The 57,671-nt window shown below is 54.2% G+C and carries 48 protein-coding genes (1 of these 48 running past the window's edge); 39 read left to right on the plus strand and 9 right to left on the minus strand.

Features of this window, described 5'->3' with window-relative positions:
- Positions 1-2: 2 nt before the first annotated feature.
- Both ACFQI7_RS31235 and ACFQI7_RS31240 read left to right on the plus strand, forming a co-directional pair.
- The gene (locus ACFQI7_RS31235; protein ID WP_377517545.1) at positions 3-83 is read left to right on the plus strand and encodes an IS3 family transposase; all 81 of its coding nucleotides are present in this window, start codon (positions 3-5) and stop codon (positions 81-83) included.
- 186 nt (positions 84-269) lie between these two features.
- Positions 270-785 (plus strand): hypothetical protein, encoded by a 516-nt coding sequence (locus tag ACFQI7_RS31240; protein ID WP_218101794.1) that lies wholly within the window; start codon positions 270-272, stop codon positions 783-785.
- Between the two features lie 50 nt (positions 786-835).
- On the opposite strand, the gene ACFQI7_RS31245 is transcribed toward ACFQI7_RS31240, so the two are convergent.
- Positions 836-2,134 (minus strand): MFS transporter, encoded by a 1,299-nt coding sequence (locus ACFQI7_RS31245; RefSeq protein ID WP_218101793.1) that lies wholly within the window; start codon positions 2,132-2,134, stop codon positions 836-838.
- Between the two features lie 196 nt (positions 2,135-2,330).
- Between ACFQI7_RS31245 and ACFQI7_RS31250 the strand changes: the two genes are divergently transcribed.
- From ACFQI7_RS31250 to ACFQI7_RS31345, 20 genes are all read left to right on the plus strand, one after another.
- Positions 2,331-3,395, plus strand: coding sequence for an aromatic acid exporter family protein (locus ACFQI7_RS31250; RefSeq protein WP_218101792.1), 1,065 nt, complete (start codon positions 2,331-2,333; stop codon positions 3,393-3,395).
- A 226-nt stretch (positions 3,396-3,621) separates the two neighbouring features.
- Positions 3,622-5,652 (plus strand): penicillin-binding transpeptidase domain-containing protein, encoded by a 2,031-nt coding sequence (locus tag ACFQI7_RS31255; RefSeq protein ID WP_218101791.1) that lies wholly within the window; start codon positions 3,622-3,624, stop codon positions 5,650-5,652.
- A 27-nt stretch (positions 5,653-5,679) separates the two neighbouring features.
- Positions 5,680-6,558, plus strand: a complete 879-nt coding sequence (locus ACFQI7_RS31260) for a polysaccharide deacetylase family protein (protein WP_218101790.1) — start codon at positions 5,680-5,682, stop codon at positions 6,556-6,558.
- A gap of 165 nt (positions 6,559-6,723) precedes the next feature.
- A complete protein-coding gene (locus ACFQI7_RS31265) occupies positions 6,724-8,424 on the plus strand; it encodes a M3 family oligoendopeptidase (RefSeq protein WP_218101789.1) in 1,701 nt (566 codons plus the stop codon).
- A 265-nt stretch (positions 8,425-8,689) separates the two neighbouring features.
- On the plus strand, positions 8,690-9,667 hold the full coding sequence (locus ACFQI7_RS31270; RefSeq protein WP_218101788.1) for an ABC transporter ATP-binding protein: 978 nt from the start codon (positions 8,690-8,692) through the stop codon (positions 9,665-9,667).
- 406 nt (positions 9,668-10,073) lie between these two features.
- Positions 10,074-11,030 (plus strand): ABC transporter ATP-binding protein, encoded by a 957-nt coding sequence (locus ACFQI7_RS31275; protein ID WP_329958273.1) that lies wholly within the window; start codon positions 10,074-10,076, stop codon positions 11,028-11,030.
- Positions 11,031-11,065: 35 nt separating this feature from the next.
- Positions 11,066-12,727: a peptide-binding protein gene (locus tag ACFQI7_RS31280; protein ID WP_218101787.1), complete on the plus strand. Its 1,662-nt coding sequence runs from the start codon at positions 11,066-11,068 to the stop codon at positions 12,725-12,727.
- 35 nt (positions 12,728-12,762) lie between these two features.
- Positions 12,763-13,734 (plus strand): ABC transporter permease, encoded by a 972-nt coding sequence (locus tag ACFQI7_RS31285; RefSeq protein ID WP_218101786.1) that lies wholly within the window; start codon positions 12,763-12,765, stop codon positions 13,732-13,734.
- 3 nt (positions 13,735-13,737) lie between these two features.
- Positions 13,738-14,622, plus strand: coding sequence for an oligopeptide ABC transporter permease (gene opp4C, locus ACFQI7_RS31290; protein WP_218101785.1), 885 nt, complete (start codon positions 13,738-13,740; stop codon positions 14,620-14,622).
- A 428-nt stretch (positions 14,623-15,050) separates the two neighbouring features.
- Positions 15,051-15,962: a carbohydrate ABC transporter permease gene (locus ACFQI7_RS31295; RefSeq protein WP_218101784.1), complete on the plus strand. Its 912-nt coding sequence runs from the start codon at positions 15,051-15,053 to the stop codon at positions 15,960-15,962.
- A complete protein-coding gene (locus ACFQI7_RS31300; RefSeq protein WP_218101783.1) occupies positions 15,959-16,783 on the plus strand; it encodes a carbohydrate ABC transporter permease in 825 nt (274 codons plus the stop codon). Before ACFQI7_RS31295 ends, ACFQI7_RS31300 begins: the two co-directional genes overlap by 4 nt.
- A gap of 75 nt (positions 16,784-16,858) precedes the next feature.
- Entirely contained in the window at positions 16,859-18,220 is a 1,362-nt protein-coding gene (locus ACFQI7_RS31305) for an ABC transporter substrate-binding protein (protein ID WP_218101782.1), read from the plus strand.
- A gap of 342 nt (positions 18,221-18,562) precedes the next feature.
- Entirely contained in the window at positions 18,563-19,576 is a 1,014-nt protein-coding gene (locus ACFQI7_RS31310; protein ID WP_218101781.1) for a LacI family DNA-binding transcriptional regulator, read from the plus strand.
- Positions 19,577-19,751: 175 nt separating this feature from the next.
- A complete protein-coding gene (locus ACFQI7_RS31315; protein WP_218101780.1) occupies positions 19,752-21,164 on the plus strand; it encodes an extracellular solute-binding protein in 1,413 nt (470 codons plus the stop codon).
- 69 nt (positions 21,165-21,233) lie between these two features.
- Positions 21,234-22,118, plus strand: a complete 885-nt coding sequence (locus ACFQI7_RS31320) for an ABC transporter permease subunit (RefSeq protein WP_377518209.1) — start codon at positions 21,234-21,236, stop codon at positions 22,116-22,118.
- A gap of 1 nt (position 22,119) precedes the next feature.
- The gene (locus ACFQI7_RS31325; protein ID WP_230415449.1) at positions 22,120-22,992 is read left to right on the plus strand and encodes a carbohydrate ABC transporter permease; all 873 of its coding nucleotides are present in this window, start codon (positions 22,120-22,122) and stop codon (positions 22,990-22,992) included.
- Positions 22,993-23,043: 51 nt separating this feature from the next.
- Positions 23,044-24,330 (plus strand): CehA/McbA family metallohydrolase, encoded by a 1,287-nt coding sequence (locus ACFQI7_RS31330; protein ID WP_218101778.1) that lies wholly within the window; start codon positions 23,044-23,046, stop codon positions 24,328-24,330.
- A gap of 69 nt (positions 24,331-24,399) precedes the next feature.
- On the plus strand, positions 24,400-25,200 hold the full coding sequence (locus ACFQI7_RS31335; RefSeq protein ID WP_218101777.1) for an endonuclease/exonuclease/phosphatase family protein: 801 nt from the start codon (positions 24,400-24,402) through the stop codon (positions 25,198-25,200).
- Positions 25,201-25,204: 4 nt separating this feature from the next.
- Complete coding sequence (locus ACFQI7_RS31340; protein WP_218101776.1) at positions 25,205-28,096, plus strand: glycoside hydrolase family 38 N-terminal domain-containing protein; 2,892 nt, start codon at positions 25,205-25,207, stop codon at positions 28,094-28,096.
- A 120-nt stretch (positions 28,097-28,216) separates the two neighbouring features.
- Positions 28,217-29,221 (plus strand): LacI family DNA-binding transcriptional regulator, encoded by a 1,005-nt coding sequence (locus ACFQI7_RS31345; RefSeq protein WP_218101775.1) that lies wholly within the window; start codon positions 28,217-28,219, stop codon positions 29,219-29,221.
- 361 nt (positions 29,222-29,582) lie between these two features.
- Here ACFQI7_RS31345 and ACFQI7_RS31350 read toward each other — a convergent pair whose 3' ends face one another.
- Positions 29,583-30,893, minus strand: coding sequence for an ABC transporter substrate-binding protein (locus ACFQI7_RS31350; protein ID WP_218101774.1), 1,311 nt, complete (start codon positions 30,891-30,893; stop codon positions 29,583-29,585).
- A gap of 598 nt (positions 30,894-31,491) precedes the next feature.
- On the opposite strand from ACFQI7_RS31350, the gene iolD reads away from it, so the two are divergent.
- From iolD to ACFQI7_RS31385, 7 genes are all read left to right on the plus strand, one after another.
- Positions 31,492-33,357: a 3D-(3,5/4)-trihydroxycyclohexane-1,2-dione acylhydrolase (decyclizing) gene (gene iolD, locus ACFQI7_RS31355; RefSeq protein WP_218101773.1), complete on the plus strand. Its 1,866-nt coding sequence runs from the start codon at positions 31,492-31,494 to the stop codon at positions 33,355-33,357.
- A 107-nt stretch (positions 33,358-33,464) separates the two neighbouring features.
- Positions 33,465-34,346, plus strand: a complete 882-nt coding sequence (iolE, locus tag ACFQI7_RS31360) for a myo-inosose-2 dehydratase (protein ID WP_218101772.1) — start codon at positions 33,465-33,467, stop codon at positions 34,344-34,346.
- Between the two features lie 78 nt (positions 34,347-34,424).
- Positions 34,425-35,438 (plus strand): inositol 2-dehydrogenase, encoded by a 1,014-nt coding sequence (gene iolG / locus ACFQI7_RS31365; RefSeq protein WP_218101771.1) that lies wholly within the window; start codon positions 34,425-34,427, stop codon positions 35,436-35,438.
- A gap of 54 nt (positions 35,439-35,492) precedes the next feature.
- Entirely contained in the window at positions 35,493-36,311 is an 819-nt protein-coding gene (iolB, locus tag ACFQI7_RS31370; protein WP_218101770.1) for a 5-deoxy-glucuronate isomerase, read from the plus strand.
- 176 nt (positions 36,312-36,487) lie between these two features.
- Positions 36,488-37,483, plus strand: coding sequence for a 5-dehydro-2-deoxygluconokinase (iolC, locus tag ACFQI7_RS31375; RefSeq protein ID WP_218101769.1), 996 nt, complete (start codon positions 36,488-36,490; stop codon positions 37,481-37,483).
- 83 nt (positions 37,484-37,566) lie between these two features.
- Entirely contained in the window at positions 37,567-38,406 is an 840-nt protein-coding gene (locus ACFQI7_RS31380; protein ID WP_218101768.1) for a class II fructose-bisphosphate aldolase, read from the plus strand.
- 9 nt (positions 38,407-38,415) lie between these two features.
- Positions 38,416-39,870 carry a CoA-acylating methylmalonate-semialdehyde dehydrogenase gene (locus tag ACFQI7_RS31385; RefSeq protein ID WP_377518211.1) on the plus strand — a complete coding sequence of 485 codons (1,455 nt, stop codon included), beginning with the start codon at positions 38,416-38,418 and terminating at the stop codon, positions 39,868-39,870.
- Between the two features lie 158 nt (positions 39,871-40,028).
- Here ACFQI7_RS31385 and ACFQI7_RS31390 read toward each other — a convergent pair whose 3' ends face one another.
- The 4 genes from ACFQI7_RS31390 to ACFQI7_RS31405 all read right to left on the minus strand — a co-directional run bounded on the left by ACFQI7_RS31390 (position 40,029) and on the right by ACFQI7_RS31405 (position 45,913).
- On the minus strand, positions 40,029-42,110 hold the full coding sequence (locus tag ACFQI7_RS31390) for a hypothetical protein (protein WP_218101766.1): 2,082 nt from the start codon (positions 42,108-42,110) through the stop codon (positions 40,029-40,031).
- 30 nt (positions 42,111-42,140) lie between these two features.
- Entirely contained in the window at positions 42,141-43,319 is a 1,179-nt protein-coding gene (locus ACFQI7_RS31395; protein ID WP_218101765.1) for an ABC transporter permease, read from the minus strand.
- Entirely contained in the window at positions 43,316-44,038 is a 723-nt protein-coding gene (locus ACFQI7_RS31400; protein ID WP_329958274.1) for an ABC transporter ATP-binding protein, read from the minus strand. The genes ACFQI7_RS31395 and ACFQI7_RS31400 overlap by 4 nt, the downstream gene beginning before the upstream one ends.
- A gap of 186 nt (positions 44,039-44,224) precedes the next feature.
- Entirely contained in the window at positions 44,225-45,913 is a 1,689-nt protein-coding gene (locus ACFQI7_RS31405; RefSeq protein WP_218101764.1) for an efflux RND transporter periplasmic adaptor subunit, read from the minus strand.
- 368 nt (positions 45,914-46,281) lie between these two features.
- Between ACFQI7_RS31405 and ACFQI7_RS31410 the strand changes: the two genes are divergently transcribed.
- Both ACFQI7_RS31410 and ACFQI7_RS31415 read left to right on the plus strand, forming a co-directional pair.
- A complete protein-coding gene (locus ACFQI7_RS31410; RefSeq protein ID WP_329958272.1) occupies positions 46,282-47,355 on the plus strand; it encodes an ATP synthase beta subunit C-terminal domain-containing protein in 1,074 nt (357 codons plus the stop codon).
- A gap of 26 nt (positions 47,356-47,381) precedes the next feature.
- Positions 47,382-48,200 (plus strand): class I SAM-dependent methyltransferase, encoded by an 819-nt coding sequence (locus ACFQI7_RS31415; protein ID WP_218101763.1) that lies wholly within the window; start codon positions 47,382-47,384, stop codon positions 48,198-48,200.
- A 232-nt stretch (positions 48,201-48,432) separates the two neighbouring features.
- Here the strand turns inward: ACFQI7_RS31415 and ACFQI7_RS31420 are convergent, their stop codons facing one another.
- Positions 48,433-49,614: a MalY/PatB family protein gene (locus ACFQI7_RS31420; RefSeq protein ID WP_218101762.1), complete on the minus strand. Its 1,182-nt coding sequence runs from the start codon at positions 49,612-49,614 to the stop codon at positions 48,433-48,435.
- Between the two features lie 159 nt (positions 49,615-49,773).
- On the opposite strand from ACFQI7_RS31420, the gene ACFQI7_RS31425 reads away from it, so the two are divergent.
- From ACFQI7_RS31425 to ACFQI7_RS31440, 4 genes are all read left to right on the plus strand, one after another.
- Complete coding sequence (locus ACFQI7_RS31425) at positions 49,774-50,841, plus strand: lactonase family protein (protein WP_218101761.1); 1,068 nt, start codon at positions 49,774-49,776, stop codon at positions 50,839-50,841.
- 114 nt (positions 50,842-50,955) lie between these two features.
- A complete protein-coding gene (locus tag ACFQI7_RS31430; RefSeq protein ID WP_218101760.1) occupies positions 50,956-51,072 on the plus strand; it encodes a YjcZ family sporulation protein in 117 nt (38 codons plus the stop codon).
- A gap of 143 nt (positions 51,073-51,215) precedes the next feature.
- Positions 51,216-51,956, plus strand: a complete 741-nt coding sequence (locus tag ACFQI7_RS31435) for a glycosyltransferase (protein ID WP_268966852.1) — start codon at positions 51,216-51,218, stop codon at positions 51,954-51,956.
- Entirely contained in the window at positions 51,934-52,563 is a 630-nt protein-coding gene (locus ACFQI7_RS31440) for a polysaccharide deacetylase family protein (RefSeq protein WP_218101758.1), read from the plus strand. The genes ACFQI7_RS31435 and ACFQI7_RS31440 overlap by 23 nt, the downstream gene beginning before the upstream one ends.
- Before the next feature lie 35 nt (positions 52,564-52,598).
- On the opposite strand, the gene ACFQI7_RS31445 is transcribed toward ACFQI7_RS31440, so the two are convergent.
- Positions 52,599-53,444: a helix-turn-helix domain-containing protein gene (locus ACFQI7_RS31445; RefSeq protein WP_218101757.1), complete on the minus strand. Its 846-nt coding sequence runs from the start codon at positions 53,442-53,444 to the stop codon at positions 52,599-52,601.
- 198 nt (positions 53,445-53,642) lie between these two features.
- Here ACFQI7_RS31445 and ACFQI7_RS31450 point away from each other — a divergent pair, with 198 nt between their 5' ends.
- The 4 genes from ACFQI7_RS31450 to ACFQI7_RS31465 all read left to right on the plus strand — a co-directional run bounded on the left by ACFQI7_RS31450 (position 53,643) and on the right by ACFQI7_RS31465 (position 56,980).
- Entirely contained in the window at positions 53,643-54,464 is an 822-nt protein-coding gene (locus tag ACFQI7_RS31450; protein ID WP_218101756.1) for a phytanoyl-CoA dioxygenase family protein, read from the plus strand.
- 368 nt (positions 54,465-54,832) lie between these two features.
- Positions 54,833-55,927, plus strand: coding sequence for a glycosyltransferase (locus ACFQI7_RS31455; RefSeq protein ID WP_218101755.1), 1,095 nt, complete (start codon positions 54,833-54,835; stop codon positions 55,925-55,927).
- Entirely contained in the window at positions 55,924-56,424 is a 501-nt protein-coding gene (locus ACFQI7_RS31460; RefSeq protein ID WP_218101754.1) for a PIG-L family deacetylase, read from the plus strand. The genes ACFQI7_RS31455 and ACFQI7_RS31460 overlap by 4 nt, the downstream gene beginning before the upstream one ends.
- A gap of 247 nt (positions 56,425-56,671) precedes the next feature.
- Entirely contained in the window at positions 56,672-56,980 is a 309-nt protein-coding gene (locus ACFQI7_RS31465; protein ID WP_218101753.1) for a DUF2325 domain-containing protein, read from the plus strand.
- A 22-nt stretch (positions 56,981-57,002) separates the two neighbouring features.
- Here the strand turns inward: ACFQI7_RS31465 and ACFQI7_RS31470 are convergent, their stop codons facing one another.
- Positions 57,003-57,671, minus strand: partial view of a FadR/GntR family transcriptional regulator gene (locus tag ACFQI7_RS31470; RefSeq protein ID WP_218101752.1) — the 3' portion only. The gene runs 12 nt beyond the window's last position; the window shows 669 of its 681 coding nt (coding positions 13-681); its start codon lies off the right edge, out of view; its stop codon occupies positions 57,003-57,005.

The following is a 57,671-nucleotide window of genomic DNA, read 5'->3' on the forward strand; positions in this document are numbered from 1 at the left end:
ATATTTATTTTTACAATCATGAAAGATTACAAGCAAAATTAAACGGCCTCAGTCCGATGGAATTTCGAACCAAGGCCGCATAAGTTTTTTTATTTCTACTGTCTACTTGACGGGGTGCAGTTCATCGGGCGATGGCCTCTTTATCTTCGCCTCTATCTGCAGGTAGAGACTTGACTTCGTTAATAATGTATCCCGGGGTAGTCGTCTTCATAGCGTTGTCTGAAGTAACATCATAACTAAGCGATATTATCAAAAGGAGAGAAGTGCAGATGCAAGGTATTATCATTATGTTGTTATGTTTATTTGTGATGTACAGAATGTTCCGGCGCGTGCGCCGAAACATAGGTTGGCAGCAGCTGGAGCCGGGAAAAATGCGGTTATTCACTGTCATTTTCTCCGTAATCGGAATGCTACTTCTGATAGAGGGGGCGTTCTACGCGACTAGCCTGATCTCGGATGCGATAGGAATTCTCCTTGGTCTCATGCTCGCCTATTACGGTGCCGCATTGACCCGTTTCGAGCAGCGCGGCGGACGGTGGCACTACCGCCCGAACACATGGATTGGCGTCGCCGTTACCGTACTGTTTTTCGGGCGTCTGATTTATCGTTTTTACGATATGTACTCGATGCCGCAAGGCGGCGGCGTGCAGGGAGGCCTTACGCTTGCGGGCAAGCTGCAAACGATGGTCAGCGGGTGGACGGCCGGACTGCTGCTTGTGATGTTTGCTTATTATGTCGGTTATAACCTGCTTATTTTACGGAAACAGAAGCAGCTGTCCCGGTGAAGCGGCTGGATGAATCGGAAGTCGGATGATGAAAAAAGGGTTGCTCCGGATTACCGGGGCAGCCCTTTTTGGCGATGCATTTGTTGGAACCAGCCGGCTACGGCGGGAAACAAAATAATTAGGAAGCACACGGCCCCGATGACGCGGCCGATGCCGAGTACGCTCATGCAGGCGGTGTAAGATACGCTGGAATACATGGCCATGCCCGCGATCGGCGCGAATACGGCCGACACTTGCGACAGCGTTGTGTAGATGGCGATTGCGCGCTGCCGACCTTGCTCCGGGACGATTTCGAGCAGACGGTTGAAGATCGCTTGCGTCAACCCTGCGGTGGAAAAGCCTCCAAGAAAGTCATAGAAGCAAATCCAAATCATGTTCGGCGCGTAGATCCATAGGAATGGCGACAGCGCGAGCGAGAGCGCCGAACCGAATACGGTAAAGCCGTTGCCTTTCCGGTCGGCCATGAAAGCCCACGGGCGAAAGGCGATTAGCGAGCCTACCGCCCCGGCGATCGCGTCGATGCTGATCATCATATTCGTAGCTTGCAGCGTATCGACCTTGATTTTTGTAAAAATCGGCCAAGCGGCCTGCCAGGCGAACAGGTAGATGACGGCGCTTCCGCAAAACAAATAAAAAGGGAGCTGGACGTTCAGTTTGAATCGGCCAATCCGCGACTTGAAATTGTTTTTTGGAAGGGAAGAAGCAGGTTCGCCGATGGTTCCGGAAGCGTGCGGCGCATCCGGCTCGATGTCTTCGCTCGGAATTTTGAGCTTCATGAAATACCACGTTTCCACCATCGCTGCAATAAACCCGACCGAGAACGCAAGCTGATAGCCAAGCGGATACGTCAATCGGTCGATCCCCCAACCGGCAACCAGCGCGACGATCATGCCGCATACCCCGGTCCACATATTGCGCTGGGCGAACACTTTGTTGCGATAGCCGAGCGGGATAATCTCGCCCATCATCGATTGGTACGCTACGGAAATGATCGTATTGGTCGCATTGTACAAGCCGACGAGAACAATTAAGGCCATTACCTTGGAGACGGGAAGCAAGGGAACGAAGATCAAGAGGAAATAAAAGAAGCGGCAAAGCACGATGAGGCCGGCAATGATCCGTTTTTGCTTGCGGAAACGGCCGAGAATGAGTGCCGCAGGCAGAGTTACTAAAATCGTTAACAGGGCGGGCACGGAGGAGAGCAGCGCATACTCGCTGTTGGTTGCGTTTAGGCGGGCCGCCAGCACGCCGATAAAGGGCGTGACCAGATTGAAGCCGATCGCCCAGAAAATTCCGTTCCACAGATTATGATGAATATTGTCCCGCAGTACTTTATATTTGGCTTCCACAATGGGCCACCTCGGGTTGTTCATGGTGAAACGACGGTTTCTTTCCTCATTGTAGCCTATGGCTCGACGGCGATCTATAGAAACTTGATTTGGTCCATTTTTCGACTCGAATTTCTCGCTGCCGGCCGACTCCTTTGCATCCGAAGCCTGTGCCGTGTAAGATAAGGTTTAATATAGGAGAAAGAGGAGGGGCCATATGGTATTCGGCGCCCGCGTATGGAAGACGGGGATCGCGGTTGCATTATCGTTATATATTAGCGCCTGGCTGGACTTTACCCCTCCCGTTATCGCGGCTGTGGCGGCGATTTTTGCCATGCAGCCTTCGATTTACCGGTCCTGGCGCTATTTTCTCGACCAGCTGCAAACGAATGTGCTCGGTGCCGTGCTTGCACTGCTAGCGGGCATGTTTTTCTCGAACAATCCGATCGCCATCGGAATCGTGTGCATCCTCGTCATTATCATCTGCTTACGGATGAAGATGGGTGAGACCATCGGGCTGACGCTGGTGACCGTCGTGGCGGTCATGGAAGCTTCGGCCGAATGGCAATTTGCCATGAATCGCTTCTTGCTTAGTCTGATCGGGATCGGCAGCGCTTTTATCATCAACGTCATATTCTTTCCCCCGAAGCCGAAGCAGCAGTTCAGCGCGCAAATTCACACGGTGTTCGGCACCATTTCGCTGCTTTTGCGCACCGTCATTTCCGACGAGATGAAGGAGAGCGTCTTCCGCGAGGAGAAGGAAGGGCTGCGGAATGCGCTGCGCTCGCTGGCGGAGAAGTACAAGCTCATGGAGGAAGAGGTCAAAAAGGTGAAGCGCGCGGGCTTTGGCCGGATCCGCCAATTGGTCGTGTACAAGCAAATGCTGCATACGCTGTACAAAGGGCTTGAAGTGATCGATGCGGTGGAGGAGCATTACTTCCAGTCGGCCCGCTCGGCCCAAACCGATGCCTTCTTCGACGCGCATTTGGAGCGGCTGATCAAGTTTCACGAGCATGTGCTGCTCAAATTCGACGACAAGCTGAAAGCGGACAGCACCGAGTTCGATATCGAGGCCGAGAACGAGCGGTTTATGACGACGCTTATCGAACGTTATGGCGAAAAGCCCGACGGCATGCTGCGTCTGTCGGTCGTGGCGGCAACGATGTACGACTACGGTCATCAGACAGGAAGGCTTGATAAGCTGGTGGAGCATTTTCACCGCGGAGAGCCGGAGGAGAAGGAGCCGTTTGACGTTTTGCTCGAAAGCATACGCATGAAATAACCGGCCGTCACCGTCATGGCCTACAACTGAGATTGTGAATCGATCTAACCGTTGCAGCATGCGTTGCGTCGGAAAGTCTCTTCGGCTAAAGAGCCGGGGAGACTTTTTTTTCGTCATTCGGTTATAAGTGAACTGTTACCCGCGCTTCATGTTCTTATGGCTGCCGCCTGCGCTACAATAGGTTGGAACATATGCAAACTTATCCAATCAGGCAGGCGGTGACATCATGAAAAAGACAAAGCTGTTGTTGGTGCTCGTATTAATGACGGTCGCGGTCGGGTGCAGAAACAAACCTCCGTCAGCCGAAGAACGAATGCAGTCGTTTTTGACGGCGTGGGCCAAGCATGATTATGAGGTGATGTACGAAGCGCTCTCTTCCCGTGCCCGGTCGGCTATGCCAAAAGAGGCGTTCGTCCAAAGACATCAATCGATTTATGAAGGGATCGAAGCATCCCGTCTTGCTCCCGCAATCGTGACGGACGCCGCTCCCGGGAACGCAGCTTCTGCACAGTCGGGCAAGGCAGACCGCAAACCGTTACCATTTCATATGGAAATGGACACTTTTGCAGGACCGGTTGCCTACGACTCGACCGCCGTCATGGTGAAGGAGCAAAATGGGTGGTTCGTGGACTGGACGCCGTCCATGATATTTCCGCAGCTCGGCGAGGGGGATAAAGTAAGGGCACTGACATTGAAAGCGAAGCGGGGGGAAATTGTGGACCGCGCGGGCCGAGGGCTGGCGGTGAATGAAGACAAGCTGGAGATCGGCCTCGTTCCGAAACAAGTGTCGGAGCCGGCGTCGGATTCGATCCGGCAGCTTGCCGAGCTGCTGAAGATGAGCGAGGACGACCTGGATAAGAAGCTGAAAGCGCCATGGGTCAAACCGGATTTGTTCGTACCGGTTGCGCTGCTAGCGAAGGATGATGAGCGTTTGCGGCAGATTCTCGCCGTCAAAGGGGTGGCGACGCAGACGAAGAAAGTGCGCTCCTATCCTTATCAGGAAGCGGCCGCGCATCTTACGGGATATGTCGGCAAAATCAACGCGGAAGAGTGGGAAAAGCTGAAAATCAAAGGCTACGGCCAAGACGATCTGATCGGCAAAGCGGGATTGGAACAAGTGTTGGAGGAAAAGCTGCGGGGGAAGGACGGCGGACGAATTTACATAACGGATACCAGCGGCCAAGAAAAGGCGGAGCTCGCAAGGCGCAATGCCGAAGACGGGGCGACGATTCATCTGACGATCGACGGGGGCTTGCAAAGTTTGATCTACGACCAGATGGCAAGCGATGCAGGAGTGGGAGCCGCTATTCAGCCTTTAACCGGGGAAGTGCTTGCGCTTGTCAGCACGCCTTCTTACGACCCGAATGCTTTCGTGTCCGGCGTTACGCCGGAGCAATGGAAGCAATGGACCGAAGATGTGCGCAAGCCGCTGCTCAACCGCTTTGCGCGAACGTACTCACCGGGATCGGCGTTCAAGCCGATTACGGGGGCGATCGCTTTGCAGACCGGGGTCATCACGCCGGAGCTGACGAGAACGATTGTCGGGAAACAATGGAAGAAAGACGGCTCTTGGGGTAATTACAGCGTCACCCGCGTGTCAGAGGCGTCGACGAGCGTCGATTTGCTGAAAGGGCTGCTGTACTCGGACAATATTTATTTTGCTCAAACCGCGCTAGAGCTCGGGAGCGATCGCTTTTTGGCCGAAGCGGGGAAGTTCGGTTTTGACGAGAAGCTGCCGCTGCCGTATCCGTTCGATAAGTCTACGCTCGTAGCCAAAAAGATGAATAATGAAATCCAGCTTGCCGATTCCGGTTACGGGCAAGGCGAGGTGCAGATGAATCCGCTGCATGTTGCGCTCACTTATACGGTGTTCGTAAGCGGCGGCGATATGATCGCCCCGGTGCTCATTCAGGAAGAGGGCGGGCCGAAAGGCGGCACCGTATGGAAAAAACAGGTAGTTCGTCCCGATGTCGCTTCCGTCATCCAGCAGGATATGATCCAGGTGATCGAGAATGCTTCAGGAACGGGGCGCGGTGCTCGAATCAAAGGCATTACGCTTGCCGGCAAAACGGGAACCGCCGAACGGAAACAAAGCCAAGGCGTCACCGGTAAAGAAGACGGCTGGTTTGTAGCCTACAACACCGATCAGCCGAAACTGCTGCTTGCGCTTATGCTGGAAGATGTTCAGGACCATGGAGGCAGTCATCATTTGGCTCCGAAGGTGAAGCAGGTGTTCACGCAATACTTAAAGCCTTAATGGGATTGGTGAGGAGAGATGGAATTTTTGTCGAGCAAAGGACCGTTCGATGCCGGCGAACGTCTGCTGATTGTGAACGCGGACGACTACGGGCTTTCACCGGAGGTCAATCGGGCGATCACCGATCTTTTTGAACAGCGGGCCGTTACGTCCGCATCGCTGATGGTACCGGCCGGGTCGGTTTGTCAGGCCGTCGAAGCGGCCAAAAGGCTGGAGCATGCAGCGGTCGGCGTACATCTCACGCTAACCGGCCCGTATGCCCCGGTGGCTCCGCTTGCCGATGTGGGCAGCTTGCTGACGGAGCAAGGGCGCTTCCATGATGATCCGGCCGCGTTGGAACAGCGGGCTGACCCCGGCGAGGTGAGGCGAGAGCTGCAAAGCCAGGTGGAGCGGGCGCTCGCACTGGGACTGGACCCGACACACCTGGACAGCCATCAAGGCAGCGTATTGGGGCTGGCAGGCGGTCGTGATTATCTCGATATCATATTCGATTTGTGCGAAGCGCACCGGCTGCCGTTTTTGCTGCCGAAACGCATTGTCGAGCAGCCTTTTATCGCGGCGGAGCATAGGCGCCGTTTTGCCGCCAGGATCGAGTCTGCCGACCTGCGGGGCATTTTGCTTATCGACGATATGATCGCCTTCCCGTTTGCCGTGCAGGACGGGGAAACGTACGAGCGGTACAAATCCGGGGTGGCAAGCGCGTTGAAGCGATTGAAGCCCGGCATCACGCAGTTCACCCTTCACCCCGCGCTTGGCCCGGTTTCGAAGCATGTTCCCGATGCGCAGAAAAGGGAGATGGAATACCGCATTTTCCTGGATCAGGAAATCAGGCAGCTCTTGCGGGACGAACGTATCATTCCGATTTCGTGGCGGGACGTTCGCGATCTGCAGCGTCACGGAAGCTGACTGCCTCTGCCTGCAAACAGCCTGTTATTACGAAATCGTAACCCTTCTGCCGCCGCGCGCGGCTAGGAGGGTTTCTTCTTTTATATTGACAACTTATTCCTCCCCCGGTTATGTTTCTAACATAGGTCAATAAAAGCATGAACGGACGAAGGAGCGAAATGGACTATGTCTCAACGATTTGAAGATTTCGAATACATCCGCCCCGATATGGAGCAATTGCAGCAGCGGATGGAGGCGTTGTTCGCGTCGCTGTCCACAGTGGCGTCGGCGGACGAACAGGAAGTGGTGCTGAAACGAATCAACCAAATTCGCAGCGAGTTCGACTCGATGTCGGCTATCGCCCGCATACGGCACACCGTCAATACGAAGGACGCGTTTTACAAAGCGGAGCAGGACTTTTTTGACCAGAATACGCCGATCTACCAAGGGTGGGTATCCCGTTACTACGAGGCGCTGATGCGCTCGCCTTTCCGCGCGCAGCTGGAGGAGAAGTGGGGCAAACAGCTGTTTCGCATCGCCGAACTGACGGTCAAGACGTTTTCTCAGGAAATCGTGGACGATTTGCGGCTGGAAAACAAGCTGGCTTCCGACTACGTGAAGCTGACCGCATCCGCGCAGATCGACTTCGAAGGCAAGCAGCTCAATCTGGCTCAGTTGACCCCTTATACGTTATCAACGGACCGGGAAACGCGTAAACGCGCGCAGGACGCGAAGTATGCTTTTTTTGCGCAGCATGAAGCGGAGCTGGACGATATTTACGACCGGCTCGTGAAAGTACGCACGGCGATTGCCCATAAGCTCGGCTACGGCAATTTCGTGGAGCTGGGTTATGCGCGCATGAAGCGTTCCGACTACAACGCCGCGAACGTAGCCGTTTTCCGCGAGCAGGTTCGCGCCCATCTCGTTCCGCTCGCTTCACGCATCCGGGAGCAGCAGGCGAAGCTTCTAGGCGTCGATCAACTGACGTACTACGACGACAAGTACCGGTTCCCGTCCGGCAATCCGGTGCCCAAGGGCGATGCGGACTGGATTATCGAGAACGGCAAACGGATGTATGCCGAGCTGTCGCCGGAGACGGACACGTTCTTCCGGATGATGACCGAGCAGGGGCTGATGGATCTGGTCAGCAAGCCCGGCAAAGCCGTAGGCGGTTACTGCTCCTATATTAAGACGCACCGGGTGCCGTTCATTTTCTCCAACTTTAACGGAACGAGCGGCGATATCGACGTGCTGACCCATGAAGCGGGCCATGCGTTCCAGAAATATATGAGCGGCCATCATACCGTGCCGGAGTATTTGCATCCGACGCTGGAAGCGTGCGAGATTCATTCCATGAGCATGGAATTTCTTGTCTGGCCGTGGATGGAGCTGTTTTTCCAGGAAGATACCGAGAAATACAAATACGCGCATTTGAGCGATGCGATTCTGTTTATTCCATACGGTACGGCCGTCGACGAATTCCAGCACTTTGTATACGAGAATCCGAGTGCAACCCCGGCGGAGCGCAAAGCGAAATGGCGGGAGCTCGAGCGCATCTACCGTCCCGACCTCGCGCTGGAGGAAAACGACTTGCTGGACCGCGGCGGCTACTGGTTCCAGCAGCGTCACATTTTCCGCTCGCCGTTCTATTACATCGACTACACGCTGGCGCAAATTTGCGCGCTGCAGTTCTGGGTCAAATCCCAGGCGGACGCCGGACATACATGGACGGACTACGTTCGTCTCTGCAAAGAGGGCGGCAGCGGATCGTTTACCGAACTGGTAGCGGTAGCGGGGTTGCGCTCGCCGTTCACCGAAGGAACGGTGGCGTCCGTAATCGATGAAATCGGGGAATGGCTGGAACGGGCCGATCTTAGCCAGTTTTAGGAAAAAAGAACCGCATGTCTCGGCGAAGCACCGGGGATGCGGTTCTTTTTGTTTTCACAAGAGAATGGACTATTGATAAATTAACATATAATCCCTTACAGAAAACGGGAAATCGATTTTGATGGCATATTTTTAGATATAAACCCTTATTTTATGGTATTATAAAAAATATTTATATACAGATAAATTAAATTTTTAATGACAACTTGGTCAATTAATCGTAAAATGACGCTACATATCTATTTTTTTCAAAACGAAGATCGAAATGAAGGTGAACCCCCTGTCCGAGGCAATCTTGGAAGTTAAAGCGCTTAAAACGGTAATTAAAGACAAGAAGCGGGAAGTGACCGTAGTAGACGGCATCGATTTTGAGATCGGTAAGAACGAAGTGGTTGCCTTGGTCGGCGAATCGGGCTGCGGGAAAAGCATGACCTCCCTCTCGATTATGCAGCTGCTTCCCCGGACAGGGGAGATTGCGGACGGTGAAGTGCGGTTTCGCGGGCGAAATTTGGTCGGACTGAACAAGAAGGAAATTTCGCAGGTCCGGGGACGGAAGATGGCGATGATCTTCCAGGAGCCGATGACCTCGCTCAATCCGGTGCTGACGATCGGCATGCAATTGACCGAAGCGATTATCCGGCATCTTGGCGTGTCCAAGACGGAAGCGATTACTATGGCGGAGGAGTGGCTGCGCCGGGTCGGATTTCCTGAGCCTTCGCGGATTCGGAAAGAATATCCTCACCGGTTGTCCGGAGGGATGCGGCAGCGTGTCATGCTGGCGATGGCTATGGCATGCAGGCCGGATCTGCTCATCGCGGATGAGCCGACGACCGCTTTGGATGTGACCATTCAAGCGCAGGTGCTTGACCTGCTGCGTCAACTGCTCAAGGAATCGGACATGTCCGTCCTGTTCATTACGCACGACCTTGGCGTGGTGGCCGAGATGGCCAATCGCGTCATTGTCATGTATGCCGGGCAAATCGTAGAGTCCACCGACGTACGTACGTTGTTCAAATCGCCGAAGCATCCGTATACGAAAGGTTTGCTGCAGTCGACGCCGCGTATGCAAGGAGCGATCGAGAAGCTTGTGCCGATTGCGGGCAGCGTGCCTCCGGCAGGGACGTTGACGGTCGGATGCCGATTTGCGGACCGTTGTCCGATTGCGACGATGGAATGCCGGGAGGGCCAATTGGAGCTGCGGGACCTCGGCGGCGGGCACAAAGTACGGTGCCTTAAGGCGTAAACAAGGTCGGATGCAACGATATATTAACCGAATTTGATTTATTTATAAACTTTACTTATAAAATAATTTCTATTTTTCAAGAAAAGTTTCATTCCAAACGCGAATGTCACTTCACAACTCAAACGCAGCCAACATCGTAACTTTTCAGGAAATGCTTCGATTTGGCTCGAACGTATTTTCCTCTAAGAAGCCTCGACTTCACGGCTTTTCTTGCTCCACCCGACACGGAACGTTCCGATCCTTCAAGAAAAGCGTCAACATCAGCCATAGTTGTATCAACACTTGCATGGTTTCAGCCGAATGGCACATTGCGTTCGTCTGTCCTTGAATGAGCTTGATCACGCATGTATGTCGCTTGGAACGACTCAATCGGCAGTTTTTCTTTACATAAGGGGGATTTTGGAACGTGAGCGCTCCGCTTTTGGAAATCAACGGATTGAAGAAATATTTTGGCATCGGCGGGAATATGAAGAAAGGCGCCGTCAAAGCTGTCGATGACGTCAGCTTCAAAGTGTACGAAGGGGAGACGCTCGGTATCGTGGGCGAATCCGGATGCGGCAAATCGACCGTCGGGCGTCTTGTGCTGCGTTTGCTCGATTTGACCGGGGGCGAAATCAAATTTAACGGCGTCTCCATTGGCGACTGGAGCCAGCGGCAGCTTCGCCCTATTCGCAAGGACATGCAGTGCGTGTTCCAGGATCCGTACGCTTCGCTCAATCCGCGCATTACGGTAGGCAAAGCGATTGCCGAGCCATTGATCGTGCAAACCGGCATGAGCCGGAGCGAGGCAATGAAACGGGCGGAAGAGCTGCTCGAGACGGTTGGTCTCCGCGCACAATCGGCCCGATTGTACCCGCATGAGTTTTCCGGCGGCCAGCGCCAGCGGATTGCGATCGCCCGCGCCGTGTCGCTGGGTCCGAAGCTGATCGTTGCCGACGAGCCGGTGTCTGCATTGGACGTGTCGATCCAGGCGCAAATCGTCAATTTGCTCGGCGAGCTGCAGGAAAAGACGAAGGTGTCCTATTTGTTCATCTCGCACAATTTGAGCGTCGTGCGGCATATTTCCGACCGGGTGGCCGTCATGTACTTGGGTCAAATTGTCGAGACGGCAAGCCGCGACCAGCTGTTTGAAAGCCCGAAGCATCCGTATACGCAAGCGCTTTTGTCCTCGGTGCCGGAGCCGGCCATCGACGGCAGGCGCGAGCGCATCATTCTTAGCGGAGAGGTGCCGAACGCCGCCAATCCGCCTTCGGGCTGCGCCTTCCATCCGCGCTGTCCTCACGCTGCGGAGAGATGCCGTACGGAAAAACCCGCCTTTAGGGAATTGGAGCCGGGGCACTTTGCCTCCTGCCATTTCATATAGCCAACATTTTTATATCAAAGAGAGGGGAACACATTATGTTGTTTAAGCCATTCGGCAAAGGCGTGAGTATCGCGCTTGCCACAGTTATGTCGACGACATTGTTCTTATCCGCTTGCTCCGGAGGAGGAGGCACGGCTTCAACGGACAAGCCGGCAGGCGACAAACCGGCAGCGGAGGCTTCCAAGAAAGAGAAGATCGACGGCGGCGAAATCATCACGGCTTATTTGGCGGACCCGCAAAACTTTATCCGCTTCTGGGCAACGACGACGACTTCCAGCGAAGTGATCGAGCTTGTGTTCAGCGCATTGTACCGTTTCAACGAGAAGCAGGATATCGTTGCAGACCTTGCCGTAGGACAACCGACGTTCTCGGCGGACAAGAAAGAAATGACGATCAAGATTCGCAACGACGCGAAATTTACGGACGGCAAGCCGGTAACGGCGGCAGACGTTGTATTTACGTACAACATTCCGATTCATCCCGACTACAAAGGACCGAGAAAAGGTACGTTCGATAAGGTGACCAAGGTAGAGAAAGTGGATGACTATACGGTCAAATTCACCTTCAAAGAGCCGCATGCCGGCTATATCGATATGCTCATTTACAACATTTTGCCGGAGCATCTGCTCAAGGACATTCCGGTGAAAGATATGGAGAAATCGGACTTCGCCAAGAAGCCGGTCGGTTCCGGCGCGTACAAGCTGGAAGAATGGAAGCAAGGTCAATATTTGCGCTTCGTTCGCAACGAGAACTACTACAAAGGCAAGCCGGCGATCGAGAAGGTTACGGCGAAAATCATCCCGGACGGCAACGCGCAAATGGCGCAGCTGCAGACCGGCGAAATCAACGTCGTAGGCGTTCCGGTCGACAACTTGGCGGCGATGGACCAGTACGCCAAAACATCCGGTAAAATCAAGCTGCAAAAAGGGATCGGCACCGGCCAGTACCAGTTCGTCGCTTGGAACCTGACCAATCCGCTGTTCCAGGACAAGAAAGTGCGTCAAGCGCTGACGACGGCCATTGACCGTCAAGGCATCGTGGATAGCATTGTAGAAGGTCAAGGCAAGCTTGTGAACAGCCAGACCGCGCCGAGCTACTGGACCTTCACCGATAACGTGCCGAAGTTCCCGTACGATCCGGAGAAAGCGAAGAAAATGCTTGCGGAAGCCGGCTGGAAAGATTCGGACGGCGACGGCATTCTGGATAAGAACGGCCAGAAGTTCGAGTTCGAAATGCAGACGATCCAAGGAAACAAAGTGCGCGAGAAAGCGGTAACGGTCATTCAGCAGCAGTTGAAAAAAGTGGGGATCAGCGTTCAGCCCCGTTCCGTAGAAGGCTCGGCGTTCACGAAGAACTGGTCTTCCAAAAACTTCGTCGCTTTGTTCCATGGCTGGAGCATTTCCGGCGACCCGAATCCGAAAGGCATTTGGCATTCCTCTTCCATCGAAGCGGGTTCCAACTACATTACGTATAAAAATCCGGAAGTCGACAAGCTGATTGAAGAAGATTTGCTGACGTTCGATCAAGCGAAACGGAAAGAGCTTTTAAATAAAGTGGACGCCTTGGTAGCGGAGGATCAGCCGTACACGTTCATGTATTCACCGACGGTTACGATGGCTTACCCGAGCAATCTGGAAGGCTTCAATCCGAATCGCGACAACTTGAAAGAAATCGAGAAATGGTACTTCACGAAATAAATCATGAGACTTTATGCGGAAAGAAGTGACAATTAGTGGTCCGTTACGTACTGCGGCGTTTGCTGAATGCCATACCCATTCTGATCGGGATTACGATCATGTCCTTTGCGATCATTCACATGGCGCCGGGCAGCCCGCTATCGTCGTTTATCGAAGACCCGACGATCAAAGCGATCGACAAGGAGAATATGATCAAATCTTACGGACTTGATCAGCCGCTCTATATTCAGTATTGGAAATGGGTCAGCGGCATGGTGCAGGGGGACTTCGGCACTTCTTTCCTGAAAAACCAGCCGGTAGCCGACCTGTTGTGGGATCGGCTGCCGAACACGCTTCTTCTTACGGTGACCAGCTTTATCGTCGCCATGCTGATTGCGATACCGCTCGGCATTTTATGTGCGGTTAAAGTGAATTCGCGTCTGGATCAGGTCGTATCGGCGCTGACATTCGTCGGGATTTCGATTCCCGGCTTTTGGCTTGGATTGCTTCTCATCATGTTCTTCGCCGTGAGGCTCGGCTGGGTGCCGTCGGGAGGACTTCAGTCGATTAACGGGCCGTTTAGCCTGATGGATCGGGTGAGCCACTTGATTTTGCCGGTATTTACGATTGCTTGCTCGGAAGTGGCCGTCTGGATTCGCTACGTCCGCTCCAGCATGCTGGAAGTGATTCATCAGGACTACATGCGGACGGCCAAAGCGAAAGGTTTGCATGACGGGCGAGTGCTGACGATTCACGGGCTGCGCAATGCGCTCATTCCGCTGGCAACGCTGTTCGGCTTGTCGCTGCCCGGTTTTTTCAGCGGCTCGGTCATTGTGGAAACGATATTCAGCATACCCGGTACGGGACGCCTCTTTACGGAGGCGGCCTTCCAGCGGGATTACCCGGTCATATTTGCCATTACGACACTGGTTGCCTTCTTGTATGTATTAGGCAGCATTCTGGCTGACGTGTCTTATGCAATGCTAGATCCACGGGTCAGTCTGAGCAAAAGCGAGGTGAAAGCGTAAGCTATGAATACGGCTGTATCAACTCCCAACAATTCTGCGGGCATCGCCGCTCCATCCCAGAAGAACCGCGCCTGGGAACGGTTCAAAAGCAACAAACTGGCGCTGATCAGTTTGTTCGTGATGGCTGCGCTCATCCTGCTTGCGCTGTTCGCGCCGCTCATTGCCCCGTATAATCCGGCCGATCAAGATTTGATGAACCGGCTGAAACCGCCGAGCAAGGAGCATTGGTTCGGAACGGACGACCTGGGAAGAGACCTGTTGAGCCGTGTTCTATACGGTTCACGGGTATCTCTATCGGTTGGTATTTTCTCGGTATTGTTCAACGTCATCATCGGCATTACGGTGGGATCGCTCGCCGGCTATTACGGCGGGAAAGTGGACAGCATCCTGATGCGGATCGTCGACGTCATGCTGGCCTTCCCGACGATGTTTGTCCTGATTACGGTCGTGACGTTGATCCGGCCGAGCTTGGTCAATATCATTATCGTATTTGTCGCCTTTGGTTGGATGAGCAAAGCCAGGCTGCTGCGCGGACAAATTCTTTCGGTAAAAAACAGGGAATTCGTCGATGCCGCCCGGACGATCGGGATGTCGGACTTCCGCATCATCTTCGTGCATATTTTGCCGAACGCGGTCGCGCCGGTCATCATCTCCGCTACGCTGCAAATGGGCGGCATGATTTTGACGGAATCGAGTCTCAGCTTTCTCGGTCTCGGCATTCAGCCGCCGGACGCCAGCTGGGGGAACTTGCTCCAGAGCGCGCAAAGCTTGACGATCATGACCAAAGCGCCTTGGTTTCCGATTATTCCGGGCTTTATGATCTTCCTGACGATCATGTGCTTTAATTTTATCGGCGACGGGCTGCGCAGCGCACTCGATTCGCGATAAACCGAATGTACGCAGACCTCCGGTGGTACCGGGGGTCTTTTCTTTAACGATACAGAAAATTTTAGTTCAGTGAAGCAACAAAGCGAACGGAAATTTTCTGTACCAAGAAAAACTACCGCTAAAAACGGTCTGGCTGCTTTGAAGGACTCCGATAAGGAGTTTTTCTTATATTGTTGTCTTTCGTCGAAGCGGATGAACCTCATGAGCCATGGGACCGGCTCGGTATTTATCCGATGGATAATTTGTATCGGTTGCCGGGGTTGGAGCACATACATTTGCGGCATGGTTAATATACATACAACATGGCTTCAACGAAATCATGGTCAAATCGTCACGAGCATACGCGGTCTTCATGGGGAAGGGTGATGCAGGCCAATGAGGTTAAGCGCTTAACTTAACTCAAGAAATGACCTTGGCAGAGAGGGGTAATGCCATTGTTTTCACAAGCCGGTTTCACATCCGGGAGAAGGAGATGGAAAGAAGGGCTGCTCGGATACTTGTTTCTGGCTCCGTCGCTTGCGGTCTTCATTATGTTTCTGTTTTATCCCATGCTCCGGTCGGTCTACCTCAGCATGACATTAACCGACCCGAGAGGGCGTATTGCCGCCTTTGTCGGGCTTGAAAACTACATTGATTTGTTTTCCTCCGGGCAATTTTTTACAAACCTGAGGGTGACGATGCTGTTCATATTGTTCACGGTGCCGACAACGATCGTCTGGTGCTTATTGTTGGCAGCGCTTTCGCACAATAAGCTTCGCGGCATGAAAATATTCCAGTTTATTTTTTCGCTGCCGATCGTCATCTCTGTAAGTACCGGCTCCATCATCTGGCTGCTGCTCTTTCACCCTACGGCGGGCATGCTCAACTACTTTATCGGTTTTCTCGGCCTCGGGCCGGTTTCCTGGCTGGCCGATCCGTCGTCCGCGCTGCTCTCGATCTCGATGATGACGGTATGGATGAACATGGGCTTCGTCTATATCGTGCTGCTCAGCGGGCTGCAAGGGGTGCCCGACGAACTGTATGAGAGCGCGAAAATCGACGGCTCCGGCCCGTTCCGAACGTTCGTGCAGATCGTGCTGCCGCTGCTGTCGCCGACGATCTTTTTTGTGTTGATCGTATCGGTGATCAGCGCCTTTCAGGCGTTCGGGCAAATTCATATTTTGACGAAGGGCGGGCCGATGAATACGACGAACGTGGTCGTCTATTCGATCTACCAGGACGCATTCGTCAACTTCCGCTTTGGCATCGGCAGCGCGCAGGCTCTGGTGCTGTTTGTCATCATTCTGGCGCTTACGGTATTCCAGTTTAAAGTTTTGGAGAAGAAGGTGCATTACCAATGACGATGAGCCGTATAGGCGCCGCGTTCATTTATCTCATTCTGCTGGCCGTTTCGCTTATCGTGTTGTATCCGCTGCTGTTCACGGTCTTCTCCTCGTTTATGACGGAGAAAGAAGTATCCGTCTTTCCGCCGCCGATCTTTCCTCATCAGCTGTATTGGGGCAACTTCCAGAAAGCGGTCGAGACGGTGCCTATTGTCCGTTTTATCGTCAACAGCGTGGTCGTGTCATCGGCGATTACGGCAGCGCAGCTCTTCACCTCCAGCCTAGCCGCGTACGCGTTCGCCTTCATGAACTTTCGGTTCAAGAGCGCCTTGTTTCTGCTATACCTCTCGACGATGATGATTCCTTGGGAAGTGACGATCATCCCGAATTATTTGACGGTCAAATCGTGGGGATGGCTCGACAGTTACCAGGGGCTGATCGTTCCGTTTATGGCGGGCGCTTTCGGCGTATTTTTGCTGCGCCAGTTTTTTTTGCAGCTGCCGCATGAGCTGTTCGAGGCGGCCCGAATGGACGGCTGCGGACATGTGCGCGGTTTCGTATCCATCGTGCTGCCGCTGTCCAGACCGGCGCTGGCCACCTTGACCGTATATGTGTTCCTGAATCATTGGAACAGCTATTTGTGGCCGCTGCTCATTACGAACAAGCCGACGATGCGCACGGTGCAGATCGGCGTGGCGATGCTGCAGCATGAAGAAGTGATGTCCTGGAACCTGATTTTGGCCGGCGTCACTTTGGTGCTGCTGCCTTCGTTCGTGCTGCTCGCGCTCGGGGTCAAGCAGCTGATTCGCGGCATTACGGCCGGAGCGGTCAAAGGGTAATGTCAACCGTGGTGGCGGGAATCCGTTCCTGCGAACGGATGGCTTGCTATAAATCAAAATGAGGGAGCGTTACATATGAGAAAATGGAACAACAAAGTGCTTCTCGGCGTGACCTTGCTATCCGCGATGCTCGCGGCTTCCGCATGCAGCGGCGGCAGTCCGGCGGGGGATCCGGGCAAGGGAGGCGATTCGTCCGCCGGACCGAAGAAAGTTGTGTTCTGGCACGCCATGGGCGGGGCGAACCAGAAGGTTGTGGAACAGCTGGCCGCCGACTTCAACGCCTCCCAGAACAAAATTCAGGTCGAAGCGATTTACCAGGGCACGTATGACGACCTGCTCAGCAAGCTGAAGACGACGATGGATACGAAGGACGGGCCGACCCTCGTGCAGGTGTATGAGATCGGCAGCCGCTTCATGATTGATTCCAAAGCGATTACGCCGATGCAAAAATTTATCGACATGGACAAATACGACCTGTCGCAGCTGGAGCCGAACATTACCGGATATTACACGTTTGGAGGGAAGCTGAATTCGATGCCGTTCAACACGTCGAACCCGATTTTGTACTACAACAAGGACATTTTCAAAGCGGCCGGACTCGATCCGGAGAAGCCCCCGAAAACATTCGAAGAGCTGCAGCAGATGGCTGATAAGATTACGAAATCGGGCAAGGCGGTCGGCGCGAACTTCGCAATTTACGGCTGGTTCATGGAGCAGCTGTTCTCGAGCCAAGGAGCGGAGTACGTCAATAACGGCAACGGCCGCAACGCGCTTGCGACGGAATCGCTCGTCAATTCCGAAGCGGGCGTCAAGACGCTGACCTGGTGGAAAAACCTTGTGGACACGAAAGCGGCCAACAATCTCGGGCGCAAAACAGATGATTCGAAAAAAGCATTCTCCGCCGGTCAAGTCGGCATGATTCTCGAGTCGACGGCTTCGCTGAAAGGGCTGGTGGACAATGCGCAGGGCAAGTTCGAAGTGGGCACCGGATTTCTTCCGAAGCCGTCCGGCGCCAAGGAAGGCGGCGTCATCGTAGGCGGGGCCAGCTTGTGGATCATGAACAACCGTCCCGACGACGAGCAAAAGGCGGCGTGGGATTTCGTCAAATTCCTCACTTCGCCGAAGGAGCAGGCCTACTGGCACATTAACACCGGCTATTTCCCGATTACGAAGAAAGCATATGAAGAACAGAGCGTGAAGGACAATTTGAAAAAATTTCCGCAATTCCAGACGGCCGTCGACCAGCTGCACCAAACGAAGCTGAATACGGCGACGCAGGGCGCGGTCATGGGCGTATTTCCGGAAGCGAGACAAATCGTCGAAGGGGCGATCGAGGAGGCGCTCAATAACAAAAAGTCGCCGAAGGATGCGCTGGACGGCGCAGCCAAAGACATTTCCGCCAAATTGCAGCAGTATAACAAGACGGTGAAGCCGTAAAACGGGCACGTAGCGTAGAAACGATATAACGGAATGTAAACTCCGAAAGCCCTGGCGCAAGCCAGGGCTTTTCCCCTTCAGCTGTCCGTCATCAAGTGAGACAATACGGTGCCGAGACGGGATTAGAGACGCTTCAAACGCAAGCTGCGTTTACATTCGGGACCAAGCTTAACAGAGATTTTACCTCGGTTTTACATAAAAGAGTTGAAATGGGTAAGCGCTTTACATATAATAAAAGTTGTAAGGTAATTAAACCGGTTTAATACAAGCCGGTTTGCATTAGGACCTTTGTTAAACCGGTTTAATGAAATCTTAATATTGCAGGCAAGGATGGGGCAAACGGTGGCTACAATCGATGATGTTGCAAAGAAGGCCGGTGTGTCCAAAGGCACGGTGTCCAGCGTGTTCAGCAAGAAAAGGCCGATTTCCCGTCAAGTGACGGAACGGGTGCTGGAAGTAGCCAAAGACTTGGGGTACTTTCCGAATCACGTCGCCCGCAGCTTGGCGATCAAGAAGACGATGATCGCGGGACTGAAAATGCCGATATCCAAGGACAGCAATATGTCCGGCTTTGAAATCCAGATGATTAACGGCGTGATGAAAGAATGCTCCAAAAACGGATATCGGCTGCTGCTTGATACGCTGCCGGAGCATGACGACCCGACGCAGTTCTCGATCGATCCGGTCGATGGCGTCATCATGCTGAATCCGCGCAAGCAGGATCCCCGCATCGAACGATACAAGCAAATGGGAATCCCGCTCGTGCTCGTAGGCCGGCCTGACCCGGAGGATGAAACCGTGTGCTACGTCGATAACAACAACCGGGATTTGGGCTTTAAAGTCGGCGAATATTTGCTTGGTATCGGGCACCGCGACATTTTGTTTCTCAACGCCGCTTCAGACATGACGGTCGCCTACGATCGGGAAAACGGTTTAGCAGGGTCCTTTGCGGCGCAGGGCATACCTTATGGCAGCGTGCAGGTGCTGAACTACTCCCGCAAAATGCATTATAACGCGGCCGAGTACGGTTATCGCTCGATAATGGAAACGTTCGGCAAGAAGCATTACACAGCGGTCATTGCCGATACGGACCGGGTGGCGCTTGGGGTGCTGCGGGCCGCCCGCGAGCTGAACATCGACGTGCCGGTACGGCTGTCGGTCATTGCCTTGAGCAACGATGCGACGGTAGCGCAGGAAACGACGCCGAAGCTGACGTCTGTCGATCAGTCCGCCGAAATTTTAGGTGCGGAAGCCGCTAAAATTTTAATAGAAAAAATGAATGATTCAAGTATCGTGCATCAACGGGTAATCGATGCCAAGCTGGTTATTCGCGAGTCGTGCAGCCACTTATCCTAAAAAGCTGCAAGGCTTCGCTCCTAATATGAAAGCGCTTCATTAAGATTTTGTAAAGGGGGTGTCCGGGTGAGCGGAAGATGATGAATCGATCGGCTCGCCGGGAATGAATAGAGAGGACTGCCTCGAAACAAGCGCATCAAATCGCATTTTCCAAAATGAACTCGGGAGGGTACACATGAGTAAGAAAGCGAAAGCGGTAAGCTCTTTGGTTGCTGTAATGCTGTTAGGCAGTGCGCTGGCCGGTTGTACGAGCGGCAATTCGGCCAGCGGAACGGATTCGAAGTCGGACGGCAAGAAGGAAGATCGCACGCTGCGCATGATGGCCAGCGTTATCGGGGGCAAATCGCCGGAAGAAAACACCATGTTCGAAAAAGAAATCGAGCGCCTAACCGGCATCAAGGCGAAGCTGGATAAACCGGCTTCCGACTATAACCAGAAGCTGATGGCTGCCGTTTCCTCCGGAGAAAAGTTCGACCTGCTGCAGGTGAGCAAGGAAACGATGAATCAATTGATCGATCAGGGCGTACTGACGCCGCTGACGGATAAAGTGAAGGCTTCCAAGGTGCTTCAGGACCCGGAAGTGCTGCCTGCGGCCGAGTGGGATCAAGTGAAGACGAAGGACGGCAAAATATACGGGGTGTTCACCAAATACCAGGGCGGCACGATGCCGATCATCCGCAACGACTGGCTCAAAAAGCTGAATCTGCCGGAGCCGAAAACGCTGGACGATTATTATAAAGTGCTGAAAGCCTTTACGGAGCAGGACCCGGACGGCAACAACAAGAAAGACACGTACGGTCTGTCCACGGCCGGCATGTACGAACTGCAAGGCATCTTCAGCGCAGCGGGCCTCAAGCAGCGCTATGTGGAGAAGGACGGCAAGCTGGACGTTCCGTATTCGACGGATGCCGCGATCCCGGTATACCAGTGGCTGAACAAGCTTTATAAAGAAGGCATACTCGACCCGAACTTCGCAACCAACGACACAGGGAAAATGCGCAACCTGTTCCTAGCCGACCGCGTAGGGATGATCACGTATTGGGACGCATGGGTAGGCATGCTGAACAATACGCGCAAAGAGCAGGATCCGAAGACGGCGTTTGAAGCGAAAGGGCTTCCGGGCATCGCTGGTCCAGGCGGGAAAAACATGCTGCGCCGCGGAGATCCAGATGTGTGGGTTATCCCGGTCAACGCGGAGCACCCGAAGACGGCGTTCGAATTCATCGAATGGTGGCATTCCAAGGACGGCATCATTCTCGGCAGCCTAGGCATTAAGGATAACGATTATACCGAAAACGGCGGCAAGTACGAGCTGACCAAAGCCGGCAAAGAGCATGCGATGGATCACGGGGTGCCGTTCTGGTACAACAAGAAAGTGCCGAATCCGTTCGGATTGCTGCAGGGCGTAAAAGAAGCGCAGGATCTGCTAGCCAAATATTCGTCGCTCGAGTTGACGCCTCCGAGATGGGCGGACGCTGAGAAGATCATTAACGAATACTCCTTCAAAGCAATACTCGGCGAAATGCCGGCGGCCGATGCCGTGAAGAAAATGCGCGAAACGCTCAAAGCGAACAAGTTGATCGACTAACGGCTGAAGGGGGAGTATGCATGACATGTATACTCCCCGATGATTCCATAGAAGATACAGCGAGAGGTGGTGGCTGCGTTGAAGGCCGTCTGGAGATACAAAACGCTTTATCTGATGATGCTTCCCATCCTGGCCTATTTTTGTCTGTTCTCGTTTTACCCGCTCATCCGCGGCTTTATAATCAGTTTTCAGAACTTCCGGCTTATCGGCAACCGCCCGTTCGTCGGCTTCGATAACTATGCCGCGGTGCTGAGGGACACGGCCTTCTGGGATGCATTTCAAAATACGCTGATCATCGGCGTCGGCTCGCTTGTTATCGGTTTTGTGATGCCGATCATCTTGGCGCTGTCTTTAAATGAAGTGATGTCGACCTGGTTCAAAAAAGTGACGCAAATGGTTGTCTACTTGCCGCACTTGTTCTCATGGGTCGTCGTCGGCGGGATGTGGATCATGATGCTGTCGCCGGATACGGGGATCGTCAACCAAATTTTGCTGGCCTTTGGCACCGACAAGCCGATCGGCTTCATGTCCAGTTCCTTTTATGCCCGCGGCGTCATGATCTTCACCTCCGTCTGGAAGGAGATGGGCTTCACCTGCATTCTGTATTTGGCGGCGATCGTGTCGATCAATCCGGCGCTTTACGAAGCGGCCAAAATCGACGGCGCGAGCCGGTGGCAGGCGGTCCGCTATATTACGCTGCCTTCGCTCCTCTCGACGATGAAGGTGGTCATCATGCTGAACGTGCTCAGCATCCTGCGGATGTTCGATCAAATTTTCGTCATGCGCAACGGGGCGATTGCGAGGAAAGTCGATGTCATCATGATGTACACGTATCAGAAAGGGATTCTCGAGTTTAAGATCGGCATCGCTACCGCCGCCGGCTTTCTCGTTATTTTTGCGACGTTGATCATTACATTCGCAACCCGGTTCCTGATCCGTTACGACGAGGGGTGAGATGATGAATTTGAGAACGAGACAAGCAGGAGTCGGAAGCCGTTTGTTCGACACGGTCAATGTATTGTTTTTACTGTTATTGATCGCGACCATGATTATTCCTTTCATTAATACGTTCGCGCTTGCTTTTTCGACGAACTTCGCTTCCATGCAGCCGGGCATCGTGCTGTGGCCCAAAGAGTTCAGCATCGAGGGATTCGGTACGGTATGGAACCGGATGCAGCTTTATCTTCCTTTCACCAACAATGTCATCGTCACCGTCGCAGGAACGGCCGGACACGTCGTGCTGTGCGCGATGGCCGGTTACGTGCTCGTGCAGCCGCTGCTGCCTGGGAAGAAAGCGATGGTCTCGCTTATATTGCTGACGATGATGGTGCCGGGCGAAGCGATCATGATTCCGCTCTACGTCGTAAATAAGGAGCTTCACCTGCTGAATACGCTCTACGCGTTAATCATTTCCGGTCTCGTCTCGGGTTTCAGCGTGCTGCTGATGCGCAATTTCTTTCTGTCCATCCCGATGGAAATGTCCGAGTCGGCGCGCATGGACGGGGCAGGCGATCTTCGCATTTTCTTTACGATTTACCTTCCGCTTGCAAGCGCAGGCCTTGCTACCGTCACCCTGTTCGAGTTCGTCAGCCGTTGGAACCAGTTTACGCCTGCGCTGCTCTATATTAGCGACCATGCCAAATATACGTTGCAGATTGCTTTAAAATCGCTTATCGTCGATACGGACTCTACGTCCAGCAATTTCATCATCACAACGAATGTGAGAATGGCGGGGATCGTCATCGCGCTCCTGCCGCTTATGCTCATTTATCCGTATGTGCAAAAATATTTTGTCAAAGGCATTATGGTCGGTGCGAATAAAGAATAATTGCCGCGAAAATGAATACCCAAACATGAAAATGACGGGGAGCCATCCTATATGAATAATCAGAAAACCATCCGCTCGGCCATGACGCTGACGCGGGTCATCGAGCATTCGGAGCAAAGCGCATATATCGAGATTCCGTTCGACATGCCGGATCACGTGGAAGAGCTGTTCGTATCGTATCGCGTGCAGCCGCACGGGGAAGGGAAAGCCGTTGTCGATTTGGGCGTGCGCGATCAGCGCCGGGTCAGAGGCTGGAGCGGCGGTGCCCGCAAGGAGTTTCGGATCGGACTGGAAAAGGCCACGCCGGGTTATCTCCCTGGCGCGCTTTCGCCGGGCAACTGGGCTGTGCTGCACAATGCGTACCGCATTCCGCCGGAAGGATGTACCGTCACCGTGACGATCGAATGCATGTACAAGACGCCCCGCTGGCTGAAAGGCGACCTGCATACGCACAGCGTCAACAGCGACGGCAAGTATACGCTCGAGGAAAACGCGGCGATCATGGAGCAGCTTGGCTGCGACTTCATCGCGATGACCGATCATAACGCGATCAGCCAAAACTTGACGTATCCCCGCGGCACGAGCGTGGTCATGATTCCGGGGATGGAGTTTACGACCAATTTCGGGCACAGCAACTTTCTCGGAGTGACGGACCCGCTGCGCGATTTTCGGGTGAAGGATCAGGACGACGTGAATGCGAGACTGGCCGAAGCGCGGGAACGGGGAGCGAAAATCGTGCTCAACCATCCGCATTGCGATCATTGCGCATGGGAATGGGATTTTAACGTCGACCACGATTGGGTCGAAGTTTGGAACGGCCCTTGGACAGCCCGCAATGAGCGGACGCTCGCATGGTGGCAAAGCGAGCTTGCCTCCGGGCGCAGGCTGACGGCGATCGGCGGCAGTGACGTGCATCGCCCCGACCCGTACGTGAAGCATGCAATGCCGTGCACGTGGGTGTACGCGTCATCCAAGACGGTGGAAGGCATCCTGGAAGGCATCGACCGGGGGCATGTGCATATCTCCTACGCGCCGGACGGGCCGTTCGTCGGGCTGCGCTGCGGCTCGTTCATCGCCGGCGACGTCGTGCCGGGCGGGGAAACGGAGCGGATCGTATCCGTAGCCGCGGAAGCGCTGAAAGCCGGAGACCGGTTGAAGCTAATCGGCAATAACGGAGTCGTGAAGGAAGTGGACGTCACAGAGGACGGGGCGCTGGAGCTTGGCTTCGACGCCGGAGAAGGAAAGCTGTCGTTTATCCGCGCGGAAGTTTGGCGGCACTTTGATGTCGTGGGCATGACCTTGATGGCGGCGCTGACGAATCCGATTTATTTTGACTGATGGAGACCTGCTGCGAAGCTGGCTCGCGACATATCGATTGGCACAACTATCCATACGAGGTGATGCTTAATGAAGATGACGCTGATGACCTTCAATCTGAGATACAATACCCCGAATGACGGAGACAACATTTGGTCGAACCGTTCGGACCGCGCGGCGCGAATCATGCTCGATCATGATCCGCTTGTGATCGGTACGCAGGAAGGTTACCATGTCATGCTGACCGATTTGCAGGAACGGCTGCCTGATTATGCATGGATTGGGCAGGGCCGCAAGGGAGGGCATGAGAACGAGCACTGCGCTATTTTTTATAAAAAGGCGGAGCTCGAGGTGCTGGAGCAAGGACAGTTCTGGCTTTCGGAAACGCCGTATGTGATCGCCTCCAAGAGCTGGGACAGCAACCTCCCGCGCATTTGTACATGGGCAAAGTTTGTCCATACGGGGACGCAAACGCAGTTTTACTTATATAACACGCATCTCGACCATTTGGGGCAGCAGGCTAGGGAGAACGGCGCAAGGATGATATGGGATTTACTGTGCGAGCACCGGGAATCGTCGGGGCTGCCGGCGGTCATGATGGGCGATTTGAACAGCCGGCCGCACGAGCTGCCGATTCGTTTCCTGCGCGGCGAAGCGGAGATTGGGGGACGGACGACGTCGCTGATTGACGCCTACAGCAGGCTATCCGGAGTGATCGGCCTGACCGCGCACAGCTTTGAAGGCGGAGCGGAGGGAGAGCCGATCGATTATATTTTCGTTACGCCGGACGTTAACGTGTCGGAGGTGGTTGTCGACCGCAGAAAGATCGACGGAGCCTACCCGTCCGATCACTATCCGATCGTCGCCAAAATCGAGCTGAATGGGGAATAATCGGATGGAACAAAGCGTGAAACTGGAGAAAATTTACGTCGTATTCAAAACTCACTTTGATATCGGTTTCACCGGATTTGCATCGGATGTCGTCAGCCGCTACAGCTCCGATATGTTGAAGGAAGTCAACGAGATCTGCGCCAAAACCCGAAACAACGCGGAGCATGAAAAATATGTATGGACGATGTCGTCCTGGCCGCTGCTGCAGTCGATCGAAGGCAGTTCTACGGAAGACCGCGAGCAGGCGCTCGCTTTCCTCGAAGACCGGCAGCTCATCTGGCATATGCTTCCGTTCACGACACATACGGAGTTTTGCGGGCTGGAGGAATGGATACGCGGCATGTACATCTCCCGCGATTTGACGGAGCGGTACGGCTACAAGCCGACGGATGCGAAAATGACGGACGTTCCCGGCCATACGTGGAGCGTGCCTTCATTATTGAAAAAAGCCGGCGTGCAAATCCTTCACCTCGGCTGCAACGGATTTTCGACGCCGCCCGACGTGCCGCCGGTTTTCTTCTGGGAAGGGCCGGACGGGGAGCGGCTGCTGACGTTTTATTCGAAGGGCGGTTATGGAACGGGGATTCTTCCCCCGGACGAATGGACGCATCCGGTATGGCTGGCGATGATTCAGACGAACGACAATCACGGCCCGCATGAGGCTTCCATCGTCGATGAAATGAAAACGTCGATTGCGGCCAAAGGGCTGTACGACACGGAGCTGCACATCGGCAGCCTCGGCGATTTCGCGGAAGACTTCCTATCGCGAAATCCGGATTTGCCTGTCATCCGCGGCGATTTGGCCGACGCCTGGATTCATGGCGTAGGCACCGCGCCGCGCGGGGTGTCCCGCGTGCGGGAGCTGCGGGGCCGCATTGCCGCGGCGGAGAGCGCTTTGTCGCTGCAGATGGTCGAGGGCACCATCGGCGGAGAGCGGGCGGCCGCCGTGAAGCGGCTGCTGGACGACAGCTACGAGCATGCGCTGCTGTTCGGCGAGCATACGTGGGGGATGGACTGCAAGACGTTTCTGTTTCCACGGAAAGCGTACGACAAGCCATCGTTTCTGGAGCTCAAGCAGAGCGAGCGCTACCGTCGTATGGAGCATTCGTGGCAGGAGCAGATCGATTACGTGGACCGGGCGGAACGCGCGTTAACGGAGGCTATGGCGCTGCTCGGAGCGGCTGGCGTCGGTGAAGATGCGGCGACCGAGCAAGAAGCGGCGGCCGCTCTGAGCGCAGCGGACGAGGGCGGTGCGGAGAGCGCCGCGACTGCGGATGTCCCCGTGGCTACGGGGAACATCGGGAAAACGATCCGCGCGTATAACAGCTTGGGCTGGAGCCGGGATATGCGCCTGACGCTCGCGCCGGAGCAACTTCCGCAGCAGGGTGAAGCGCTGATCGACTGTGCGACCGGCGAAGTACTGCGCGTCGGCGTTCGGGAAGGCGTCGCCCAAGTGGAAGTTAAAGGAATGCCGGCGCTGGGCTACAAGACGCTCGCTTACGTCAATGCTCCCGTTTCGGATCGGAGCGAGCAGCGAGAGTTTGATCCGGGTCAGATCGTGGAATCATATGGCGGCGGCTTGCTTAAAGCGAGCTTACACGAAGATATGGCGGTACTTGAAAACGAGTTTTACACCGTGAAAGTATGCCGCAGGACAGGGTGGCTCCGCAGCCTGTATGACAAGCGGCTGGAAAAAGAATGGATCGAGCAGGCGGAAGATCGGGGAGCGAAGAGCGACGCATCTTACGGCTTCGGCCAATTTGAATACAATATTTACTCCAATCGGGAAATTACCCGCTACATCAAGAAATACGCTTACCGCTTTTATGATTGGGGCGTTCACGACTTCGGCAAGACGGACTACCCGGAAGCGCAAAAGCGGCTTTCCTTTACAACGGTGCTGAAAGATTTCCGTCTGGTCGAGGAGCGGGACCGCATTAAAGTCGAATGTACGGCAGGTGCAGCCGACGAATCCGTAACGGAATACGGCAACGCGCGCGATATCGTCTGGAGCGTCACGTTAACGCGGGATGCCCACATCGACATGGAGTGGCGGCTGCTCGGCAAAGAGGAAACGCCGCTTGCCGAATCGGGTCACATCGTATTTCCGCTGAAGCTTGACCATCCGACTTACCGGGTCAATAAAATGGGCAGCGTCGTCGATCCTTGTAACGACCTGATCCCTTATTCCGGTACGCTGCTTCACTGCTGCGAGCATTTCGTCGACGTCTCGGACGGAACCGCCGGCTTGGCCATCGTTCCGCTCGATTCGCCGCTGCTATGGATCGGCCGCAACGGGATGTGGGATTACGAGCCCGACTACAAGCCGGAGAAGCCGGAGCTCAACTTCAATTTGTTCAACAATTGGTGGGGCACCAATTTCCCGCAATGGATTGGCGGCGATTTGACATACCGCTTCCGGCTTATCCCGCATAAGGGAGACTGGCGCGAAGGCGCCGTGTGGAAGGCGGCCGAGGAAGCGAGGGCCGACAGCGGCTGGGCCGCGTCTGCGCAGTCTGATGGAGGGGCGCAAGCCGCAGTGGCGGATTTGACGCGTGCAGATGCGTTCGCAAGCGCCGCATACAGCAGCGGCACGGGCACAGCGTCCCCTTTTACGCTGGAGCTGTTTCCGGGCGGGCTGCCGGACATGGCCGTCACCTGCTTCAAACCGGCCGAAGACGGAGACGGGTTTATCGTCCGGTTGCGGGATTGGCACGGGGAGGCGCGCACCGTTTCGATCGGCATCGCCGACCGAGTCGCGGAAGTGCTGAAGACGGACTTGCTTGAATATGGAGGAGAGACGATGACGTTCCAGCAGCCGGCAGGTTCAAGCAGCCGGGTGGTTCGGCTGACGACCGGAGGCTTTGAAGTGCATACATTGCGCCTTCGGTTATAACGGCTCATTTTGCCTGAAGAATGGATTGTTCGCCGAGTCCTGCCTCCGGTTTACACAGCGGCAGCCGATATCGTATGATGGGTATGAAATGTTGTGTGGCGCGAGGAAAGGGAGAAACAGATGAAGCCGACGATTTACGACGTTGCCCAGGCAGCGGAGGTATCCATCGCAACCGTATCCAAGGTAATTAACGGCACGGGGCGGATCAGCGAAAAAACGCGAAAGCATGTCCTTCAAATTATGGAGGACTTGAAATATAAACCGAGTATGGTCGCTTCCGCTTTGACGGGGAAAAGCACTTACACGATCGGGCTGACGCTTCCGGATTTGGCCAACCCGTTCTTTGCGGAGATTGCCCGGGCGGTCGAGGACCGGGGGCATGAATACGGGTTCAACTTGTTTATATGCAGTACGGACAACGATCCGGAGCGGGAGGTCAAATATTTCTCGCTGCTGACGCAAAAGCGGGTCGACGGCATCATCATTGCTTCCAGAACACAGAAGGACCAATATGTCAAAGGGCTCATTCAACAGCAAATTCCGATTGCGATGATCGCCAGGGAGATGCCGACGCTCGCGGTGGATACGGTGATGGTGGACGATTTTCTCGGCGGCTATCAGGCCGGATCGCATCTGCTCGAGCTCGGTCATCGCCGCATTGCGATTCTCGCCGAAGACATGAATGAGATGAGCAGCCGGGAACGGATACGCGGCTGCCGTCAAGCAATGCTGAACGCGCAGGTCGAGCCCGATGAAGCGCTGATTGCCGTAGGCGGCTTTACCGTCGACAGCGGCAAAGAAGCCGCGGGCCGTCTGCTCGAGACGGACAACCGGCCGACGGCGGTGTTCGCCTGCAACGACGTGCTGGCCATCGGCGCCAACCAGGCGGCGCGCCGCTGCGGCCTGCGCGTACCCCGGGATCTCTCCATTGTCGGCTTCGACAACACGATCCTGGCGACGATTATGGACCCGCCGCTGACGACCATCGCCCAGCCGATTCAGGAGATCGGGCGGCAAGTCGTCGATCTGCTGATTCAGGAGATCAAGGGCGAGAAGGTGCTTAAGCAGCGGGTGCTGCTCATGCCGCAGCTCGTGGAGCGGAGCTCCTGCGGGCCGCGCAAATAAACGACTTGTCAGGCAAGCCTGATTTGTCTGCCTACGGCGTTTCTGCACGCGAAGCGAAGTCGCCGGCTTACCTCCTTCGGCGGCTCAAACCGCCACGATGGATTACATGGTGCCAGACGCAGTTCCTTGAAAGATTGGTTCTCAAGTGCCGTTGCTCGTGCCGCCGGGGACAATTCCCCCAAAAAAAAGAGCAGTAACTTCAGGATCAAATTCCTGGAATTACTGCTTTGGCACTTAGCCCCCCCATCCTAGCGCAATCTTCCCCGGTACATACATCCTGACCGCCGTCTCAAACGCTGCTGATGGCATATGAGCGGACGCTTGCTCCCCTACTCCGGACTTCATGGAACCGCCCCATGTTCTATTTAGCAGCGTCAATCGCTTTGTTTGCCGCCTCATCGGCATCCCTCAGCGCCGTATTGACGTCTTTATTGCCCAAGATGACATCATTGAATGCTTTAATTACTTCAGTTTGCGCAACGGTTTGATATTTCATTTTGATCGCAGGATCGGCGAATTTAGACGGGAGAATCGCTGAAACCTGTTTTCCGGTTAAGAACGAAGCATCTTTCCCAATTTCGCTTAGTAATTTTGAATTATTGAGGACCGGGATTAATCCTTTTCTCGCCAAATGGGTCTGCATCTCCTCCGACGTCAAATAGGAAATCACTTCAAACGCTTGATCCTTGTCTTTGGCCATCTTCGTTATATAGAAAAAGGTCGGATAGTTCTGCGGTCCGATTCCCTTCTTATCGCTGAAGGTCGGCATCGGCGCATAATCCCAGTTCAATCCGGACTGGGTCCATCGGGAATGCAGGCCGCTAAGCGCCATAAACATCGCGACAGTTTTGTCTTTTTCCCACTTTTCTAGGAGCTTGGTGTAGGAGACCGTATTTTTGTCCAGCTCGTTGCCTGGAATCTTGAACGCACCGATTAACGTCTCGAAGGTTTTGACGAACGGCTCTTTCGTAAACATTGCCCGGTTCGTTTTCGGATCGACATACGGGGCGGAATAAGGCGTCAGCATCAAAAAGTGTGAATTTGAAATGCCGAGTCCGGTGTACTTTTTACCGCCGTCCTCACGGGACAGCTTGCGGGTCAAATCCATCAGCTGTTCCCAGCTCATGCTTTCTTTAGGGTAAGGTACGCCGAATCGGTCAAAAATTTCTTTGTTATAAAAAAGCGACAAGGTTGTCGTATTCACGGGGAGGCCATATATTCCGCCGTTCGCAATTTGCCGCTGCATCTCCACCGCAGAAGGCTCCAGTACGGTTAGGTCGTAATTATATTTCTTGATCAGATCGGAAATATCCACTTCCATTTGATATTGCTGCAGCGACATCGCCGTCTGGCCGATCGAGTTGTACAAAATATCGATCCGCTGGCCTGCAGTGATCAACTTATCCAGACTTGCATCCTGGGCATTGTATGTAATAAACACTGGCGTAATATGCGGGAACTTTTCTTTAATCTTATTGCCATACATCTCCATAAAACCCTTTTCGTCAAAGTCGCCGCTTGTGGAATAAAAAACGAGTTCGATGGGATCCTTTTTGGCGGACGGCTTTTCCGCCTCTTTGTTAGGCTGCTGCGTACTACCGCCTCCAGAGCAGCCTGCCATTGCTGCCGCAATGAATAATGATGTCAGCCAAACCCCTTTGTTCAACTTCATACGTTTCCACTCCCTTATTTGTCGTAGGCGCTTAAGAAAGGATTACGGCTCGCTGCCGAAACTTTGGTTTGACCTTGTTGCGTTGGGCTAATGGTACACGCTGGAAAGGGGAAAGGGCTATGTTCAAATTTTTAACTTTTCCTCATATTTAATAAAATGTATAAAAGAGTTAATAATCTAAAAAATTGAATATTGCCACCGTACTATCCCTTCTGCTAACGGCTGGCCCACCAACGATAGTAGCGCAGCTGTGCTGTAATGATATTCGGAGCCGGTCCTTGATGATTGCCTGAGGCCATCCAATGTAAAGGGCGATTGCTCCGCTAATCGCATGCCGTCCCGTATGGCACAGGGTCCCCTCGGCAAAAAAAACGGTTGCGGAGCGGCAGCATTTTTCTAAACGTCCGCGCGTAAATTTGAATTGACAAAACAAGGAACGTGCATTAGAGTAAAGTTGTTGGGAAAGCGCTTAACCTTACGAGGGTGAGCAAAGCTTTTATATAATTTCGAATGCCGTTTTCTTACTTTTCTAAAAATGACGCAGTATTATTTTGCAACCGAATCTTCATTTCGTATTTATGGGGAGGGACGATCCTTAATGAACACCGTACGGCTGACGATGGCGCAAGCGCTGCTTCGGTTTTTGAACAATCAGTATATCGAGATCGACGGCTTGGAGCACAAGTGTTTTAAGGGCATCATGGGCATTTTCGGACACGGCAACGTGACGGGCATCGGCCAGGCGCTGGAGCAGTATAAGGATGAAATGCTATTCATCCAAGGGAAAAACGAGCAAGGCATGGCTCATGCTGCAATCGCTTACGCGAAGCAGAAGAACCGCCTCGAAATGTTCGCCTGCACGTCCTCCATCGGCCCGGGAGCGCTCAATATGGTGACGGCGGCGGGAGTCGCTTCCGTAAACCGGATTCCGCTGCTGCTGCTGCCCGGAGACATATTCGCCAGCCGGCAGCCGGACCCGGTGCTGCAGCAGGTCGAATATCCGCTCGATTACACGGTCACGGCGAACGACGCCTTCAAGCCGGTCAGCAAATATTGGGACCGGATCCACCGTCCGGAGCAGTTGATGACAGCCGCCATCAACGCGATGCGCGTGCTGACCGATCCGGCGGAAACGGGAGCGGTCACGCTTTGCCTGCCGCAGGATGTGCAGTGCGAAGCGTATGATTATCCCGAGTCGTTCCTGGCGAAACGGGTGCATCATCTCGACAGGAAACCGGCGGCTACAGCGGCTGTAGACCGGGCGGCGGAGCTGCTGAGCGGCAAAAAGAAGCCGGTGCTCATCGCCGGCGGCGGCGTCCATTATTCGCTCGCGACGGATACGCTGCGCGAGTTCGCCGAAGCGTTCCGGATTCCGGTGGTCGAAACGCAAGCCGGCAAAAGCGCCATCGCGTGGAACCATCCGCTCGGCTTCGGCGGGGTCGGCGTGACGGGAACGCAGGCGGCGAATCGGCTGGCGGCCGAAGCCGATGTTCTCATTTGCGTAGGGACGCGGCTGTCCGATTTTTCCACCGCTTCCAAAACCGCATTCCGCAACGAAGACGTTCGGTTTATCAATGTGAATGTAAGCCCGCTCGACGCCTACAAGCTGGATGGCATTACCGTAGTCGCCGATGCGAAGGAAGCGCTTCTGGCATTATCCGATGCGCTGAAGGAGCGGCAGTACACGGCCGCTTATGATGACGAGGCGCTTGGCGCGCTGAAGCGGGAGTGGGACGCCGAAGTCGACCGCCTGTATGCGGCCGAGAACGAGCAAGGGCTGGCGCAAACCCGCGTACTAGGAGAAATCAACGGTTTCCTCGGCGAGCGGGATGTGATCGTCTGCGCAGCAGGAAGCTTGCCGGGCGACCTGCACCGCGTATGGCGAGTGACGCAGCCGAAGACGTATCACATGGAGTACGGCTTCTCCTGCATGGGATACGAGGTGTCCGGCGCTTTCGGCGTAAAGCTGGCCGATCCGGACCGCGAGGTGTACGCGATCGTAGGCGACGGCAGTTACCTGATGCTTCATTCGGAGCTCGTTACAAGCTTGCAGGAAGGACGCAAAATCAATGTGCTGCTGTTCGATAACCACGGTTTCCAGTGCATTCACAATTTGCAGCGGGGCCACGGCAGCGACGGCTTCGGCAACGAGTTCCGCATCCGCAGCAGCGAAAGCGGCCAGCTTGGCGGCGGCTTTATGCCGATGGACTTTGCGGCGCATGCCCGAAGTCTGGGAGCGGCTGCGTTTACGGCTCGCACGCCGGCAGAGCTGCGGGATGCGCTCGAGCAGGCGAAGCGGGAAACGAAATCGACGCTGATCGACATCAAGGTGCTGCCCGGCACGAATACGGACGGTTATGACTCGTGGTGGCATGTCGGCGTAGCCGAAGTGTCCGAGTCGGCCAAAGTGCAGCAATCGTTCACGCAGCTTCAGGAACGGTTAAGCACGATTCGCAAATATTGACCGGCCGGGCGCGGTCTCGCCGGTGCAGGCTCGCGTTGAATCGGCACCGGCGAAGGCGCCGGCACTGGGCATCCATTTTTGGCAAATCCGAAGGAGGACGCTTCCGAATGAACAATGTGAAATACGGCATTTCGGCGATTAACTGGGTGAACGAAGATATATTGGAAATGGGCGACCATTACACAGCCGAGCAGGTGCTGACCGACATGTCGAGCCTTGGCTACGAGGGTACGGAATTTTGCCGCAAATTTCCGCGGAACACCGAAGCATTGCAGTCGTTGCTCGGCTCGAAAAACATGGTGCTGACTTCGCAGTGGAAATCGGTTCACTTCACCGATCCGTCCCGCCGGGAGGCGGAGCTGCAAGCTTTTCGCGCACATGCGGATTTCCTGAAAGCAATGGGCTGCAAATACGTGGTTACTTGCGAAACGGGCAACGCGTTCGAGGATTTGAGCCAAAATTCGGTCCGCATCGAGCCGCTGACTGACGAACAATGGGAACATTTGGTGGAAGGGCTGCATGAAGCGGGCCGTTACTGCAAAGATAACGGAATGAAGCTTGTGTACCATTATCACGGCGAAACCGTCGTGGAGAGCGGCGAAGAAATCGAACGGCTGATGAAATCGACCGATCCGGAGCTGGTGCACATGCTGTACGATACGGGTCACGCGTACTTCGGCGGAAGCGATCCGCTGCATATTTTGAGGACGTACTACGACCGGATCGCTTACATTCATCTCAAGGACGTCCGGCAAGAGGTGCTGGACTGGAAACGTACGCAGGGCGTCCGCTTCCGGGATGCGGTGCGCAAAGGCGTATTCACGGTTCCGGGAGACGGTTGCATCGATTTCGGCCCGATATTCCGGGAACTGAAGGACCGCGGGTATGAAGGCTGGATGATTATCGAGGCCGAGCAGGATCCCGCGATCGCCGACCCGGTGAAGTACGCCCGCAAAGCGAAGGAATATATCGAGCAGGTGTCGGCTTAATACGCTTGCGACATTTATCGCGTGTCGGAGAGTAAAGCGCTTAACTCCAATCTGAGCAGACGGAAAGGTTGTCAGACGATGGACAAAATAACAATCGGCATCATCGGCGCGGGAAGGATCGGCAAGCTGCATGCCGAGCATTTGAGCAGAAACCGTCAAGTCGTCGTGCAGACGATCTCCGACGTATTCGTTACGGAGGAACTGCGGGCCTGGGCGGCGGAGCTTGGCGTCGGCGCAGTAACGGGCAATTACAAAGACATTATCGAGGATCCATCCATTCAAGCCGTATTTATATGCTCGTCGACCAATACGCATGTTCCCTTCATTGTGGAAGCGGCACAAGCGGGCAAACATATTTTTTGCGAAAAGCCGATCAGCCTCGATTACCGTCAGACCGCCGAAGCGCTGAAGGCGGTGAAAGAAGCGGGCGTACTGCTGCAAACCGGGTTCAACCGTCGGTTCGACCACAACTTCAGACGGGCGCGGGATCTTGTGCAGGACGGCAAAATCGGCAGTCCGCATTTGATCAAAATTACGTCGCGCGATCCGGCGCCGCCAAGCACGGACTACATTAAAGTATCCGGCGGCCTGTTCATGGATATGGCGATCCACGACTTCGATATGGCCCGGTACTTGTCCGGCAGCGAAGTGACGGAAGTGTACGCCCAAGGGGCGGTGCTGGTCAATCCGGTCATCGGGGAGCTCGGCGATATCGATACGGCGATCATTTTCCTGAAATTCGCAAACGGCGCGTTGGGCGTGATCGACAACAGCCGCCAAGCGGTCTACGGCTACGATCAGCGGATCGAGGTTTTCGGCTCGGAAGGCAGCGTCACCGTGCAGAACGACCATCCGAATACGGCCGAGATCAGCACCAAAGATTCGGTGTCGCGCGATAATCCGAAGTTTTTCTTCCTGGAACGCTACCACGAAGCGTACATTGACGAGACGCGCCAGTTCATCGACTGCATCGTGCACGGAGGTCAAGTGCCGGTGGACGGACATGACGCGCTGCAAGCCGAGAAGATCGCGTATGCCGCCAAAAAGTCGATGCAGGAGCGCCGTCCGGTTCCGTTGGCCGAGATCGATTAAGCGGAACGAAATCCGCGGATTGCAATCAACGAAACGATGAGAGGAGAGGGCATCATGGCACCATCCAAGCTAATCGTGCCGAGCGCGGCTCCGGCGGCGGACGGCAACGTTCTGCGCATTACTCCGCAATCGGCAGGCTGGTCGTATGTCGGCTTCGAAGTGTACCGGCTGCAGGCCGGACAATCGCTGAAGCGGGAGACAGGGGAGAACGAGGCGTGCCTTGTACTGCTGTCCGGTTTGGCCGATGCGGCAACGTCCGGACATAAATGGGCGCGGATCGGCGAGCGAATGAGCGTGTTCGAGCAAAAACAGCCGTACGCGGTATATGTTCCGCCAGGCGACGCTTATGCGCTCACGGCTTTGACGGAGGTGGAACTTGCCGTATGTGTGGCTCCCGGCAAAGGCTCGCATGCCGCGCGCCTGATTGCGCCAAGCGACATTGAGGTGGAAATTCGCGGCAAAGGGAATGCGCAAAGACGGATCCATCAAATACTGCCCGAACAGAAAGAAGCGGACAGTCTGCTTGTCGTGGAAGTGTTTACCCCGGGCGGCCACTGGTCGAGCTACCCGCCGCATAAGCATGACGAGGACAACTTGCCGGCCGAGTCGTATTTGGAAGAGACGTACTATCATAAAATTCAGCCGGAGCATGGATTCGCCATTCAGCGCGTATATACGGACGACCGGTCTTTGGATGAAACGATGGCCGTGAGAAACAGCGAAGCGGTGCTTGTGCCTAAAGGTTATCATCCGGTATCGGCGCCCCCCGGTTATGATGTCTACTACTTGAATGTGATGGCGGGGCCGATTCGCACGTGGAAGTTTCATAACGACCCGGATCACGAGTGGATTTTTAAAGAATGGGCGAAGTGATAACGACGTTCGGCGGCAAATAAGGAAGCAACATCTAACCGTTGAAAAATACAATTCAGCCGTAAGAAAATGCCGTGCGGCTGGTACAACAGGGCATAGCATCGCTTGCCGCGAGGCCTGAGGCCGGGGTGAGCGGTTAGCGGAAAAATACGATGAGCTAAAGGAGGCTGCAGCGCATGAGCCTGATTACGTTTGAGCTGAACCGCCCGATGGATTTTATCGGACTAGGGCGGCTGTGCATCGATTTGAACGCGAACGAAATTCATCGTCCGATGGAAGAGACGCGCACGTTTACCAAATACGTCGGAGGGTCTCCGGCGAACATTACGATCGCCATCGCCAGACTGGGGCTGAAGGCGGGATTTATCGGCAGAGTATCCGACGACCAGCACGGACGTTTTATTACGCATTATCTTGAAAAAGAAGGCATCGATACGACCAGCGTCACTACGGATCGATCCGGCAGCGTGACCGGACTTGCTTTTACCGAGATCAAGTCGCCGACGGACTGCAGCATTTTGATGTACCGCGATAACGTGGCGGACTTGAAGCTGGAGCCGGGCGACGTTCGCGAGGAGTACATCCGCCAGGCGAAGGCGATTATGATATCCGGTACGGCGCTGGCCAAGAGCCCGTCCCGGGAAGCGGTGTTCAAGGCCGTCGATTTGGCGCGCAAGCATAACGTCGTCGTGTTCTTCGACATCGACTACCGCCCGTGGACGTGGACGTCCCGCGACGAGACCGGCATTTACTGCAGCTTGGTAGCGGAGAAAAGCGACGTCATCCTCGGCGGGCGCGAGGAGTTCGATCTGCTGGAAGCGCCATTCGGTCCGCTGCGACAGGATGACCGCCTAACGGCGGAGCGCTGGTTCGCGCACCATGCGAAGATCGTGCTCGTCAAGCATGGCGGCGACGGCTCGGTCGCCTTCACGAAGGACGGGCAAAGCTTCACGGGTACGACATTCCCCGCGAACGTCGTCAAGACGTTCGGCGCGGGTGATTCGTTTGCCGGAGCTTTCATCTACGGCCTCATGAACGGCTGGGATATTGCCCGCAGCCAGCAATTCGGAGCCGCTTCCGCTTCGATCGTCGTGTCGAGCCACAGCTGCTCGGACGCGATGCCGACGGCGGAGCAAATTCAAGCGGTGATCGACAAGCACGGCAGCAAATAGCCGTTGATGTTGTCGGCGTACCGGCTTGTGGCTCGATGACATGACAGGGACGCTTAGCGCATGAAAAGGGAGTGGGGGTTACCATGCTCGTTACGTTAAAGGAAATGGCCGATCGGGCGGCATCCGCGGCATACGCCGTCCCGGCCTTCAATATTTTCGGCTATGAAGATATCGCTCCGGTCGTGCAGGCGGCCGAGTCGATGAACGCTCCGGTTATCCTCGCAGCGAACCTTGTTGCGGTGAAGCATATGCCGGTGCCGTATTTGGCGCCGCTCATGCTGCGGGCGGCTCGCGATGCGTCGGTTCCCGTGTGCGTTCATCTGGACCACGGCAAAGACTTGCCCGCCTGCATCGAAGCGATCGAACACGGGTTCAGCTCCGTCATGTACGACGGTTCCCAGCTGCCGCTGGAAGACAATATTCGGCGCACGAAAGAAATCGCCGATTACGCCCATGCTCACGGCGTGTCCGTAGAAGCGGAGATCGGCTCGGTCGGCTACAGCGATCCGTCCATTGCGATGAAGCACATGCTGTCCGACCCGGACGAGGTGGAAGTGTTTGTGCGGGAAACGGGCATCGACGCGGTGGCGGTATCCGTCGGCACCGTGCACCGGATGGAGTCGCAGGCGGCCAGCATCGATTTCGATCTGCTGCAGCGCATTCAGGATCGCGTCGGCGTTCCGCTCGTCATCCACGGTTCCAGCGGCGTGCCGGACGATCAACTGCGACGGCTTACCACGTACCGCGTCGCGAAGATCAACATCGGAACGGCACTGCGTATGGCGTTCGGCCGCACGCTTCGCGAAGAAATGGAACGAAAGCCGAAGGAATTCGACCGTATCGCCTTGTTTCAGGAACCGGTGGAGGCGGTGCGGGAAGCGGCTCTGGCCAAGTTCGCCCTTTTGGGCTTCGACACAAAGTGAGGAGAGATGATGATGACCGAGCGACAAACGTTACGCAATTATATTGGCGGCGAATGGGTGGAATCGGTATCCGGACAGCTGGATGCGGTGCCGAATCCGGCGACTGGCGAAACGCTCGCTTACGTGCCGATTTCGTCCAAAGAAGACGTGAATCGCGCCGTTGCTTCGGCGAAGGCCGCTTTTGCGCAGTGGAAGCAGGTAGCCGTTCCGCGGAGGGCGAGGATCCTGTTCAAGTACCAGCAGCTGCTTGTCGAGCACTGGGAGGAATTGGCGCAGCTCGTTACGCAGGAGAACGGCAAAAGCCTCAGCGAAGCGTACGGCGAGGTGCAGCGCGGGATCGAATGCGTGGAATTCGCCGCCGGCGTACCGACGCTCATGATGGGCAGTACGCTGCCGGACATCGCGACGGGGCTTGAGTCCAATATGTACCGCTATCCGCTCGGCGTCGTCGGCGGCATCACGCCGTTCAACTTCCCGATGATGGTGCCGTGCTGGATGTTCCCGCTCGCGATTGCCTGCGGCAATACGTTCGTGCTGAAGCCTTCGGAGCGGACGCCGATTTTGGCTTGCCGCATGGCCGAGCTGTTCGCGGAAGCGGGCTTGCCGGCCGGAGTGCTTAATATCGTGCATGGGGCGCATGATGTCGTGAACGGCCTGCTTGAGCATGCCGACGTCAGCGCGATTTCGTTTGTCGGTTCGCAGCCGGTGGCGGAATACGTGTACAAGACGGCGGCCGCGAACGGCAAACGGGTACAGGCTCTCGCCGGCGCCAAAAACCACTCCATCGTCATGCCGGATGCGAACCTCGATCTGGCGGTCAAGGAGATCATTAACGCCGCTTACGGTTCGGCCGGAGAACGCTGCATGGCGACGTCCGTCGTCGTCGCCGTCGGAGGCATTGCCGACAAGCTGGTGGAACGTCTGGCCGAGGCGGCGCGGTCGATTGCCATCGGCAACGGGCTAGAGGAAGGCGTGTTTCTGGGGCCGGTCATTCGCGATTCGCACAAAGCGCGCACGCTACAATATATCGAAGCCGGCGTACAGGAAGGCGCGAAGCTGATACTGGACGGCCGAACCGTTGAAGCGGCCGGAGGCAGCGGATACTTCGTCGGCCCCACGCTGTTCGACCAGGTGCAGCCGGGCATGAAAATTTGGACGGATGAAATTTTCGCGCCGGTGCTGTCCGTTGTCCGGGTGGCAACGCTCGATGAAGCCATCGAGGTAGCGAACCGCTCGGAGTTCGCCAACGGCGGCTGCCTGTATACCGACAGCGCCAAAGCGATCCGCCATTACCGTGAGCATATCGACGCCGGAATGCTTGGCATCAATGTCGGTGTTCCCGCGCCGATGGCCTTCTTCCCGTTCTCCGGCTACAAAAAGTCGTTCTACGGCGATTTGCACGCGAACGGCAGGGACGGCGTAGAGTTTTATACGCGGAAAAAAATGATGGTTGCCCGGTACTAAGCTTGCCTGGATCTCGAACGATGGAGTCCGGGGCGGCCTGATAAATTCGGCAGCTATCGCTGTATTCGAATGATTGCAACCAAAAAACGGCCATCCCGAACCCGACGGGGAGGCCGTTTTGTTTTGCTTCAAAGCGAAGTGGTTACCGGTATAGGTAACTACTTCAATTCCTGGATGAGCCGCTTCGCCTGACCGTTCGGTGTATCGATGACCTCGTACACTTTTACCGTCATTCTGCTCTCGATCTGGTCCGTTTTCAGGTTGCTGAAGTTGATCGTTTGAACGCCGCTGACAAGCTTGTTCACGCCGACGAAAGGAACGGTTTGCGTAGCGACGACCCGGTTCGAAGCGTCGGTCAGTTCGAGCTGCAGTTTGGAGAAGCCGGCATCGACCACCACTTGCTCCTGCTTGGAGATATTCAGCAGCAGCCTCATTTTAAAGCCGAACTCGTTATCCGATTTGTCGTACGTCCATAAATAGTGGTGTTCCTGAAATTCGATTTGATACGGATAGAGCGAAACGATATTCGTTTGCTTCTCCTTTTGCGGCTGCACGCGGACCGCAGCGAGCGTCAGCCGGTTGGATGGAGATGTTTTATCGTCCACGGCATGAAGGACGAAGCTGTCGCCCGTTTCCGAAAGCGGGATCATATACGAATAGCTGACCACATAGGACGTGTTCGACAACAGGGAAGCAGGCGTCCCGTTCTGCCGGGTTCCGGCATATACTTTGCCGGCCGGGCCGATCAGCTCCGTTTGAAATAACGGAAGCGTCAGCATCGTGTCTCCTCGGTTCGTCACCTTCCATTTGGCGATCGCGGTTCGGTATCCGGAATCCTCGTTCGTATGCGTGTACAAGGACTGCAAACTGAGCTCGATCCGCTCATCCAGCAGGTTGTTGGGCTCAAGGTTCACCGGGTCTCCAAGACGATACGAGATCCCCGCCGGAAGCGGCTCCCCGTTGGCGATATGCTCCGGTTTGAGCTCGAACAGGGCGGCCGGTATTGATATCGTACCCGATCCGGCCGGCTTCTTATTGAAGATGGTCATCTCGATCCGGTTCTCGCCCCATGTTTCGGGAAGGATCGCCGAAAATCGGTAAACCGTCGTTTCCCCAGGCGCCAAAAACGAAGGATGGACACCGTTATCGACAGCGGCGGCGGAAATACCGGAGCCTGCGAACTGGTATTGGGAGGTCAGTCCTGGGACCGCCTCCAGCATGGGACCGGTGTTGCTGAGCTCGGCTCGCGCGGTGAGCTTGCTGCCTTCCGGGGTTTTGACGGCCGATGCCTGCACGATGCGCAGCTCGAGCCCCCGGTTGCCGGATGCTTGCACCGGCACCGACGTTCCGGGCGATTGCAGCACGGCGGAACCCCGCAGCGCGACGGAGCCGTAGTCAATCGTATCCGCCGCATTTTTTTTGCTGAAGTGGAGCTTCAGCTCATTTGCGTTTTTATCTCCCGGGATTGCGGCAGACAGCGTTATGATCGTCTGTTCTCTCGGAAGCAGCGTCGCGTCGCCGCCGGAGACCGGCGCGGCCAAATAAATGAGCCGGTTCGAATCCTTCAGTATGTATTGCAGCGTCGTCGGCAGCTTGTACGAGGACAGCCCGAGATTTTCTACTAGAAGATCAATGTACAGCGTCCATCCGCCGTCCTTGGCGATTCGCATGCTGCGAGCTACTTCAAAGGAGGCCATCGCATCGTCCGGCAGTGTGTTGTCGATTTCATCCACCTCGATATACACCTTCTGCCGTTTCGATCCGCCTTCCGATACGGCCGCCGCCACCGGCAGTGCCCCGATCTCCTTCATAAAGGTCGGCTGTGAGTAATCCCAAGCGAAGAGCATAACGTTCAGTTGGGCGGCTTCCAGCCATACCGGAAGTTCGGCCAAGTAAGCGAAGTCCTCGGATTTTCCCGGAAAAACGCGCGCGTTTTTCTTTTCCGTCAGGCCGGCGGAATACGTTTGCCCGCCGGCATCTTTCACCATGACGCCGTACTCGTTCAAATCGACCGGCTTGCTTCCTTCGTTCGTCAGCTGCAAACGGAAACGGAGCGTCTGGCTCTCCGTGCCGGGCGACAGCGCCGCCTCTTCCAGCGTATAAACGACATCCGGTGCGATGGATACGGCGGTCGATTCGGCGCGTGCAACGCCGGGTGCGCCGTAGAAGCCGCATAAAAAAGTGAATAGTGCCGCCAGTCGCACCCATCGTTTGAAGCGATCCTTGTTGTTGATATCCATTGAGCGTTTCTCCTCCATCCGTGCATACAATCAATCAAACCGCAGCGCGTCGATCGGACGCAGCTTCGATGCTTTGTCCGCCGGATATAAACCGAAAATGACACCGACCAGCACCGAAAACATAAAGGCGTACAAGCTAATATCGAGCGAGATCCGGGTCGCCTGCTGAGAGTTAAAATAAGGCAGCAGCAGCGAAATGGCGATGCCGGCCGTGAGCCCAATCAGTCCGCCCAGACCGCTGATGACGGTTGATTCGACCAAAAATTGCAGCAAAATATTGATCCGCTTCGCCCCGATCGACTTGCGGATGCCGATTTCCCTTGTCCGCTCGCTGACCGTGACGAGCATGATATTCATAATGCCGATCCCCCCGACGAGAAGGGAGATGCACGCTACGCTGACGAGCTGGTTGGTCAAGGTGTTGGTGGCGGCCATTCCGGCCTTCAACAGCTCGTCCTGGTTAATCAATTTGAAGCCCTCGTCCGATTTGAAAGTAAAGGTCAAATATTGCCGCATCGTTTCCTGCGCACGGTAAATAGCCTCTCTTGTCGGCGCTTCGATGTAGGTCGTCCGGATTTGCCCCAGTTTGTATTGCCGTCTTGCCGATTCGAGCGGAACCAGAATCGCCGTGTCGATGGAGCTGCCGCTAATATTGGAGCCTTTCGGCTGGAGCGTGCCGATGACGGTAAAGACGACCCCGTCGATGTTGATATCCTCTCCCGTCGGATCCAAATAGCCGAACAGCGTTCTTGCGACCTCGCTGCCGAGCACAGCCACATTATTGCGAAAATCGTGGTCGGTATGAGATAGGAACCGCCCTTCGGCCAGCTTTGCTTTCATAATCGACTGGTAGCGGTCGTTCGTGCCGATGATCTGAAACTTCTCCTGCTTGCGGTCATATTTGACGTTGGCGTTCGTCTTGACCATCGTTGGCGCGATCGTATCGAATTCGGGCAATGTTTCGAACTTCATCAATTCATCGTAATCGAGCTGGGTGGCCCGGCCGGTGCCGGTGACGTTCACGACGAGCAGATTCGTTCCCAAATTCTCGTACTGCTTCGCAATCTCCTCGGAGGTGCCTCGGCCGATGGAGACTAGCGTCACTACCGAGCTGACGCCGATAATGACGCCGAGCATCGTCAGCATCGTGCGCATCGGGTTGGCCGTCACCGTTTTGAGCGCCATCGCGATCAGTTCGAGCAGCCTCATGAAGTCGCCTCCCTCGGCAAGCCGGCGGCAGAGAGCGAGGCAAGCCGTTCATCATCGACGATCTCGCCGTCCCTGAGCGTGACGACCCGTTTCGCATGCGTGGCGATATGGCGGTCGTGGGTAATCAGCACGATCGTATTGCCGCCTTCGTTCAGCTCGATCATCAGCTCAAGCACCTCCTGGCCAGTGCGGGAATCAAGCGCGCCGGTCGGCTCGTCGGCGAGAAGCAGCGACGGCCCGATAGCCAGCGCCCGTGCGATCGCCACACGCTGCTGTTGTCCGCCGGACAGCTCGCTCGGCTTGTGATGCCCCCGTTCGCCCATGCCGAGCTTAGCCAGCATCCGGCTCGCTCGCTCGCGCCGCTCTCGTTTCGGCATGCCGGCGTAAATCATCGGCAGCTCGACGTTCTCGGCTGCGGTCAGGCGCGGCAGCAAATTAAACTGTTGGAAAATAAAGCCGATTTTCCGATTTCTCATTTCGGCGAGCTGATTGTCTGACATTTTCTCCGTCTGGACGCCGTCCAATGTGTAGGAACCGGAGGAGGGAATATCGAGCAGCCCGATCGTATTCATTAGCGTCGACTTGCCCGATCCGCTCGGTCCGATGATTGCGACAAAATCGCCCGTTTCCACGTTCATGGTAATGCTCTTTAAAATGGTCAGCGGCTCCGCGCCCCGATAGTATACCTTTGTAATGCCGGATAGCTCGATGATATTCATGTTCGTCACCGTCCCTGCTGCTCGTCAGAGTAAAGAAAGCGAATTCATTTAATGCTATAAATCAATAGCGTGATAAATTAATAACGCGATAAATATTGATAAATTCGGGAGAAACACGTTCTGCCTCCCAACAATGCTTTGCTTCAAACTCGAATGCATTTTCCTCGAAAACGCTTCGACCGGAAATTATTTTTTATTAGCTGTCGACGGCGCTTTCGCCCCGGCGTTTGCTCCACCGGCGCCGCCTCCAGCACCTCCAGTGGCTGCAGGCGGCGTATCGGTAGGCTGGAACTGCTGGCGAAGTCGGGCATTTTCCTGAGGGGTGCCTTCGGCAAGCTTCTGTATCGTTGGAATGATGACGCGATCGCTTTCGTTCAGCCCTTCCGCGATTTCCACATCGGTTTTGCTACGGATGCCAATCTTCACCTCGTGCATCGGGTTCACGGTGCCGTCCTGCTGCACCAGCGTCACGTACCGTTTGCCCTGCTTTTGCTGAATCGCCTCGATCGGCAGCAGCAGCGCATTTTTCTTTTCCTTTACGAGGATTTCGCCGGTGGCGGTCATGCCGTACTTCAAATCACGCGTATTTTTCACGGCAAGCGCAACATCAAAGAACGTAACTCCATTCACGGTATTACCTACGGACGAAACCTGATTCACCTCGGCCTGAAACACCCGGTCCGGCATCGAGTCGACCCGCACATCCGCCTTGAGTCCCGCCTTTACGCTCGGTAAATCGAGCTCGTCGACTTGAATCGGCAGCTGCATGTTGTCCAGACTGGCGACACCGCCGAATTGTGTGTTGGTCGTTACTTTCGATCCGACGGTCACGCTGTTCAGTATGTTCGTCTTCTTGTTGACGAAATCGGTGGAAAATACGCCGTCGAACGGAGCCTTTACCTTGAGCGCATCCACTTTTTCCTTCAGATCGGACACCGCGATGCGCTGCTGATCGACGGCCGTCTGCTTATTCGCCACGTCGTCGCCGATCGTATCGTTAACGATGGTGCTAAGGATGTCTCCGCTTTGAACAATCATTCCTGATTTGAAAGGAAACGTTCCGATGCTCCCGGCTACGTTCGCAAGTACGGTAACCACCGAACTGTACTGCAATGTTGCCAGATCGGTCGATTTGACGATGCGCTCTCCGATTCGAACTTCGCCTTTCGCTTTCATGCCCGCGTCCATCGTACTGTCGTTCGGCACGGACACCTCGACATCAATAATTTTGCCTCCTTTGGCGTCGGCTTTCGGCTGACGGCCGATGCTTTGGATGCGACCGGTCTTGGTCAGCATGAACCCGTCCAAAAACAAATCGATCGAATCGCCGATTGTAAACTGAACGGCGTCTTCGAGCGGAAACGGCACATTGACGGTGAGCGTATTCAAATCGGAGATCGTCGCGAGCTTGGTCGTTTTGGTGACGGTCGTCCCGACGTCAATATTGTTCGCATATACCAGCTTGCCGCCGATCGGCGCTTTCGTCTGCAGCGAATTCATCTGCTGCTTCAAATCGTTCAATTCTTTATTGAGCTGGTTCAACGTCACCTGGGCCTTCTGGTAGTTGGTATCGAGCGTAGGGCTGGATACTTCGAACAGCAATTCTCCTTGCTTTACATTTTTGATGCGGCTCAGCCGGATCGATTTGATGGTCCCGTCCGAGGGCGCGATGATCGTCTGCATATCCTTCGGCTCGAGCTGCGACGTTCCGGATATGGTAAACCGGATGTCTCCACGCCTGACCTCCGCGGTCATCTCCTGCTCGGTCGGCTTGCCTGAATTTTGTGTACGCGAAACATACGCATACAACGAACCACCGGCGATGGCTAACGCAAGCAGGGCTATTGCGGTCTTCTTTTTGGCGGCTGAGTTCATTCCAATTCCTCCTGAAGGTATTAGCCAACTAATTCAAAATGTATGCGCTTACTTTTTAACGCAACAATCAAGGAATCGTCTCGTTTCAGCGCTATCGCGTATAGATTTTACAATATATTACCATAAAAATATGACAGAAATAATAAAGTTTATGTCATATTTTTTATGGAATCGAAGAAGTAGGAAGGAGGTAGGCCCTGCCGCGGCCGCCTTGTTCAGGAAAAAGATTGACAGGCGAGGCGGCAAGTGTGCGAGGAATTTATCGGATTGAATATTCGCCACGCATCCGATTTCAACATTTTGGAAAATAATGATTGCGCTGTAACGTAATATGAATTACATTACAAAGTAATGGAGGTGTTGTGGAAATGATGGATGACCTGCAGCTTAACGTTTCGCTGCTCCGCCGACGTGTTCCGAATCTTACTACAGCTGCACGCGCAGCCGGATTACGCCCGGCGACCGTATCGAATCTATGCACGGGCAAGACGCCGGTAGGGAATGCCGAGGTAAAAACGTTAGTGATTCTAGCAAATCTAGCGGGATGCAGTCTCGATGAACTCATTATTCGCGGCGGGGGTACGGCGATGATCGAAACCGGCATAAAAGTGCTCGATATGTTCGCGCCCATCGTTAGAGGAGGCACGATCGGCCTTGCGGGGCGCCGCGGAAGCGGCCAACTGGTAATGCTGGCCGAGCTTTGCCGCCGAATGAAGCGACGCGGGTATGAGACGGTCTTTTGGAAGCCGGAAGGGGAGGCCAACGGTATCGGCAATGTGGAGAAAGCGGCTGATGCTGCGTTTGCGGAGCTAGGGGAGGTAGCCGAGCATATCGCCTCCGTTCGCAACGAACGGGATGTGTTCCTGTGCGCCGATCGAACGGTAGTCCTTTCCGGAGAGTTATTCGCTTTGCGGGAACGTCTGGAGGAAGCGGGAATAAGGCCGGTGACGACGGCGCTCGTCGACATCCTGTTTGAAGCGATTGATGAAGAAGTGCCTTACGGGCCGTTGGATACGTTTTTAAGATTCGATGTGGATTTATCCGCTCGAGGACTGTTTCCGGCCGTCGATCCGGTATTTTCCATCTCTACGATGCTGGAAGGCGCTTTGTTGGAAGCGGCGCATTTGACGCTTCAGCAGCGGGCGCGCAAATTGCTTCGGCGTTACCGGGAACTGCGGGCGGTTGTCGGCGCCAAAGGGTTCGGGGTGTTAACGGAATCGGATGCAGTCGCTTATCAGCGGGGAGAGCGGCTCGAAGCTTATCTTTCGCAGCCGTTCTATGCCACGGAAGTTTTTACGAACAAGCAGGGGGAGTGGGTGTCGCTGCAGGATACACTCGATGACGTTCGGCGCATTTTGGACGGCGCGTCCGATCATACGGAGGTTAAGAAGCTGTATTTTACAGGACGATTAGCGATACATGAAGTGCCGGGGGAACAATAAATCGACAGGCAAAGGAGCGGTAGCCGGTGACCCGATCGTTTTCAAATCCAATGCAGCATCCGGACTGGATCGATCCCCACAGCAGGGCATGGTATGAGCAGCTTGCCGGGGAGTATGGAGAATACGCTTATCCGTGGAAGTCGGAGTTTGAAGAGCCCAGAGCAGAAGATACGTTCGGGCAGTTATTGGCGGCGAGTATTGGGGAGAACTCCCGGCTGCTCGATGTCGGCTGCGGCCACGGAGACTTCCTTCACCGTTGGGCGATCAAAGCGAAGGAAGCGGTAGGGATTGATATCGTAGACGCGTTTATCGCCACGGCCAATCGCCGGAAACCGCAGCAGTCGTATCGCTTCATTGCTGTGAATGCGAATGAAGGGCTGCCGTTCGAAGACGATTATTTTGACGTCGTCTGCTCGAAAAAGGGACCATGGCTGTTTCGGGAAAACAACCGGGAAGGCAGAAGAGTGATCAAGCCGGGCGGGACGGTGCTGCATTTGATGCACGGCGGAACGGACGGCGGCCTGCGCGCGCTGTTTCCCGACTTGTACACACCGGTGCCGGCATTCGATACAAACCGATCGCTCCAGCACATCGCGAATCATCTCGAGCTTCCCGGAAGCGGCTTGTCCGACATCGAAATCCGGATCATCGAAGAAACGGAATATCTTTCAAGACCGGTCGATGTGTTGATCAAAAAATATTTTGGTCAAAGCCGTCGTTTACGAGAACAGGTTTGGAGGGAACGACTGAAAGATATTGAAGAAATTTTTCATAAGCATGTAACTTCCAGAGGGCTGAAGGTGACGAATCTGTATTATATCGTGACCGGCAGGGCGCCAGCATAGGATACCGGCTTAAAGAGGACGGAGAATGGGAACTTGAACCCGGGCTATCCCTTACCATGCCATGCCGGCTGCACAAATAAGGTGTCCTGACCAAGTCCGTCGACTTGGCAGGACACCTTTTGTGTTAGCGCGATAATCCAACCGCTTTCCGGTTATTGCGCGAACGGGATCAATGTCGTGCTGACCGCATGCTCGGCGGCTAGATGCAATACCGAAGTTATGATAATAACCGCTACTTCACCGCATAAGCGGCGGCAGCCGTGCAAAAACGCTCCAATGCTTCCTGAAGCAGCGAACGTGGGCAAGCGAGGTTGATCCGCAAGTAGCCTTCCGCTTCCGTTCCGAAAACGGAGCCTTCGCTGAAGGCGACTCTCGCTTCCTCGAACATCAGCTTCTTCAACCCCTTCACGTCGAGACGGAGGCCGCGGCAGTCGAGCCACAGCAAGTACGTGCCGTCGGGACGCATCACTTCGATCTGCGGCAAATGCTCGGATAAATAGCGGATCGCATATTCAACGTTGCCGTCGATATATTGCAGCAGCTCGTCCAGCCACTCGTCGCCTTCGTTATAGGCGGCTTGTACCGCATCCGGCACGAAAAAGTTTGTCATATGGAGGCTGAGCGTCTTCATGCGCATATCGAACTTTCGCTTGATGTCCGGATTCGACGCTACGATGAAGGACGATTGAATGCCCGGCAAATTGAATGTCTTGGTCGGCGCCAGGCAAGTAAGCGTAATATTCGCCAGTTCCTCGGACAACGAGGCAAACGGCACGTGCGTATGCCCGGGGAGCGCCAGGTCACAGTGAATTTCGTCGGAAATGACCGTGACGCCGTGACGAAGGCACAGCTCCCCGAGACGCAGCAGCTCTTCGCGGTCCCAGATGCGTCCGCCCGGGTTGTGCGGGCTGCAAAGCAGCAGAAGCTTCGCGCCTCCCCGCATCAGCTCTTCCAGGTGCGCGTAATCCATTTCGTACCTGCCATCACGCAAAATGAGCGGATTTTTCGCTACTTCCCGGCCGTTCATGCGAATGACGTCGTAGAACGGATAATAGACCGGCGATTGCAAAATCACTTGGCTTCCCGGCTCGCTGTACAGCTCTACGGCAAGGCTTAACGAAGTGACGATCCCGGGGGAATCCGTGGTCCATTCCGGCCGAAGCGTCCAGTGATGGCGCCGCTCGAACCAGCGGACGATGGCTTCCACATAGGTGTTGCTTTTGATGCTGTACCCGTAAATCCCCAGCTCGGCACGACGGACGAGCGCTTCCTTCACGGCGGGAGGGCTTTCGAAATCCATGTCGGCCACCCACAGCGGCATAATATCTTCGCTGCCGAACAATTTCCCGGATTGGTCCCATTTATACGAATGGGTGTTACGGCGGTCAATGATGCGGTCAAAATTAAACTTCAAGCAGCTCACCTCATTTTACATAGCGGTTTCCAACCTATCTAAGTATTGTACCATGTTTTGCAGGGCAATCGTTACTCCCTTCGCTGCAATTGTGTAATCGCCGCAAAGGGGTATACTGGAAACAGACATAAGATTCATCGATAAAAAGGAGTTGAGCCTGTGCTGCAGCAAAAGTCGGACGATTACCATGTATATATCGGATGTTACGCCCCGGAAACATCCGCGGGCATTTATCAGTTTGCATTTCAACGGGAAACCGGTATGCTCACGCTGAAACAGGAGCTCGCGGGGATTGCCAATCCTTCTTTTCTCGAGGTAAATCCGGCGGAGACAAGGTTGTATGCAGTCAGCGAGACCGAGCAAGGGAAGGTGTACAGCATCGCGATTGAGCCAAGCGGCGGAGGACTGCGGATCATGGACGAGCAGCCTACGCTTGGAAGCGCGCCCTGCCATCTGCGGCTGTGCGGGGAGGGGAGTCTGCTGGCCGCAGCCAACTATAACGGCGGCAATGTCGTGCTGTATCCGATTGAAGCGGGCGGCGGCATCGGTCCGCTCGCTTGCGAAGCCAAACATGAGGGAGGCAGCGTCAACCCGCAGCGGCAGGAGGGACCGCATCCGCACTCCGTATTTCCGGACCCGTCCGGGCAATATATATTGGTCCCTGATCTGGGGACGGATCGGATCATGGTGTACCGGTTGGACCGGTGCGAGCGGAAGCTGGTCCTCCATCGCGAAGTGGCGGCGCGGCCCGGCTCCGGCCCGAGGCATCTTGCGTTTCATCCGAACGGAGACGCGCTGTATGTCATTCACGAGCTCGACTCGACCGTTACTTCGTATGCATATGATGCGGCGGACGGCGAATTGAATGAGCAGGGGACCTACTCGACGCTTCCGGCCGATTATAAAGGATGGAACGGCTGCGCCGAAATTAAAGTATCGCCTTGCGGGCGTTACTTGTACGCCTCCAACCGCGGACATGACAGCATCGCCGTATTCAGGATTGCGGAAGACCGCGTTCGTCTGACGGCTATAGAGCATGTGTCCACCGGAGGACGGACGCCGCGCAATTTTGCGGTTACGCCGGATGGCTCTTATTTGATCGCCGCGAATCAGGACTCCGACACGATCGTTACGTTCGCCATCGATTCCGGTACGGGAAGATTGGCGGAGGCTGCGCGGGAAACCGGCATCAAGAAGCCGGTGTGTGTCTTCATCGCCGCGCGTTAACGTAATTTTCCGAGCCGCATGACAGCTATCCATACCGGCAAAGGCGGCTTACATATACTGAATGGGAGCGGAGGGACGGGACCGCTGCTTATTTCAGTATAAGGAGTGATTCGGATGGGTTTCTTTGGCGGTTCGCTTAGTTGTTTCGGCGGGTTTGTAGCGGCAGGCGCCATTTTGGTGTTGTTCATTTTGCTCATCATTGTGGCTAGCTTCGGATTTTTCGGAGTGTAAGTTCCGCCTTTTACGGAAGCGGACGGAATGAGAATTGCAGCTTGTCTCTATCGGGTGCCGGGCTGCAATTTAGTTTTGAGGTGGCAACTTATTGCGAAGGACCGTCCAAGACTGCGACTTCACCTCGATAAGGGGGGGATAGTATGATCTCCGTCATATGCTGCACTATGAGGGAAGAGTTTATGGATAATGTTTTTCAAAATTACGAGAATCAAGATTATGGCCCGAAAGAATTGATTATTATTTTGAATCGAGACGATATGGACTTGCATAAATGGCGGGAGAGGGCCAAAAAATACCAAGATGTCACGGTATACAAGCAGCCGGGCACGAAAACCTTGGGGGAATGTTTGAATTACGGGATTCATCGGAGCAAATACGATACGATCGCCAAAATAGACGACGATGATTTCTACATGCCCGGGTATCTTTCGCAGCAAATGAAAGCGATGAATATGATGGATGCGGACGTGGTCTGTAAGCGAACGGTCTATATGTATTTTATGCAGGAAAAGATGCTTGCCGTGCATTTGCATTACAGGGTAGTCAACAAATTTTTGACCAAAAGCGGAGGGGTTAAGGGCTCAACGCTGCTGTTCAGGAAGAAGGTCGCCGAGAAAGTGAAGTTCCCCGATTTGAACAGAGGGGAAGATTCCTTCTTTATAGCCAAATGCTTGGAAAAACACTACAAGGTTTACGCCACGGACAAAAAGAATTACGTATGCCTGCGCAGACCTGAATCTTATCACACCTGGAATGTAGCGAACGACCATTTGAAGAGGAAATCAAAGCTCATATGCATAACCAACGATTACAAACGGTTTCTCGAAAATAAGAAAAAGAAAGTCGATGAGGTGGCACATGACGGGCAACCTCATATATAAGCATCGCACATCGGACAAAAAGATTGCGTTAACTTTTGACGACGGACCCGACCCGAAGCATACGCCGTTTCTTCTAGATTTGCTTAAAGCGGCAGGGGCGAAAGCGACGTTTTTTGCCGTAGGACGACAGCTGGAAAGCTATCCGAGCCTGGCGCGACGGATCGTTGAGGAAGGGCATGATTTGGGCAATCATACGTACAGCCACCCGGATTTGTCGAAATTGGATGCCGGGCCAATGCACGAGGAGCTGCTGAAAACCGAGCTCATCATTCAAAATATTACGGAAACAAAGCCCCGCTTATTCCGCCCGCCGTACTTGTCCTGTAATCGTCAGGTGGTGAAGGCTGCACAAAAATTTGGATATTTGACGATCATGGCTTCTATAGACACGCACGATTACAAAAGACCCGGCGTCAAACCTATTGTTGGCACAGTCATGTCCAAACTAAATAAAGGCGCCATTGTGCTCATGCACGATTCCGGCGGTGATCGGCGCCAAACGATAGAAGCAATGGAAAAGCTGCTGGGCAAGTTAAACAAGAAACAATATGAATGCGTAAGTGTCACCGAGCTGTTCCATTCACCGAATTCCCATGAGGATGCCTAAGCGACCGCGGGAACAAGACGGCAAGCAGAAGGGGATTAGTCCCCCGCATGGTTTGTGGCGGCGCGAAACTGGCTCGGATTTTGCCCGAAGCAAGCGGTAAACTGCTTGGTGAAGTAAAACGGGCTGTGAAAGCCGACTTCTTCCGCTACTTCCGAGATGCGCAGCGATGTGTGCTCCAGAAGCCGCGCCGCATGGCGCAAGCGAAGCTTGATGAGCGTATCCATCACCGAATCGCCGGTCTGTTCGCGGAACAAATGCGACAGGCGCGAGGGAGACAAAAGTACCCGGTGCGCAAGCGATTCGATCGTATGCTGCTCCTTCAGATGGGAGCTAATATAGTTCAGCGTTTCCTCAATACGCGGGTCCAGGTGCCCGCGTTTTTGCGTGTTTTTGGCCAGCAGCACGACGATTTCCTCCATCGCGTTCAGTGACAGCAGACGCTGGTAGTAATCCGTTCCATCCTCGAGACTGTACTTGAGCAGTCGCTCGAAGGCGGTGACGATCCGCTCGAATGTCGTCTTGTGCTCGAACTTCAGCCGAATAAGGCCTCCGCCAGACATGGCTGGCTGCAGCAGCTCGGACCAGCGCGGTTCGGGTACGAAGTGCGCCCAATAAAAGTCCCAATCATGCCCTTCCGGCGTGTAGTAATGGTGAGGCACGCCAGGCGGCAGCAGGATGACATCCCCCTCGCAGCAGCTTACACTGCGGCCGTCCGACCGGTATTCGCCCTGCCCGGCGATCGTAAATGTCATAAGCCAATCGCGCGTCCCTTTGGAACGCATGGTCGCATAGCCGTAGGTTTCGCGAAAATGCCCGGCCACCAGTATGCCCGGAGGCGGAGCTTTTGTTTCTTTTACAGGATCGTTGTGGTGTTCAGCCACGTGTTCATTCCCCCTTGCCATACGCTCACGATTGCAGCATATGGATATAGTTATTCATAACAGAGAGCTTCGGACACTCATCTGTAGCAGGATTGTTAAGGTATTCAGCTGCTCTATTCATTCCAGTATCCGCAAGTTCATTTTATAATACAATCAAGAAATATTCGAGGTTCACCCTAAAATACAGGAGGGGTAGCGATGACTTTACAGGCGCTTGGTGGCGTATTGTCCGAAACACAAAAGCAGCAGTTTCGTGAAGAAGGTTTTTTAGTGGTGCAGGGTTTGTTCCAAGAGGAAGTAAGCGAGTTGAAGGAGCTGTTCATGGATTTGCATGCAGCCGGGCCGATACCGGGCTACTTTCATCCCGTTTCTGCGGAAGAAGCGGGGGGAGATATACTGAAGCAGTATCCGCGCATGATGCATCCTCACCGCTATAACGAGACGGCGATGGGGTATATGCTTCACCCGAAGGTCATGAATGTACTCGCCGACCTTTACGGAGAAGAGCCGCTCGCTGCGCAGAGCATGTTTTATTTCAAGCCGCCGGGGGCGAAAGGGCAGGCGCTGCACCAGGACAATTTCTACTTGAAGGTGGAGCCTGGTACGTGCATCGCTGCCTGGACCGCGGTCGATACGGCCGATGAAGAGAACGGCGGGCTGTTCGTCGTGCCGGAGTCGAACCGACTTGATATTTTGTGCCCGCATCGGGCGGACCCGGCCGTATCGTTCACGAGAGAAGAAGTCGATGTGCCGGAAGGCTATGAGCCTGTGCCGGTCAGGTTGGAAGCGGGAGATGTGCTTTTCTTCAACGGCAGCGTCATTCACGGATCATATCCGAACACATCGGCCGACCGTTTCCGCCGGGCGTTCATTTGCCACTACGCCAATTCTTCGGCGACGAAGATCGGCAAGCATTATAAGCCGATGTACCATTATGACGGTACAGAGGTACAGGGCATCGATAATAATATGGACGGCGGGCCGTGCGGCACGGAATACGAGGCGAAGGAAGCGCATTGACGCTTCCTTTTTTTAATTGCGGCGGATATACTTTCCTATGCAAGGTTTTCTTATAATAGCTCATTACGAACTGAAAGAACCGCAGCTGCAACGACGAGCATACGAAGTAAACGCCGAACGAATAACGGTGAGTACAATTATTATAGGTGAATACGTGAAGGATTGTTGCAATCCATTCGAAACATACGGAAAGCAGCGAAAGAGGATAAACCACTATAGTTGTAAGTGGAATTATCTTAAAGTACAGCTATGACGGCATATGTATATTTTCCGGCATATAGATACAGGCCGTTTCATTAAAGCCTCCATTTTCATCATTTATAACTGTGGCAAACACATAACTCTTAGAAAGTAAGGGGGATGGGGATTTGGAGGAGCAAGATATAAGGGTGCTTATGATGCTTGACGCTTTTGATATTGGAGGAACAGAGACTCATGTCCTATCCCTTGCAAAAGTACTGTTAAGTCGAGGTGTGACCGTTTTTGTAGCGGGGAAGCCGGGGCCTCTGGAAGCCGAATTCAGAAAACTTTCCTGCACGATCTACAACTTTGGAAATAGCAGGAAAAAATTCGAGGATTGGGTTCGAATCCATAAAATTAATGTAATCCATGCCCATTTGGAGAGCAGTGGCAACTATGCCGCGCAAATTTCCAAGAAAAATAATATTCATATGGTGTACACGATTCACGGAACATACTACGACCCTTCGGTATTGCGCAGGCTAATCAATCGTCCGTTAAATAAACCTACCTTGATTAGTGTTAGTTTGCCGGTTCGGAAATGGCTGCAAAAGCATGGAATCAAATCGCTGCTTCTTCCAAATGGAATCGATATGGAGGAATTTAGCGCGAAAAAATCAAACCTCAGAGAACGTTTAAACATCCCCATGGAAGCTAAGGTGCTATTGTACGCCAGCCGATTGGAATTTGAGAAGTATGAGATTTGCAAGTTGTTGTTAAAGACATGCGTTATCGATGTGTTAAAGGAATTTCCGGATATGCATATTTTGATCGCTGGCGGTGGAATGAAAGCCGACAAAATCGATAAAAGCATTAACGAGTCCATAAGATCAAAACAGATCCAATATCTTGGAAACCGAATCGATATGTCGGCGCTGTATTCGATAAGTGATTACGTTGTGGGAACCGGACGAGTTGCGTTGGAAGCGATGTCTTGCGAACGCCCTCTGATCGCTGTCGGTACCAAGGGAGTGTTTGGTTTGGTTACACCAGACAATTTCAAAAAAGCAATAAAATATTATTTCTGTGACCATAAACGTCTCCTACCCTTGGATGAGAAAAATATGACAAAGGCAGTTATCGAAGGGTTGCGATTTAAACACGAAAATAATTACTGGAGTAAAGAATTGAGAAAGCGCATAAGCAAAGAGATGGAAATATCCCGGGTAGCCGATAAAATCTGTGAGATATACAAGGAAAGGGTCGGGGTTGCAGGCTTATGAACTACAATAAAATTATGATTGTTGCGCATCCGGATGATGAAACGATATTTGGCGGGACACAGCTCATACAAGAGAACGGCTGGTTGGTCATTTGTGTAACAAACGGTGACAACAAGGTAAGGCGCAAGGAGTTTGAGAAGGTGATGAAGAAAGTGAATGCGGAGTATGAAATGTGGGAGTATCCAGATAAATGGGACGGTGATTTCGATCGCCCGCGGTTAACGTCACAATTAACAGAGGTTCTCGCACGCAAACCGATTGAAAAACTTGTCACCCATAACTTAGAAGGTGAATATGGGCATACGCAGCACCAAGTTATATCCAATCTTGTTCACGCATTGGTTCAAAAAAATTTCTACGTATTCGATACCTCCGATATGAAATTAGATAAAACCATACTAAGAAAAAAACGAAAGCTGCTTGACTGTTATAAAAGTCAGGATATTGATTGGTTGAAGAAATATATTCAATATGAAAGCATTAAGCAAGTACGGTAAAGGAATTGGTATCATGCTCATTGCGGGCGAGATGGAGAACAGTTGTGGCTTCCGTACAAGCAAACATTTCTTGGATTCTCCATAAAACAGGTCAGTCGGTAGTTGCCGGTTAACCTGTTTTTTGTATGCGGATAAACGCAAACGGGGGGAATTAAAAATGGAGGACATTTAGAAATTGACTTTGATAATGATAACCATTATCATTTAGATAATGAGAAACGTTATCAATTAGGGAGGGTATTCATATATGGCGTCGTTGTTGATTGTGGGAGCGGATCATTTGGGGAACATCCCGGAGCATTTGGCAGGTCTCGGAATTGACGAAGTATTGCATATGTCCGGCCGGAAATGCCAGATGACCCGCAAAGGCATTCCCGAGAAAGTGGACGCCGTACTGGTACTGACCGATTACGTCAATCACAACCTGACCAAAGTGATCAAGCAGCAGGCCAAGGAGCAGGATCTCCCGATTTATTACGCCAAAAGATCGTGGTGTTCGGTGAAGCAGGCGCTTTGTTCTTGCGCGGATTCGTGCGAGTGGCTCAAAACGCCTTGAATGATCCCGCGGCCGAAGTGTATCAATACTTGAGCTTGTCGAGCACGCGTTCCACTTTGCGAAGATGCGTGGCCATACGTTTTCTCGCTGCGGCGGCATTGCCGAACCGGACCGCTTCCACGATCGCCGAGTGCTCATCGGACAAGCGGGCAGCCTCGCTTTGTTCGGCGAACAGCCATAGTCTTCGGCTTTCCCTCATGACTGGGCCCATGGTCAAAAATAACGTCTCGAGCGTCCGCGTAAGCAGCTCGTTGCCGGAAGCCCGTGCAAGCGCGAGGTGAAAACGGATATCGCTTTCCTCCAGCGCCGCTTCCTCCGATAACGTCATCATCTCCGTGATCACATTCGTCATTTCCGCCACCTGCTCTTCCGTTCTGCGCGCTGCGGCCATTGCCGCGCTCTCGGTCTCCAAAATATAACGCAGCTCGAGCCACTGTTTGAGCTGCTCCACGTTGCCGATCTCCGGCGCTTCGATCTGAAATCCGTCGCTGTCCTTCAAAACGAACGTCCCCCCGCCATGCCTCACATCGATCCACCCGTGGGCTTTTAACGACATTAACGCTTCGCGGATCGTAGACCGGCCGACGCCGTGAAGCGCGGCAAGCTGCTCGACGGAAGGCAGCCTCGAACCTACCGCCCATTCGCCTTGTATGATTTTATCGCGTAAGGTGTCGGCAATCACTTCGTATGC

Origin of the sequence: Paenibacillus allorhizosphaerae, assembly GCF_042659105.1 — a bacterium.
Taxonomy (GTDB): domain Bacteria; phylum Bacillota; class Bacilli; order Paenibacillales; family NBRC-103111; genus Paenibacillus_G; species Paenibacillus_G allorhizosphaerae.

Coding starts and splice junctions, on each gene's coding strand:
- ACFQI7_RS31330 (WP_218101778.1), top strand. CDS start 23,044: ATGAATAATCAGAAAACCATCCGCTCGGCCATGACGCTGACGCGGGTC.
- ACFQI7_RS31430 (WP_218101760.1), top strand. CDS start 50,956: ATGGGTTTCTTTGGCGGTTCGCTTAGTTGTTTCGGCGGGTTTGTAGCG.
- ACFQI7_RS31265 (WP_218101789.1), top strand. CDS start 6,724: ATGTCTCAACGATTTGAAGATTTCGAATACATCCGCCCCGATATGGAG.
- ACFQI7_RS31295 (WP_218101784.1), top strand. CDS start 15,051: ATGCCATTGTTTTCACAAGCCGGTTTCACATCCGGGAGAAGGAGATGG.
- ACFQI7_RS31390 (WP_218101766.1), bottom strand. CDS start 42,110: ATGGATATCAACAACAAGGATCGCTTCAAACGATGGGTGCGACTGGCG.
- ACFQI7_RS31460 (WP_218101754.1), top strand. CDS start 55,924: ATGAACTACAATAAAATTATGATTGTTGCGCATCCGGATGATGAAACG.
- ACFQI7_RS31255 (WP_218101791.1), top strand. CDS start 3,622: ATGAAAAAGACAAAGCTGTTGTTGGTGCTCGTATTAATGACGGTCGCG.
- ACFQI7_RS31240 (WP_218101794.1), top strand. CDS start 270: ATGCAAGGTATTATCATTATGTTGTTATGTTTATTTGTGATGTACAGA.
- ACFQI7_RS31345 (WP_218101775.1), top strand. CDS start 28,217: ATGAAGCCGACGATTTACGACGTTGCCCAGGCAGCGGAGGTATCCATC.
- ACFQI7_RS31280 (WP_218101787.1), top strand. CDS start 11,066: ATGTTGTTTAAGCCATTCGGCAAAGGCGTGAGTATCGCGCTTGCCACA.
- ACFQI7_RS31405 (WP_218101764.1), bottom strand. CDS start 45,913: ATGAACTCAGCCGCCAAAAAGAAGACCGCAATAGCCCTGCTTGCGTTA.
- ACFQI7_RS31450 (WP_218101756.1), top strand. CDS start 53,643: ATGACTTTACAGGCGCTTGGTGGCGTATTGTCCGAAACACAAAAGCAG.
- iolG (WP_218101771.1), top strand. CDS start 34,425: ATGGACAAAATAACAATCGGCATCATCGGCGCGGGAAGGATCGGCAAG.
- ACFQI7_RS31400 (WP_329958274.1), bottom strand. CDS start 44,038: ATGAATATCATCGAGCTATCCGGCATTACAAAGGTATACTATCGGGGC.
- iolD (WP_218101773.1), top strand. CDS start 31,492: ATGAACACCGTACGGCTGACGATGGCGCAAGCGCTGCTTCGGTTTTTG.
- ACFQI7_RS31270 (WP_218101788.1), top strand. CDS start 8,690: ATGAAGGTGAACCCCCTGTCCGAGGCAATCTTGGAAGTTAAAGCGCTT.
- ACFQI7_RS31300 (WP_218101783.1), top strand. CDS start 15,959: ATGACGATGAGCCGTATAGGCGCCGCGTTCATTTATCTCATTCTGCTG.
- ACFQI7_RS31440 (WP_218101758.1), top strand. CDS start 51,934: ATGACGGGCAACCTCATATATAAGCATCGCACATCGGACAAAAAGATT.
- ACFQI7_RS31410 (WP_329958272.1), top strand. CDS start 46,282: ATGATGGATGACCTGCAGCTTAACGTTTCGCTGCTCCGCCGACGTGTT.
- iolC (WP_218101769.1), top strand. CDS start 36,488: ATGAGCCTGATTACGTTTGAGCTGAACCGCCCGATGGATTTTATCGGA.
- ACFQI7_RS31395 (WP_218101765.1), bottom strand. CDS start 43,319: ATGAGGCTGCTCGAACTGATCGCGATGGCGCTCAAAACGGTGACGGCC.
- iolE (WP_218101772.1), top strand. CDS start 33,465: ATGAACAATGTGAAATACGGCATTTCGGCGATTAACTGGGTGAACGAA.
- ACFQI7_RS31250 (WP_218101792.1), top strand. CDS start 2,331: ATGGTATTCGGCGCCCGCGTATGGAAGACGGGGATCGCGGTTGCATTA.
- ACFQI7_RS31465 (WP_218101753.1), top strand. CDS start 56,672: ATGGCGTCGTTGTTGATTGTGGGAGCGGATCATTTGGGGAACATCCCG.
- ACFQI7_RS31435 (WP_268966852.1), top strand. CDS start 51,216: ATGATCTCCGTCATATGCTGCACTATGAGGGAAGAGTTTATGGATAAT.
- opp4C (WP_218101785.1), top strand. CDS start 13,738: ATGAATACGGCTGTATCAACTCCCAACAATTCTGCGGGCATCGCCGCT.
- ACFQI7_RS31325 (WP_230415449.1), top strand. CDS start 22,120: ATGATGAATTTGAGAACGAGACAAGCAGGAGTCGGAAGCCGTTTGTTC.
- ACFQI7_RS31315 (WP_218101780.1), top strand. CDS start 19,752: ATGAGTAAGAAAGCGAAAGCGGTAAGCTCTTTGGTTGCTGTAATGCTG.
- ACFQI7_RS31350 (WP_218101774.1), bottom strand. CDS start 30,893: ATGAAGTTGAACAAAGGGGTTTGGCTGACATCATTATTCATTGCGGCA.
- ACFQI7_RS31305 (WP_218101782.1), top strand. CDS start 16,859: ATGAGAAAATGGAACAACAAAGTGCTTCTCGGCGTGACCTTGCTATCC.
- ACFQI7_RS31335 (WP_218101777.1), top strand. CDS start 24,400: ATGAAGATGACGCTGATGACCTTCAATCTGAGATACAATACCCCGAAT.
- ACFQI7_RS31340 (WP_218101776.1), top strand. CDS start 25,205: ATGGAACAAAGCGTGAAACTGGAGAAAATTTACGTCGTATTCAAAACT.
- iolB (WP_218101770.1), top strand. CDS start 35,493: ATGGCACCATCCAAGCTAATCGTGCCGAGCGCGGCTCCGGCGGCGGAC.
- ACFQI7_RS31380 (WP_218101768.1), top strand. CDS start 37,567: ATGCTCGTTACGTTAAAGGAAATGGCCGATCGGGCGGCATCCGCGGCA.
- ACFQI7_RS31385 (WP_377518211.1), top strand. CDS start 38,416: ATGATGACCGAGCGACAAACGTTACGCAATTATATTGGCGGCGAATGG.